The sequence below is a fragment of the Actinoplanes sp. NPDC051475 genome, from assembly GCF_040689425.1.
In the GTDB taxonomy this organism is placed as follows: Bacteria; Actinomycetota; Actinomycetes; order Mycobacteriales; family Micromonosporaceae; genus Actinoplanes.
In genome coordinates, this window is the sequence record NZ_JBFAZZ010000005.1 from 397185 (window position 1) to 452644 (window position 55460).

52 protein-coding genes and 2 tRNA genes (1 of these 54 only partly in view) are annotated in these 55460 nt (G+C 71.2%); 24 read left to right on the plus strand and 30 right to left on the minus strand.

Going from position 1 to position 55460, the window contains the following annotated elements; translation table 11 throughout:
- Positions 1-74: the end of an antitoxin gene (locus tag AB0368_RS13520; protein ID WP_366154126.1), read on the plus strand. It extends 106 nt beyond the left edge of the window; only the last 74 of its 180 coding nucleotides appear in the window; the start codon falls outside the window, past its left edge; it ends in the stop codon at positions 72-74.
- 21 nt (positions 75-95) lie between these two features.
- Here AB0368_RS13520 and AB0368_RS13525 read toward each other — a convergent pair whose 3' ends face one another.
- Positions 96-482 carry a hypothetical protein gene (locus tag AB0368_RS13525; RefSeq protein ID WP_366154127.1) on the minus strand — a complete coding sequence of 129 codons (387 nt, stop codon included), beginning with the start codon at positions 480-482 and terminating at the stop codon, positions 96-98.
- A 176-nt stretch (positions 483-658) separates the two neighbouring features.
- On the opposite strand from AB0368_RS13525, the gene AB0368_RS13530 reads away from it, so the two are divergent.
- On the plus strand, positions 659-1573 hold the full coding sequence (locus tag AB0368_RS13530) for an anti-sigma factor RsbA family regulatory protein (protein ID WP_366154128.1): 915 nt from the start codon (positions 659-661) through the stop codon (positions 1571-1573).
- On the opposite strand, the gene AB0368_RS13535 is transcribed toward AB0368_RS13530, so the two are convergent.
- Both AB0368_RS13535 and AB0368_RS13540 read right to left on the minus strand, forming a co-directional pair.
- A complete protein-coding gene (locus AB0368_RS13535; protein ID WP_366154129.1) occupies positions 1570-2817 on the minus strand; it encodes a DUF1501 domain-containing protein in 1248 nt (415 codons plus the stop codon). The genes AB0368_RS13530 and AB0368_RS13535 overlap by 4 nt on opposite strands.
- 5 nt (positions 2818-2822) lie before the next feature.
- Positions 2823-4268, minus strand: coding sequence for a DUF1800 domain-containing protein (locus tag AB0368_RS13540; protein WP_366154130.1), 1446 nt, complete (start codon positions 4266-4268; stop codon positions 2823-2825).
- Positions 4269-4351: 83 nt separating this feature from the next.
- Here AB0368_RS13540 and AB0368_RS13545 point away from each other — a divergent pair, with 83 nt between their 5' ends.
- Positions 4352-5203, plus strand: coding sequence for a fused MFS/spermidine synthase (locus AB0368_RS13545; protein WP_366154131.1), 852 nt, complete (start codon positions 4352-4354; stop codon positions 5201-5203).
- Between the two features lie 128 nt (positions 5204-5331).
- Complete coding sequence (locus tag AB0368_RS13550) at positions 5332-6474, plus strand: translation initiation factor 2 (protein ID WP_366154132.1); 1143 nt, start codon at positions 5332-5334, stop codon at positions 6472-6474.
- Positions 6475-6561: 87 nt separating this feature from the next.
- Here AB0368_RS13550 and AB0368_RS13555 read toward each other — a convergent pair whose 3' ends face one another.
- The gene (locus AB0368_RS13555) at positions 6562-7359 is read right to left on the minus strand and encodes a pentapeptide repeat-containing protein (RefSeq protein ID WP_366154133.1); all 798 of its coding nucleotides are present in this window, start codon (positions 7357-7359) and stop codon (positions 6562-6564) included.
- A gap of 199 nt (positions 7360-7558) precedes the next feature.
- Here AB0368_RS13555 and AB0368_RS13560 point away from each other — a divergent pair, with 199 nt between their 5' ends.
- The 4 genes from AB0368_RS13560 to AB0368_RS13575 all read left to right on the plus strand — a co-directional run bounded on the left by AB0368_RS13560 (position 7559) and on the right by AB0368_RS13575 (position 10987).
- Positions 7559-8629, plus strand: a complete 1071-nt coding sequence (locus AB0368_RS13560; protein ID WP_366154134.1) for a lamin tail domain-containing protein — start codon at positions 7559-7561, stop codon at positions 8627-8629.
- 78 nt (positions 8630-8707) lie between these two features.
- Positions 8708-9475: an enoyl-CoA hydratase gene (locus AB0368_RS13565; protein ID WP_366154135.1), complete on the plus strand. Its 768-nt coding sequence runs from the start codon at positions 8708-8710 to the stop codon at positions 9473-9475.
- 57 nt (positions 9476-9532) lie between these two features.
- Positions 9533-9606: transfer RNA gene (locus AB0368_RS13570), tRNA-Met, on the plus strand.
- A gap of 466 nt (positions 9607-10072) precedes the next feature.
- Complete coding sequence (locus AB0368_RS13575; protein WP_366154136.1) at positions 10073-10987, plus strand: NBR1-Ig-like domain-containing protein; 915 nt, start codon at positions 10073-10075, stop codon at positions 10985-10987.
- 144 nt (positions 10988-11131) lie between these two features.
- Here AB0368_RS13575 and AB0368_RS13580 read toward each other — a convergent pair whose 3' ends face one another.
- Together AB0368_RS13580 and AB0368_RS13585 are read right to left on the minus strand one after the other, a co-directional pair.
- Positions 11132-11599 carry a hypothetical protein gene (locus tag AB0368_RS13580; protein ID WP_366154137.1) on the minus strand — a complete coding sequence of 156 codons (468 nt, stop codon included), beginning with the start codon at positions 11597-11599 and terminating at the stop codon, positions 11132-11134.
- A gap of 132 nt (positions 11600-11731) precedes the next feature.
- Positions 11732-12115 (minus strand): helix-turn-helix transcriptional regulator, encoded by a 384-nt coding sequence (locus AB0368_RS13585; protein ID WP_366154138.1) that lies wholly within the window; start codon positions 12113-12115, stop codon positions 11732-11734.
- A 184-nt stretch (positions 12116-12299) separates the two neighbouring features.
- On the opposite strand from AB0368_RS13585, the gene AB0368_RS13590 reads away from it, so the two are divergent.
- The gene (locus tag AB0368_RS13590) at positions 12300-12671 is read left to right on the plus strand and encodes a hypothetical protein (RefSeq protein ID WP_366154139.1); all 372 of its coding nucleotides are present in this window, start codon (positions 12300-12302) and stop codon (positions 12669-12671) included.
- Positions 12672-12732: 61 nt separating this feature from the next.
- Here the strand turns inward: AB0368_RS13590 and AB0368_RS13595 are convergent, their stop codons facing one another.
- From AB0368_RS13595 to AB0368_RS13620, 6 genes are all read right to left on the minus strand, one after another.
- Positions 12733-12981: a hypothetical protein gene (locus AB0368_RS13595; protein WP_366154140.1), complete on the minus strand. Its 249-nt coding sequence runs from the start codon at positions 12979-12981 to the stop codon at positions 12733-12735.
- Between the two features lie 80 nt (positions 12982-13061).
- Entirely contained in the window at positions 13062-13979 is a 918-nt protein-coding gene (locus AB0368_RS13600) for a hypothetical protein (protein WP_366154141.1), read from the minus strand.
- Complete coding sequence (locus AB0368_RS13605; RefSeq protein ID WP_366154142.1) at positions 13951-14442, minus strand: sigma-70 family RNA polymerase sigma factor; 492 nt, start codon at positions 14440-14442, stop codon at positions 13951-13953. The genes AB0368_RS13600 and AB0368_RS13605 overlap by 29 nt, the downstream gene beginning before the upstream one ends.
- Before the next feature lie 190 nt (positions 14443-14632).
- Positions 14633-14706: transfer RNA gene (locus tag AB0368_RS13610), tRNA-Met, on the minus strand.
- 119 nt (positions 14707-14825) lie between these two features.
- The gene (locus tag AB0368_RS13615; protein WP_366154143.1) at positions 14826-17792 is read right to left on the minus strand and encodes a UPF0182 family protein; all 2967 of its coding nucleotides are present in this window, start codon (positions 17790-17792) and stop codon (positions 14826-14828) included.
- 108 nt (positions 17793-17900) lie between these two features.
- A complete protein-coding gene (locus AB0368_RS13620) occupies positions 17901-18929 on the minus strand; it encodes a PDZ domain-containing protein (RefSeq protein ID WP_366154144.1) in 1029 nt (342 codons plus the stop codon).
- A gap of 90 nt (positions 18930-19019) precedes the next feature.
- Here AB0368_RS13620 and AB0368_RS13625 point away from each other — a divergent pair, with 90 nt between their 5' ends.
- Positions 19020-20270 (plus strand): zinc-dependent metalloprotease, encoded by a 1251-nt coding sequence (locus AB0368_RS13625; RefSeq protein WP_366154145.1) that lies wholly within the window; start codon positions 19020-19022, stop codon positions 20268-20270.
- A 132-nt stretch (positions 20271-20402) separates the two neighbouring features.
- Here the strand turns inward: AB0368_RS13625 and AB0368_RS13630 are convergent, their stop codons facing one another.
- Both AB0368_RS13630 and AB0368_RS13635 read right to left on the minus strand, forming a co-directional pair.
- Positions 20403-20999 carry a hypothetical protein gene (locus AB0368_RS13630; RefSeq protein ID WP_366154146.1) on the minus strand — a complete coding sequence of 199 codons (597 nt, stop codon included), beginning with the start codon at positions 20997-20999 and terminating at the stop codon, positions 20403-20405.
- 119 nt (positions 21000-21118) lie between these two features.
- Positions 21119-21652 carry a M48 family metallopeptidase gene (locus AB0368_RS13635; RefSeq protein WP_366154147.1) on the minus strand — a complete coding sequence of 178 codons (534 nt, stop codon included), beginning with the start codon at positions 21650-21652 and terminating at the stop codon, positions 21119-21121.
- A gap of 793 nt (positions 21653-22445) precedes the next feature.
- Here AB0368_RS13635 and AB0368_RS13640 point away from each other — a divergent pair.
- The 3 genes from AB0368_RS13640 to AB0368_RS13650 all read left to right on the plus strand — a co-directional run bounded on the left by AB0368_RS13640 (position 22446) and on the right by AB0368_RS13650 (position 25576).
- Positions 22446-22607 carry a DUF5679 domain-containing protein gene (locus AB0368_RS13640; protein ID WP_015625326.1) on the plus strand — a complete coding sequence of 54 codons (162 nt, stop codon included), beginning with the start codon at positions 22446-22448 and terminating at the stop codon, positions 22605-22607.
- Between the two features lie 309 nt (positions 22608-22916).
- Positions 22917-24011, plus strand: a complete 1095-nt coding sequence (locus AB0368_RS13645) for a hypothetical protein (RefSeq protein WP_366154148.1) — start codon at positions 22917-22919, stop codon at positions 24009-24011.
- Between the two features lie 218 nt (positions 24012-24229).
- A complete protein-coding gene (locus AB0368_RS13650) occupies positions 24230-25576 on the plus strand; it encodes an AarF/ABC1/UbiB kinase family protein (protein ID WP_366154149.1) in 1347 nt (448 codons plus the stop codon).
- 178 nt (positions 25577-25754) lie between these two features.
- Here the strand turns inward: AB0368_RS13650 and AB0368_RS13655 are convergent, their stop codons facing one another.
- From AB0368_RS13655 to AB0368_RS13670, 4 genes are all read right to left on the minus strand, one after another.
- Positions 25755-25967 carry a hypothetical protein gene (locus tag AB0368_RS13655; RefSeq protein ID WP_366154150.1) on the minus strand — a complete coding sequence of 71 codons (213 nt, stop codon included), beginning with the start codon at positions 25965-25967 and terminating at the stop codon, positions 25755-25757.
- 1 nt (position 25968) lies between these two features.
- Positions 25969-26331 (minus strand): WhiB family transcriptional regulator, encoded by a 363-nt coding sequence (locus tag AB0368_RS13660; protein ID WP_366154151.1) that lies wholly within the window; start codon positions 26329-26331, stop codon positions 25969-25971.
- A 144-nt stretch (positions 26332-26475) separates the two neighbouring features.
- Positions 26476-26814, minus strand: a complete 339-nt coding sequence (locus AB0368_RS13665) for a hypothetical protein (protein ID WP_366154152.1) — start codon at positions 26812-26814, stop codon at positions 26476-26478.
- A gap of 99 nt (positions 26815-26913) precedes the next feature.
- Complete coding sequence (locus AB0368_RS13670; RefSeq protein WP_366154153.1) at positions 26914-29055, minus strand: ATP-dependent DNA helicase UvrD2; 2142 nt, start codon at positions 29053-29055, stop codon at positions 26914-26916.
- 80 nt (positions 29056-29135) lie between these two features.
- Here AB0368_RS13670 and AB0368_RS13675 point away from each other — a divergent pair, with 80 nt between their 5' ends.
- Entirely contained in the window at positions 29136-29378 is a 243-nt protein-coding gene (locus tag AB0368_RS13675; RefSeq protein ID WP_366154154.1) for a mycoredoxin, read from the plus strand.
- Between the two features lie 155 nt (positions 29379-29533).
- Here the strand turns inward: AB0368_RS13675 and AB0368_RS13680 are convergent, their stop codons facing one another.
- From AB0368_RS13680 to AB0368_RS13695, 4 genes are all read right to left on the minus strand, one after another.
- Positions 29534-30415 (minus strand): phytanoyl-CoA dioxygenase family protein, encoded by an 882-nt coding sequence (locus AB0368_RS13680; RefSeq protein WP_366154155.1) that lies wholly within the window; start codon positions 30413-30415, stop codon positions 29534-29536.
- Between the two features lie 104 nt (positions 30416-30519).
- On the minus strand, positions 30520-31494 hold the full coding sequence (gene nudC / locus AB0368_RS13685; RefSeq protein WP_366154194.1) for an NAD(+) diphosphatase: 975 nt from the start codon (positions 31492-31494) through the stop codon (positions 30520-30522).
- A gap of 5 nt (positions 31495-31499) precedes the next feature.
- Positions 31500-32819: a pitrilysin family protein gene (locus AB0368_RS13690; RefSeq protein WP_366154156.1), complete on the minus strand. Its 1320-nt coding sequence runs from the start codon at positions 32817-32819 to the stop codon at positions 31500-31502.
- Entirely contained in the window at positions 32816-34111 is a 1296-nt protein-coding gene (locus AB0368_RS13695; protein ID WP_366154195.1) for a pitrilysin family protein, read from the minus strand. The genes AB0368_RS13690 and AB0368_RS13695 overlap by 4 nt, the downstream gene beginning before the upstream one ends.
- Positions 34112-34253: 142 nt before the next feature.
- Here AB0368_RS13695 and AB0368_RS13700 point away from each other — a divergent pair, with 142 nt between their 5' ends.
- Genes AB0368_RS13700 through AB0368_RS13715 form a run of 4 tightly spaced genes read left to right on the plus strand, consistent with a single transcriptional unit; the run spans position 34254 to position 38397 of the window.
- Positions 34254-34607: a hypothetical protein gene (locus tag AB0368_RS13700; protein WP_366154157.1), complete on the plus strand. Its 354-nt coding sequence runs from the start codon at positions 34254-34256 to the stop codon at positions 34605-34607.
- Between the two features lie 3 nt (positions 34608-34610).
- A complete protein-coding gene (locus AB0368_RS13705) occupies positions 34611-35882 on the plus strand; it encodes a YqgE/AlgH family protein (RefSeq protein WP_366154158.1) in 1272 nt (423 codons plus the stop codon).
- Complete coding sequence (locus AB0368_RS13710) at positions 35879-37957, plus strand: SIR2 family protein (RefSeq protein ID WP_366154159.1); 2079 nt, start codon at positions 35879-35881, stop codon at positions 37955-37957. The genes AB0368_RS13705 and AB0368_RS13710 overlap by 4 nt, the downstream gene beginning before the upstream one ends.
- A 59-nt stretch (positions 37958-38016) precedes the next feature.
- The gene (locus AB0368_RS13715) at positions 38017-38397 is read left to right on the plus strand and encodes a hypothetical protein (RefSeq protein ID WP_366154160.1); all 381 of its coding nucleotides are present in this window, start codon (positions 38017-38019) and stop codon (positions 38395-38397) included.
- Here the strand turns inward: AB0368_RS13715 and AB0368_RS13720 are convergent.
- Together AB0368_RS13720 and AB0368_RS13725 are read right to left on the minus strand one after the other, a co-directional pair.
- Positions 38378-39574 (minus strand): radical SAM protein, encoded by a 1197-nt coding sequence (locus AB0368_RS13720; protein WP_366154161.1) that lies wholly within the window; start codon positions 39572-39574, stop codon positions 38378-38380. The genes AB0368_RS13715 and AB0368_RS13720 overlap by 20 nt on opposite strands.
- Positions 39575-39625: 51 nt before the next feature.
- Positions 39626-40684: a Midasin gene (locus AB0368_RS13725; RefSeq protein WP_366154162.1), complete on the minus strand. Its 1059-nt coding sequence runs from the start codon at positions 40682-40684 to the stop codon at positions 39626-39628.
- Between the two features lie 265 nt (positions 40685-40949).
- Between AB0368_RS13725 and AB0368_RS13730 the strand changes: the two genes are divergently transcribed.
- The 4 genes from AB0368_RS13730 (at position 40950) to AB0368_RS13745 (ending at position 44187) form a co-directional block, all read left to right on the plus strand.
- Positions 40950-41363: an Rrf2 family transcriptional regulator gene (locus AB0368_RS13730; protein ID WP_366154163.1), complete on the plus strand. Its 414-nt coding sequence runs from the start codon at positions 40950-40952 to the stop codon at positions 41361-41363.
- 8 nt (positions 41364-41371) lie between these two features.
- Positions 41372-42424: an ABC transporter substrate-binding protein gene (locus tag AB0368_RS13735; protein WP_366154164.1), complete on the plus strand. Its 1053-nt coding sequence runs from the start codon at positions 41372-41374 to the stop codon at positions 42422-42424.
- 61 nt (positions 42425-42485) lie between these two features.
- The gene (locus AB0368_RS13740) at positions 42486-43259 is read left to right on the plus strand and encodes an ABC transporter ATP-binding protein (RefSeq protein WP_366154165.1); all 774 of its coding nucleotides are present in this window, start codon (positions 42486-42488) and stop codon (positions 43257-43259) included.
- Positions 43249-44187: an ABC transporter permease gene (locus AB0368_RS13745; RefSeq protein ID WP_366154166.1), complete on the plus strand. Its 939-nt coding sequence runs from the start codon at positions 43249-43251 to the stop codon at positions 44185-44187. The genes AB0368_RS13740 and AB0368_RS13745 overlap by 11 nt, the downstream gene beginning before the upstream one ends.
- A 2-nt stretch (positions 44188-44189) precedes the next feature.
- Here AB0368_RS13745 and AB0368_RS13750 read toward each other — a convergent pair whose 3' ends face one another.
- Both AB0368_RS13750 and AB0368_RS13755 read right to left on the minus strand, forming a co-directional pair.
- A complete protein-coding gene (locus AB0368_RS13750) occupies positions 44190-45080 on the minus strand; it encodes a hypothetical protein (protein ID WP_366154167.1) in 891 nt (296 codons plus the stop codon).
- A gap of 65 nt (positions 45081-45145) precedes the next feature.
- Positions 45146-45331 carry a hypothetical protein gene (locus AB0368_RS13755; RefSeq protein ID WP_366154168.1) on the minus strand — a complete coding sequence of 62 codons (186 nt, stop codon included), beginning with the start codon at positions 45329-45331 and terminating at the stop codon, positions 45146-45148.
- A gap of 150 nt (positions 45332-45481) precedes the next feature.
- Here AB0368_RS13755 and AB0368_RS13760 point away from each other — a divergent pair, with 150 nt between their 5' ends.
- A complete protein-coding gene (locus tag AB0368_RS13760; protein WP_366154169.1) occupies positions 45482-46213 on the plus strand; it encodes a lysophospholipid acyltransferase family protein in 732 nt (243 codons plus the stop codon).
- 93 nt (positions 46214-46306) lie between these two features.
- On the opposite strand, the gene AB0368_RS13765 is transcribed toward AB0368_RS13760, so the two are convergent.
- Positions 46307-46510 (minus strand): cold-shock protein, encoded by a 204-nt coding sequence (locus AB0368_RS13765; RefSeq protein ID WP_015625344.1) that lies wholly within the window; start codon positions 46508-46510, stop codon positions 46307-46309.
- Positions 46511-46733: 223 nt separating this feature from the next.
- Between AB0368_RS13765 and AB0368_RS13770 the strand changes: the two genes are divergently transcribed.
- Positions 46734-47141, plus strand: a complete 408-nt coding sequence (locus AB0368_RS13770; protein WP_366154170.1) for a pilus assembly protein CpaE — start codon at positions 46734-46736, stop codon at positions 47139-47141.
- 47 nt (positions 47142-47188) lie between these two features.
- Here AB0368_RS13770 and AB0368_RS13775 read toward each other — a convergent pair whose 3' ends face one another.
- The 3 genes from AB0368_RS13775 to AB0368_RS13785 form a co-directional block, all read right to left on the minus strand.
- Positions 47189-50614 carry a UvrD-helicase domain-containing protein gene (locus AB0368_RS13775; protein WP_366154171.1) on the minus strand — a complete coding sequence of 1142 codons (3426 nt, stop codon included), beginning with the start codon at positions 50612-50614 and terminating at the stop codon, positions 47189-47191.
- Entirely contained in the window at positions 50611-54081 is a 3471-nt protein-coding gene (locus AB0368_RS13780) for an ATP-dependent DNA helicase (RefSeq protein ID WP_366154196.1), read from the minus strand. Before AB0368_RS13780 ends, AB0368_RS13775 begins: the two co-directional genes overlap by 4 nt.
- Positions 54082-54160: 79 nt before the next feature.
- The gene (locus AB0368_RS13785) at positions 54161-55174 is read right to left on the minus strand and encodes a LacI family DNA-binding transcriptional regulator (RefSeq protein ID WP_366154172.1); all 1014 of its coding nucleotides are present in this window, start codon (positions 55172-55174) and stop codon (positions 54161-54163) included.
- Positions 55175-55460: the final 286 nt, after the last annotated feature.

The window sequence follows — 55460 nt, forward strand, 5'->3', positions numbered from 1 at the left end:
AGTACTCGGACAAGATCGACCAGGGCGTCGACCAGGCCCAGGCCCGTACGGGCGAGGGCGACACCCAGCAGTGATCCGGCGCCCCGCCGCTTGCCCTAGACGGCGAGCGGCGGGGGCGGCGGATCGTCGTCGAGCGCGAACAGCATCGGGTGGACCGACAGCCGGTGGTCACGTTCCCGGCAGCGCGCCGGCGGCAGCAGCGACGAGCGGTGTTCCGGGTGTTCCGAGCAGTGCCGCATCGCCCGGCTGACCGCGTCCCAGTGGTGCCGGCCGCCGCCGTACTCGCCGCAGTTGGCGCAGTCCCAGCGCCAGTACGCCGGCCCCTCCTCGGACTCGTGCCGCCGGATCTTCAGCGGCGGCCCGGCGCGGTGCTGCGCGGCGGCGAGGATGGCGGTCATGTCCCCGGCCGGTGGCGGTCCGGACGGCTGTCTCGGCCCGTCGCCGATGATCTCGGCCAGCGCGCTGGTCCCCGTACCCGACACTCTTCACCCCCGCAATCGTTGAACGCGCCCAGTGTGGAACGGGCCGCGGCGAGTGCAGGGGGTTTTCATGTTTCCGGGCTCCGCTTTCACCCGCAGCGGTGCTCCGCGCCTGGTCGGCGGTTCCGTCGAGGACCGAATGTTACGGTGGTCGATCGGCGGTGCTCGGAGGTGGCGAGGTGGTGTTCACCCACTCGGCGTTCCTCTACGACGCCGATTCCGCGTACGCGACCACCCTCGGCGACTTCGTCCGGGACGGCCTGGAACGCGGTGAGGTGGTGGCGGTCGCCGCCGGCCCGCGCGGGATCGCCCTGCTGCGCGACGCCCTCGCCGACCATGCCGGCTCGGTGCGGTTCCTGCCGGCCGAGGAGTGGTACGTCCGTCCGGTGCGGACCATCGCCGGCTGGGCCCGGATCCTGCGCGCCGCGGCGGCCGGGGGCAGCCCGTTCGTGCGGCTCATCGGGCAGATCCCGTACGCCGGCCCGTACGACCCGTGGCTGCGCTTCGAGTCGGCGCTGAACCGGAGCCTGGCGGAGCTGAACGGGCATCTGCTGTGTCCGTACGATCGCCGGGTCCTGCCGACCGCCCTGGTCACCGCCGCGATCCGGACCCATCCGCGGGTGCACGACGGCGACTGGCACGACAGTGCGACGTACGAGTCGCCCGAGGTGTTCCTGGCCGGGCTGCCGGAGCCGTTCTGGCCCGTGGCCGGCGAGCCGGTCCTGGCGGCGCCGATCGACGACGCCGTGGCCGGGCTGCGGGCCCGGATCCGGGAGGCGGCCGCGGCCGGCGAATGGCTGCCGCCCGACCGGGTGCAGACGCTGGTGCTCGCGATCAGCGAGATAGCCACGAACGGCATCCGGCACGGCGGCAGCCACCGTGAGCTGCGCATCTGGGTGACCGCCGACGCCGTGGTGGGCGAGGTGAGCGACGATGGCACGCCGGGTCCGGGACCGCTGGCCGGATACCTGCCGCCCCGCCCGGGCGAGGTCGGCGGCATGGGCCTGTGGCTGGTCCAGCAGCTCTGCGACTCGCTGGCGATCCATCAGGGCGACGGCGTGACGAGGGCCCGCTTCGCCCTGCTCCGCGGCTAGTTGGCGCGCACCAGGCCGAGCGTGGACGGCTTCACACCAGGAAAGACGCGGGCGACGTCGGACACGCCGCAGCGGGCCCGGAGGATCTCCCCGATGACGGCCCGGTAGTCGGTGGTGACGGCCAGGTCGCCGGCGACGAGCCGGCTCGCCGACAGCCCCGGCCAGCGCCCGTACACCTTGCCGCCCTTGACTCCGCCGCCGAGCACGAACATGGCATTGCCGTAGCCGTGGTCCAGCCCGCCCGAGCCGTTCTGGGCAACGCGGCGGCCGAACTCGCTGACCGTGATCAGCGTGACCCGGCCCATGCCGGCCGGGCCCAGGTCGGTGGCGAACGCGGCGAGAGCGTGGGCGAGCTCCGCGAGGTGGTCGTACATCCGCTTGCCGGACGTCGCCGTGCCCAGGTTCTCGTGCATGTCCCACTCGCCGTAGTCGACGCAGGCGCTCATCAGTCCGACGTCCGACTTCACCAGGCGGGCCACGTCGCGCAGCGCCCTGCCGAGCTCTGTGTCCGGGTACGCGGCGCCGTTCGCCGGCGTGTACCCGGCGGCCTGCAACTGCCCGGCGGTCGCCAGCGCGGAGGTGGCCGTCGCCGCCGTACGGGCGAGAGCGTCCGGCGCGTCGGCATAGAGCGCCGCGATGGTCTGCGCCATCGGACGGTTCGTGGACTCCCCGGAGAGCACGAACTTGTCGACGGACTTGAGGTCGAGGTCCGGCGCGGGTCCGACGAGCACCCGGGCCGGCATCGCACTGCCGACCGAGACGGCGTCGAAGGCACCGCTCGCGCCGAGCCCGCCCACCATCCGGTCGAGCCAGCCGGTCCGCAGGGTGGTGCCCGGCGCGGCCCGCTCCAGCTCCTCCATCGCGGAGAAGTGCGACCGGTTCGGCGCCGGCTGGCCCACGGCCTGGACCGCCGCCAGCTTTCCGCTCTTCCAGAACGGCAGCAGCGGCGCAAGCGCGGGGTTCAGCCCGAAGGCCGCGTCACCGCCGATGAGCCGCGCCTTGGGCACGGCGATGCCGGGACGGGCCTTGTAGTACGCGGGGTCACCGTGCGGCACGACGGCGGAAAGCCCGTCGAAGCCGCCGCGCAGCGACAACAGCACGAACACGTCGCCCTGATAGCCCGGCGACGCGTAGGCGAGCTGGGTCGACAGCAGCTCGCCGGCGAGGCCCGCGAACACTCCCGCCGCGCCGGCCCCGAGCAGCGTGCGCCGGCTGATCGTGCAGCCGCAGTCCTGGTCAGCCATCACGGTCACCTCAGCGCGAAGTAGGGAGAGTCGAGCACCAACGCCACCAGGTACGGGAACAGCCATCCCGTCACGCCGTCGGTGGCCTTGAGCGGGCTGGCGGGGGTCTTGCCGTAGAACGCGGCGAGCGCGGCGGTGTGCTGGGGTGCGAGGGTGCGCCCGACCAGCCGGGTCGCCAGGGCGTCGATCAGGGCGCCGTACGTGGCCGGCAGGGTGCTGCCCACGAGCTCCTTCAGCAGCGACTCCGGCCGTTGCAGCGTGGTCGGCCACCACCCCCCGGTGATGTTCAGGTGGGCGTTCCACCGGGTCACCTGCGTCGACGGCGAGGCCCAGGCGGTCGCCACGTCCGGATAGCCGTTCGGTGGTCCCCAGGCCAACGGCGCGTTCCCGGCCGCGTCGATGGTCCAGTAGAGCGCCATGAGGCTCTTCGTCCCGGACGCCTCGGGCCCGTACCCGAGGGTGCGCACGGTGGCGACGACGTCCTCGTACGGTGTCCGCGTCTTGGCGCCGACCGAGGCGGCGAACTCGGCCGAGGTGAACAGCGCCCGCAGCACCGGCACGATGGCGCTCTTGTTGTCCAGGTAGACCTTCGTCAGCTTGGTGACCAGCGAGGCCGGCGGCACGTCGGCGACGAACCGTACGCACAGCTTGGTGGCGATCCGCTTCGCGGTGCGGGGATGCAGGGCCAGGTAGTCGAGCATGGCCAGGGCCGCCGCCTGGCCCCCGCTCGCGGTCTTGTTCGCATGCCGGAAGCCGAGCACCTTGACCGCGCCGGTGGCGTGGCGCCCGGCGTCGTAGACGTAGCGGCCGGTTTCCCAGCTGGCGGTGAGGCCGGTGAGCAGCCGGGCGGCGTTCTTCACGTCCGACTCCGTGTAGCCGAGCCCGACGGTGTGCAGTTCGAGCAGCTCACGGCCGTAGTTCTCGTTCGGCGCCTCGCGGGTGGAGAAGCGGTTGTCCAGGTACATGAGCATCGCGGGGTGGCGCGCACTGGCCTTGAGCAGGTCGGCGAAGCGGCCCAGCGCGTGCGCGCGGATGACCCTGCGGTCGTAGTCGGGGCGGTTGTCCCAGACCTCGCCGGCCGGGCAGGCGATGTGCAGGTGGTTGGACCAGAAGGCGACCATCATCTCGTACAGCTGGCGCTCGCTCCAGATCGCCCGCGAGAGGGTGGCGGCGGCCACCTCGAACATGGCCTCCCAGCCGTACATGGGCAAGGAGCCGGCGCGGGCCCGCGCGCGCACGCTGTCGATGGTCAGGCCGCTCAACGGAAGGCGGGCGACCATGCCGTCGGCGAGCTTGTCGCCGATCGCGACCGGCTTCAGCTGCCGCTCGAGCCACGCCTTCGCCCCGAGGCGGTGGATCTCGGCGGTCGAGGCCGGGGTCGGACCGTACGTGGCGCGGCGCAACAGGTGCAGCAACGGGTCGCCGGGCAGGAAGTCCGAGGGTGCCGTCACGTCATCGTCGTCGGCCGCCGGTCGGATCTTTATCGGGTTACCGGTCCCGTGCTCCCGAACCGCAACCGACGTACTGTGCAGCCGTGGCACAGCGCAGGCGAGGCGAGCGACGCGTCGAGACGGTCGGCTCCGGGGTCGCCGAGCTGGTGCCCGACCCCGACCGCCCGACCGGGTGGACCCTGCTGCTGGACGGCGCGCCGCAGTCGCACGTCGACCTGGGCGACCCGACGCACCTCGAGTTCGAGTACATCCGGCGGATGGCGGCGGCGATCGACTTGCTCGCGCCGCCGGGAGCGCCGCTGCGGGTCCTGCACCTGGGCGGCGGGGCGCTGACGCTGCCCCGCTACGTCGCGGCGACCCGGCCGGGATCGCCGCAGCGGGTGGTGGAGATCGACGGACCGCTGGTCGACCTGATCCGCACGGCACTCCCTTGGGACACCAAAGCAAAGCTCCGGGTACGGGTGGCAGACGCGCGCGAGGCCGTCACGGGCATGCGCGACGCCGGGTACGACCTGGTGATCGTCGACGTGTTCGCGGGCGCGCGCACGCCCGCACACCTGGCGTCGGTGGAGTTCATCCGCGAGGCGGCGCGGGTCCTGGCCCCCGGCGGGTGGCTCGTCGCCAACGTGGCGGACGGGCCGCCGCTGAACCACGCGCGTACCCAGGTCGCCACGATCCGCGAGGTGCTGCCGCAGGCCTGCCTCGTGGCGGACGCCGCCGTGCTCCGCGGCCGCCGCTTCGGCAACCTCGTCGTCGTCGCCGGGCGTACGCCGCTGCCGGTGGCGGAGCTGACCCGGCGGGCGGCCGGCGACTGGTTCCCGGGCCGCGTGGAGACGGATCTGGACCGCTTCACCGGCGGTCGCGCCGCCGTCACCGATGCGGACGCCGTCGCATCCCCGGCGCCGCCCGAGGGACTGTTCAGCACGAAGACCTAGACACGAGTACGGCTCGCGTGGACCGAAGGTTCAACCGATTCAGCACGCTCGTGCCGTCGTGTCGCCATGCGAAAATTTGACAGTGCAACGACTTGTCTCGGCATTCCGTATCCGGATCTAATCGAGGAATGCTGGACCAGCACCCGCAGCCGCTGCCCGATGCCTTCGGTCCGCTCCAGGGTGGGGAACGGGCCCTGTGGCGAGGCCGCTGCGCCGTCGCCGAGTACGCGTTCGACCGCGCCGCCTCCTTCCCCCGCTGGACGCTCCCCGAAGCCACCGAGGTGCTCGTCACGGACCGCCGCCTCGGGTACGCGTACACGTCCTCGGAATCCCCGGACGACCTGGAGATCACCTCGGGCGAGCTGCGCTGGCTGTATCCGCAGCACATCCGGGTGCAGCCGGGCACCCGTACGCCGGGCCGGGCCGCGTCCGCCACCCAGATCCAGCTGGTCTGCGGCGGCGCCGACGGATCGTTCCCGGCGCTCGTGCTCGCCGGCGGCGACCTGGCCGAGGTGGGCGACGCGGACCGGCTCGCGAACATCCTCCGCCACGCGATCGCCCGCTTCCGGGTGGACAACGCGGACAAGCTGGGCCTGGCGACGCCGCAGGCGCGGATGCTGTCCCGGCTGCTGATCGGGCCGGAGTTCAGCAACTACCAGGGCGGCGAGGGCCAGACGGTGTCGCTGCTGGGCGCCCTCCCGGTCCCCCGCCAGGCCCCCGCCGACCCCCTGCCCTCGTCCGCCGCCCCTCAGCCCTCGCCGGCCGGCCCCGAGCCCGCCGTTTCTCGGGCCGAACGCGCCGCCGAGCCTGCTGGGTGGCGTCCGGTGCAGCGTGCGGGCCACGCGGAGGTCGCCGCCTGGCGGTCGGATCTCGCCGCGCACGACACCCCCGTGGCGGGTCGTGCCACCCTTCCCGGACCCGAGCCGGCCAGCGGCGGGAGCGGGCGGCTGCCGGGCTACCGGCCGGGGATGGCCGCCGACGAGGCGCGGGCCCTTCAGGCCGCCGCGGCCGAGGAGGCCACCCAGCTCGCCGAGCCCGACCTGGCCTCCCGCGCCGCCGATCTCGCATCCCGGGTGGCGCACCTGGTCGCCGGGGAGCCGGAGTCCGCCGTGGACCGCTCCGACCAGCCGACGACGGACCTCACCGCCCGCGCCGAGCGGGTCCGGCGCGCCGCCGCCCGCTTCGCGGCCAACTCCGCCAAGGGCAAGAACGGGACGCGCCGCCCGGACCAGGAGATCGGCACCACCACCCGCGGCAACCGCCACCACTGAGCGCCGGCGGGCCGATCGGGGTCGGAACCATCCTCCTGCCGGCCGGCGGGCGTCGACACCGGACACGTCGCGGCCGGCGCTCGACGCTTACCGCCGGTCCCCCGCCTTCTCCGCGGGCAGGCGCGTGGCCCCGTCGGTCACCGCCGCCCGCACCTGGGACTCGGTCAGGAACAGCGCACCGCTGAGGTCCGCCCCCCGCAGATCCGTACCGCGCAGGTCGGCACCCGTGAAGTCGGCCGTCCGCAGATCGGCGTCCCGCAGGTCGGCGCCGATCAACACGGCGCCGCGCAGGCTGGCGCCGCGCAGGTTCGCGCCCCGCATCCGCCGCCCGATCAGGTTGGCTCCCCGATGGTCGGCGCGCCGCGGCCCGGCCCCGGCACGGGCCAGTTCGCTCGCCTTCTGCAGCAGCGGGTTCACCTTCCTCCGGTACGCGTCCAGGTCGAGCGCGAGCAGGTCGTCGGGCGTACCGGTGGTGAGCGCGATCGTCTCGTCCCGCGCCGCCCGCAGTCTCGGGTGCAGCCGGTGCGCCGCCGCCAGATCCAGCGCCTGAGTCACGTACCAGAGAAGTTCGTGGATCTGACGCATCACCGGGAGCACCGCGAACATCCGCCCGGCGATGCCGGGCGTGCTCCGCCAGTCGCGGCCGCCGAAGGTGACCTGGCTCACCTGTTGCCCGGCTCCGAAGCAGTCGAAGACGACGCAGCCCGGGAAGCCCTTCTCCGGCAGCCGCTCGTGGATGCCGCAGCGGAAGTCGTCGCGAAGGTTGGGGCAGGCCCGCCCGGCGGGCTTGTCGATGGCGAAGTCGGACGACTTGGCGAAGGCCGGCGCGACGCAGCAGAGCCCGGCGCACCGTGCGCAGTCGGCCCGCAGCACCAAATCGGTCATGCGCCTACCCTAGTGCCGCCCGATCCGCGGCTTTTTCCCGTTACGTGGCGTCACCGACCCTGATGACGAAGGTGACTCGACGTCGCCACCGCGCTCAGCCAACCGGCTGATAACCAGGACCGACAGGACGGGTGACTACGGATAGTCATGATCCCTAAGCTGCGATGACCGCCCTCGACGCTCAAGGAGACTCTCGCTGATGCGTGCACGCAAGACGGCCCTGTTCGCCGCCCTCGGCTGCGCCGCCGCCCTCGGCCTCGCCGCCCCGGCGGCCGCCGCCGACGCGCCCACCATCTCGGCGCCGGCGAGCCGCCAGGGATACGGACCCATCACCCTCACCGGGACCGCCCCCGCGGGCGCCACCGTCGCGCTCTACGAGTCGGCGTACGTCTGGAACGACTTCTACCCGTCGCCCGACTACGCGACCGGTGGCACCATCACGACCACCGCGAACAGCTCCGGCAATTGGTCGCTGAACCGGATCGTGGACTCCGGCTTCCTGTTCTACGTGACGGCCGGTGGCGCCGAGTCGAAGCACATCGCGGTCGCGATGGGCATCGTGCCGACGATGACGATGACCGCCAGCGACGGCACGGTCCACGTCAATGTCTCGGCCAACCCCACCCAGCCGGGCCTCCGCGTGCACATCCAGCGCGGCGCGAGCGGCGTGTGGAGCGACGTGGCCACCGGCAACACCGTCGGGGACGCCTCCATCTTCTCCACCACCCTGTCCGGCCAGGGCTCGGGCACGAAGTCCTACCGCGCGGTGATCGACGGCGACCCGGAGAACAACCTGCTCAAGGGCCAGACCGAGACCGTCGAGATCAACGTCGGCAGCGGCGCGGGCAGCGGCGGCGGCACGACCCCCACGCCGACCACCCCGTCGGTCGCGGCCGGTGACATCCAGTTCAGCAAGATCCAGTACAACTCCCCGGGTACGGACACCGGCAGCAACACCAGCCTCAACAACGAGTGGGTCCGCCTGACCAACAAGACGTCGCGGACGATCAACCTCAAGGGCTGGACCGTGCGTGACCTGGCCGGACACGTCTACACCTTCTCCAGCGACTACAAGCTGGGCGCAGCCAAGTACATGTACGTCCACACCGGCAAGGGCACCAACGGGCAGCCGGACTCGAAGCACCGCTACTGGAGCCGCACCAGCTACGTGTGGAACAACGGCGGCGACACCGCGTACCTGCGGACCAACACCGGCAAGTCGATCGACTCCTGCAAGTGGGGCAACGGCAGCGGCGTCACGTACTGCTGACCACCTTCCCACCGCTGCGGCCCCCGGCTCCCCCCGCCGGGGGCCGCAGTGTTTTCCGGGTGCGCGATCATGTTCTCCATGCCCTCTCTGCCGGTGACCAAGGTGCTTCGCGACCGTACTGAAGACGGCCGCTGGACGATCACGCTCAACGACCCGGACCGCCGCAACGCGATCGACCCGGAAGTCCGCGACGGCCTGATCGCGGCGATCACCGAGATCGCCGCCGACCGGGACGCCCGCACCCTGGTCATCGCCGGCGCCGGCCCGGCCTTCTGCGCGGGAGCGGACCTCCCGGCCATGTTCAACCGCACCGGCCGCTCGGTCGCCGACATCCGCGCGGACCTGCACGAGATCTACGACAGCTTCCTGCGCGTCCTCTCCCTGCCGATCCCGACCATCGCCGCGATCCAGGGCCCGGCGGTCGGCGCGGGCCTCAACCTGGCGATGGCCTGCGACACCCGCATCGTCGGCCCGCAGGCGCAACTCATCGCCTCGTTCACGAAGATCGGCCTGCACCCAGGCGGCGGCTGCACGTGGTTCCTCACCCGCACCCTCGGCCCGGAGCGGGCGATGCAACTCCTGCTCGACGGCGGCAGCGTGGACGGCCCGGAAGCGGTCCGCCTCGGCCTGGCCGGCACCCTGGCGGAAGACCCGCTGGCAGCGGCCCACGAACGAGCCGGACGCTGGGCGGCCCTGGACCCGACCCTGGCCCGCGACATCAAGACATCGGTACGCATGGCGACGACGTCCGACCTCGCCACGAGCGTCGAGTTCGAGTCGTGGGCCCAGGCCTCCTCGGCGACAGGCCCGGCGATCCAGGAGACGGTGGCCCGCTTCCGCCGGTGAGGAGAAACACTCCGCCCGACGGGGCTCGGGGCGACCGTGCTAACGTTGCCGAACCGACGCGGGGTGGAGCAGCTCGGTAGCTCGCTGGGCTCATAACCCAGAGGTCGCAGGTTCAAATCCTGTCCCCGCTACTAGGTCAGATCGGGGCCTCTCGAATATCGAGAGGCCCCGATTTGCGTCTCCGGTTCCGTGTGTGCGCTGGGCCGTAGGGCTCGTTCAGCCTGGCTGGGCGACCTCAGCGTCCCCGTGCGCGCTGAGGTCGCCCAGTCCAGAGGCGTACGGGGATCAGACGAGGTCGCTGAAGTTGTTCCAGCCGGTACCGATCTGACGCACGTCGCTGTACGGCCCTGGGGCCACGAAGATCGCTACTACGGCGGTCGTATCGGGCCGCGCCGGCCTTCCACGCAGGACGCCCGACTGCGGGGACACGAACGCCTGTGGCGGGCGAGTTGTCTCATGGTCGATCCCTTCGATCGCCGCGGGTGCCGTGACGATCGGCGGCGGTGTACCCACCACGCTGCTGCAGCTCAGCCCCCGTTCGGTAGCCTCTGACGCGTTCGAACAACACCTTCTGACGCCTCTGACATGGAGTTATGGATGGATCACGAGGTCGGAGCCGTCGACGGGTCGCGGTCTCGGACAGTCGCGCAACAGTTCGCCGAACAGCTGCGGGCGTTGCGCGATTCGGTGGGCGATCCGTCATTCCGTGCGATGGCGGCACGGTCGGGACGGATCTCGCACACGACGCTGTACGAGGCGGCGGCGGGCCTGCGCTTCCCGTCGTGGGAGACGACCCGCGAGTTCGTTCGCGCCTGCGACGGCGACGAGGCCGCATGGCGGATCAAGTGGAAAGACGCGCAACGCGGCGACACGCCCGCCCCCGAGACGCCGGACGTCACCGCGACGAGCGGCCCGACGGTGACCGTCGGTCGGTCACGGTCGACCGACACCGAGAGCGGGACAACGATCGTGGGCGGGGAACCGAGCCGGACCCGGCTTCGCGCGTTCGCCGGCGCGGCCGCGGTCGTGCTGCTCACCGCGGCCGCCATCCTGAGCGTCGGCGCGATCGTGCTGCACCGTCGCGGTCAGGCGGCGACGGCGTCTCCGGCCGTCTCGGCGTCCGCGCCGGCCACCGGCGCCGACCGGTCCGAGCCGCGGATCCCGGGTGACGCCAGCATGTTCGTGGCCGACGTGACCATCCCCGACGGCACCGTGGTCAAGACCGACTCAACCTTCGTCAAGGTGTGGGCGCTCGCCAACACCGGGTCGGTAGCTTGGCACGGCCGGTGGCTGGTGCCGGAGCACCCGTCCGGGCCGGACGACAGTTGCCAGGTACCCGAACGGGCAGCGATCGGCGACACGTTGCCCGGCGAGCAGGTAATGATCAGCGTCCGCGTCACGACGACAAATCGACCGGGTCAGTGCTGGGTCAGCTGGAAGATGGTCGACGAGCGCGGGCAGTTGTACTTCCCGAGCCACCGCCCGGTCGTCTTCCTCGTCAACGTGGCCTGAATCCCGGGCGGCAGGTCGACGGGTCGTCTACGAATCGATCACACCGCGGCGTGCTCCGCGGTCCGCGCCATTCACGAGGCCGCCTTTCGCCCTCGGCGAGGTTCTGCCGGACCGGAAGGGTAGAACTGTCGGTCATCCGACGGGTCAGCGCGGCGTCGGCGGGCGGCGCAGCGAGCGCACATTCTCCTCTGCCGATTGGCCACCCGCGCCCATCCGCATGCCGTTGAGATAACCGTCGGTTTCCCGCTGCTCGCCGTACTCGGCGAGGCGCTCGGCGATCATCTGCCACTCCCGCTCCCGATCGGTCGCCAGTTCGGCGCGTACCTCGGTGAGGAGCTCCCTCATCCTTTCGGGGTCTCCCCCTTCGCCGAGGCGCCGAAGGATCTGGTCACGGGCGAAGGCGACCAGAACGGCGAGCCAGGACAGTACGAAGACGCCGGTGACGAGCACAATCACCGCGACCGCCTGGACATTCGGAGGCGGCCCCGGAGGGATACCCGGGTTGCCCGGCGGCGGCCCGGGACGTTCCGGGAAGGCCACGATGGACGTGATGACCAATGCCCCCGTGGCGGCAATCGCGACGATGAGGCAGCAGACGAGCAGCCTGCTCATCTGGAGGTGTAGTCCGTTCACAGCTGGTACGCGTTCAACTCCGGCCCGCGCAGTCATGTGCCGAGATTACGGACATCCGGCCCGTGACGCGAATTACTGTCACGCGAGACGGCAGGGATCGGCGGCTTGCGGTCACGCGGAGCGGCGGCGGCGCAGCACCTTCCGGTATGGATCGATCATCCGGTCGAGCACCGTCTCGAGCGCCTCGCGGTCGGCCGCCGGGATCGGCGAGTCATCGGCGAGGATCCGTCCCAGCTCCTGCACCAACGGATGCGCCGCCGGCTCCGGCGCCTTTTCCGCTCCAAGCCGATCCGGGTACGCAGCCAGCACCAGCTCGTTGATGCTCCGGCCGAGCACGGGCGCGATCCGCTCGATGGACCGAATGGTGGGGCGCTGCTCACCGCTGAGCCACCGCAGCACAACGGACGGATCCGTGCCCACAGCCCGGGCGAAATGCGTCGGTGTCGGAAACCCCGCGGCGTGGATCGCCCCCCTGAGGTAGCCGCCGAAGTTCATCTTCAAAGCATAGGCGGGGGAACGGCACACCGGACGATTGGTTGAAGGGCCACCTACTGCTAGCGTCATTGGCTGGATAACCAATGGCTCGGGCCGCCACCCGCTGCCGCACGTTCTCGCCTTCGCAGGGTGCCTTCTGGACCGTGGCGCTCCGCGTGGGACAGCAGAGAAAGGTCGTGGCTCCATGGTGCTGACGATCGTGGCGGCCCTCCTGGTGGCAGCGGGCATAGTCCTGAGCCTCACCCTGCTCCGGCGCGGCCGGACGATGCCGCCCGCCCGGCCCGAGGGCCCGGAGGACGGCGTACCCGCGGTGCGGCCGGCACCCGACCCACACCTGCCGGTGGTGGCGGCCTCGGCAGGTGTGGGTCCGCAGCTTCCGCCAGTCGCTCGGCTCGCGCCGCCGGCCGAGGAGCCGGTCCCGGTTTCACCCTCACGGGTGACGCCTCCGGTCGCGCCGGCAACTCGTCGCGCCGTCAAGAACAGCGGCTCGTCCCGCTTCTCCGCCGGACGCCCCGCGACCGGCCGCACGCCATCCTGGGCCGCGCCGCGCGCCTAAGGCCGCGGCTCGTGCATTAGCCCGCGCCCGTGCACAGGAAACGCACGTCGGGCTCCGCGGATCACCGGTGCCGAATCCGGCGGTAGGTCTTCCACCCCGCCCCCGCGAAGCTCAGCACCGCGCCGCAGAGCAGCACGATGGCCAGCGCGGTGGGTCCCGCGTCGGTGTGACTGACCACCGACTGGTCGGCGGAGCTGACAGTTTCGTCCGAGGTCGGGATGACAAGGGTCAGGCTGAGAAAGATCAGTCCGGCGGCGGTCAGGAGCGCGATGGGGGCAGTGGACGGCCGGTGACGGGAAGCAGATTTCACGGGAACCCTTTCGAAATGCGGGCGGATTGACAGGGGCGGGCTAACGAAGCAAGGGCCGGGCTAGCCAGGCAAGGGGCAGGCTAGCGAGGCAATACGAGGTCAGCGTCGAAGCCGATGTCGGCGAGGGTGACGCTTCCTACGGTCGGGTTGGCCAGCCAACTACGCAGCTGCGCCGGCGTGGCCCGGTCCAGCACGACGGCGTGGACGCGAGGATCGCGAGCAAGGGCCTGCAAGGCGGCGGACCGAGGCAGGCCCAACGACGTCAACATCTCGTCGTCGTCGCCGTGCAGCCCGCGCGCCCAGGTCACGTAGCCGTCCAGGTCGCGGACCCCGTCCCAGGTCACCAACGGCTCCGTGGAATGCGGTGCCGTCAGGAACGCGGTGCTGAGGGGAGTCTCCGGCGGGTTGGCCGCCAGGAAGGCGCCGAACGCCGCCCGGTCCAACGGCGTGGTGAACTCGAGGATCGCGGACGCCGCGACACCGGGAGGCAGCCGGTCGAGAAATGCCGAGGTCTCCGCCTTACCGGCCGGGCTGCGATCCAGCGCCCTGCCGATGGGGGTGGTGGCCGCGTCGGGGAGCTGGAGATCCAGCGCGCCGGTCATGGACTTGCGCAGCGTGCCGGTGACGCTGCCCGAGCCGTCGACCTCTCCGCGTACGGTGCCCTCCACCGTGACCTCCATGTCGGTGAGCCCGCCGCAGCAGCTCATGCCATGGAACGCGTACTCGGGATGGGCTACCAGGATGGCCCGGTGACCGACCGCCGCGAGGTCCTTGACGCGTGCGTTGTTGACCACGGTGAGGGCGATGAGGGCCACCACCGCGACGAGCACGAGCCAGGAGGCGGCGGCGAAGCCGGCGCGCAGCACGCCGCGTCGTACGGCCCGATGCACGGCTGCCTCGTCGGCCCCGGTGAAGTCGGGCACCGTCAAGTCGATGTCCTCGATGTCGGCCGCTGCCGGGAGGCGGGGTTCATCGTCGCCGGGTGGTGTCGCGTTCATCGCGTTCCTCGCTGACCAGCAACGCCCGCAACGATTCCCGCGCCCGGTACACCGCGGTACGCACCGCAACCGGGCTGCGTCCGGTCATCGCCGCTACCTCGGCCTGGCTGAAGCCGTCCAGGTACACCAGTTCCAGCAGCCTGCGGCTGTTCGGCGGCAGCCGGGACAACAGATCGCGGACCTCGACCCCGGCATCCTGAAACTCCTCCGCCGGCAGCAGCGAGTCCTCGATCGGCACCAGCCGCCGCGTTTTGCGGTAGTGGTCCGTCAGCACGTTGCGGGCGATCGCCAGCAGCCAGCCGACCGGTGACCCGCCCTGCCAACCCAGAAACGCCGCCGTGGCGCGGGCGAAGGTCTCCTGTGCCAATTCCTCGGCGAGCGAGCGGTCGCCGGTGCGCCGGGTCAGATATCCCACCACCGTGGGCCAGTACGTGCGGAACAGCTGGGTCATGGTGCTGGCCACAGTCGGCTCCCTGGCGTACCGGTGTGTTCCTTGATCGCATGTAAAGCAGACGGATCACGGAGCAGAAGTGTCACTCATACTTTCGTACACGCCGGTATGTCCGAAAGTATGACCGACGCGGAGGGCGGAAAACCAAAAACGCGGCTCCCCTGAACTGGGGAACCGCGTTCTGATCATGCGATAAAGCTAGTAGCGGGGACAGGATTTGAACCTGCGACCTCTGGGTTATGAGCCCAGCGAGCTACCGAGCTGCTCCACCCCGCGTCGGTTTCTCAACTCTATCGCGGCGCCTCGTCGCCTGCAAAACGACCCCCCGTAACGTGCCCCACATGTGCCGGCGGCCCACCGGCAATCCGGTGGGCCGCTGGGCGCGGGGGAGGGCGTCAGCCCCCGCTCGGTGTCGGTGCCGGCCCGGATGCCGGTGGGGCCGAAGCCGGCGTCGACGGCGGTGCTGACGGCCCGGCTGACGGCCCGTTGGTGCCGGCCGCCGCCTTCTGCGCGTTCTGGAAGTTGTTCATCGCCGTGTCCAACGCCTGCAGCGCCTGCCCGTACCTGGCGAAGTCGCCCGACTGCTGAGCCGACTTCACATCGGCGATGGCCTTGTCCAACGCTGCGGCCGCCTGCGCGAGCTGCCCGGTCAGCACCGGCGTTCCACCCGATGGCGGTTCGTTGCCGGTGTTGCCCGGTGTGTTGTTGGTGGGCTGGTTCTTGCCCTGCGCCACGAGCGCCTTCAGGCCTTCGTCGAGGTTGTTGGCCAGCACCGCGTATCTGCCGCCGTCGCCGTACGACATCAGCACCTTCTGCAGCAGCGGTGCGGCGTTGGTCTGCTGGCCGCTCTTCACATACACGGGTTCGACGTAGAGCATGCCGTCGCCGACGGGCAGGGAGATCAGGTTGCCGAACAGGACCTGGGCCTGGTTGTTCGTCTGCAACAGGTTGAGCTCCGGGCGGACGGTGCCGTTGCTGGTCATCTGTTGATGGACCTGCGCGGGGCCCGGGATGGCGGTCTCGTCCGGCAGCTCGAGCGCCTCGAGGCGGGGTTTGCCGTCGACGTACGAGCCGGAGATGATCGCCGCCAGGTTCTCCCGCTTGCTGGGCGTCAGCGCGGAGGTCAGCTGGAACTGGGCTTTGTCCTGCCCGGGCAGCTGGACGTTCAGATAGAACGGCGGCTGCTTCCGCGGATCCGAGCCGTCCGGCGTGTTCGGCACCGCCCAGAAGTCGTTGCCGGTGAAGAAGTCGGCGGGGTCGGTGACGTGGAACCGGGTGAGCAGGTTGCGCTGCACCTTGAACAGGTCGGCCGGGTAGCGGAAGTGCGCCTCGAGTTCGGCGGGGATCTGCGACTTCGGCTTGATGAGGTGCCCGCCGAACGCCTGGTTCCACGCCTTGAGGACGGGATCCTTGTCGTCGAACTCGTAGAGGGTGACCGTGCCGTCGTACGCGTCGACGGTCGCCTTCACCGAGTTGCGCATGTAGTTCACGTTGTCCCGGGCGAGCGCGAACGTGCCCCGGTTGGTGAGCTCGTCCTGCGTCTCCTCCTGCAGGTTGATCCGCTGCGCGTACGGGTACGTCGCCGCGGTCGTGTACCCGTCCAGGATCCACTGGATGCGCCCGCCCACAACGGCCGGATACGGGTCACCGTCTATGGTCAGGAAGGGCGCCACCTTCTCCACTCGCGTGCGGGGATCCCGCACGTACATCACGCGCGAGTCGTCGTTGACCGCGTCGGAGAGCAGGAAGTTGCTCTCGGTGTTCTTGATCGCGAAGACCAGCCGCCGGAAGAACGAGTCGAGCGCGACGCCGCCCTTGCCTTCGTACGTGTAGCGCTGTTCGGCGTTGCTGTCCGTGGGCTGGGGACGGTCGAACTCGACGTTCTTGGCCTTGTCGGTCTGCCCGACGATCGCATAGGTGGTCCCCTGCTCGCCGTAGTAGATGCGCGGCTGGTCCACCTGGATCTGCTCGGTCGGCGACGAACAGTTGGCGGTCTGTGCCCCACCGCCGAGGAAGCCGGAGACGAAGTACGGCAGACCGCCGCAGGACTGGTTGGCTGGGGCCGCGACGAGGCCATAACCGTGGGTGTACACGGTGTGCTCGTTGAGCCAGTTCTGCTGCTGTTCGGTGAGCGCCTCGTTGTTGATCTCGCGAACGCCGACGACGTAGTCCTGGATCTTGTTGCCGACGGTGTAGCGGTCGACGTCGAGCTTCGGGCCGAAGTCGTAGAAGCCGCGGACCTGCTGCGACTGGGTGAACGCCTGGGACACCAGCTGGGGGTCGATGACGCGGACGTTGCGCGCGCTGGCGCTGTCGGTCAGCGTGGTCGGCGGCACGACGCTGTTCGCCAGGTACGGCGTCACCTGCGTATCCGTCAGCCCGAACGCGTCGCGGGTCGCCTCGATGGACCGCTTGATGTACGGCCCCTCCTTGTCCGCCAGGCTGGGCTGGACCTGGAAGTTCTGCACCGCGAGCGGGTAGATGCCGCCGATCGCCACAGCGGAGATGGCGAGCAGGGCCAGCGAGACGCCGGGCCAGACCAGGTTCCGCATCACCGCGTTGGAGAACACGATGATCGCGATGGCGACCACGATCGAGATGTACGCCAGTATCTCCTTGGCCGGCAGCAGCGCGTTGACGTCGGTGTAGCCGGCGCCGTAGAGGCCGGGCGAGACGTGCTGCTCGAGCAGCAGGGCCCGCCGGTCCAGCACGTACGCGACCGCTTTGAGCAGCACGAAGATGGCCACGAGGGTGGTCAGGTGAGCGCGGGCCGCCGAGGTCATCCGGTCGCCGACGCCCTGCAGCCGCACGCCGCCGAAGATGTAGTGCACAGCGAGCGCGCCGATGACCGACAGCACCACGGCGGTGAAGCCCACGCCGAGCAGGTAGCGCAGCAGCGGGTAGTCGAAGACGTAGAAGCCGACGTCCACGTTGAACTGGGGGTCCTTCACGCCGAACGGCTGGGCGTTCTGGAACAGCATCCAGTCCTTCCAGCGGCTCTGGGCGGAGAGGCCGGCGAAGAAGCCGATGACGATCGCGATCACGGCCACCCAGGTGCCGAGGCGTGGCTGGATCACCATGCGGTAGCGCTCGAGGGTGGCCTGCTCGGCGGAGTGCGGCCGCAGCAGCGGGCGCAGCCGGTAGGCGAGGTAGAGGTTGACCGCGATGATCAGCGCCATCGCGAGGCCGATCGCCAGGAAGAGCAGCAGGCGGGTCACCAGGACACCGGTGAAGACGCCCGTGAAGGACACCTCGTCGAACCACAGGTAGTCGGTGTAGGCGTCGATGCCCCAGCCCAGCAACGTGAATAGGAGGAAAACCCCCACGAGGACGCCGACGGTCACGCGACCGCGCCGGCTCATCCTCGGCAGAGGACTGTTACGCATGACCACCGTGAACCCCACAAATCTCAGGACCGGTTCTTCACTTTAGGGTGTTGCGTCGTTCCGCTGGCGTTGCCTGTGGACAAGTCATGAAGCCGTGCACGGCGCGGGCGTGCCGCCGCTGGTGAAGGTCTGCAGTGCGGTGAGCGCGTCGTCCACCGTGGCGACCTTCGCCATCGGCAGCCCCGGTACGGCGTTGCGCAGCGCCTCGGCGCAGTTGTCCGCGGGCACCAGGAAGATCTGCGCCCCCGCGTCCTTCGCGCCGACGAGCTTCTGCGGGATGCCGCCGATCGGCCCCACGTCGCCCTCGTCGTCGATCGTTCCCGTACCCGCGATGATCTTGCCGCCCGTGAGGTCCTCGGGCTTGATCTTGTCGATGATGCCGAGCGTGAACATCAGCCCGGCGCTGGGGCCGCCGATCTCGTCGAGGTCGATGGTCACGGTGAACGGGTGGGGCTGGCGCTGGTCGATCCCCACGCCGATCCGCGGTTTGTCGCTCTTCTCCAGGTTCTGCGAGACGACCTTGGCCGTCCCGGCCTTGCCGGCCCGGGTGTACCCGATGGTCAGCGACGTGCCGGCCGGCTTCGACTGGATGAGCTCGGTGAGCTTGGTGGGCCCGGTCACCGCCTCGCCGTCGACGGAGGTGATCACGTCGTCCTTCTGCAGCTGACCGTCCGACGGGCTCTTCGGTGTCACGGAGGTCACGAAGGTCTGCACCGGATAGCCGAGCTTGCGCAGCGCCACCGTCTCGGCGCTGGTCTGCGAGGTCTTGAACTCCTCGGCGTTCTGCTGCTCGACCTGCTGCTCACTCTGGTCCGGCGGATAGATCAGGTCGCGCGGGACCACCGCCTGCTCGTCGCTGAACCAGCCCCGGATCGCCCAGACCAGTTCGACGCTGGGCTGGACCCCTACGGTGGTCAGCCGGAGCTGACCCTTGCTCGTCGAGGTGTCGGCCTTCGTCACCTGGATGACCTCTTTGCCGTTGTCCGAACCGAGCGTGTTGACCGTCGGCCCGGGCTTGAGCACCACGTAAGGCAGGGGGATGGCCATGACTCCGACTGCCAGCAGTGCGGTGATCAGGGCGCCGAGGATGACCGTGACACCGCGACGTCTCATGCGCGTGACCGTACCAACCGACCCTGAGTTCTCTCTGAGCTGACACCACCATTGGTCACGAAGGCCTCCGACGCGCGTACCGTTGGGGTCGTGCCTGATATCCCGTTCGGCTTCAGCCTGCCGGGCGCCCAGCCGCCCGATCCCTCCGACCCGCAGCAGATGCAGCAGTTCATGAATCAGCTGCAGCAGATGTTCGCCGCGCCGGGAAGTGGCCCGGTCAACTGGGATCTGGCCCGCCAGGTGGCGGCCAGCCAGCTGAGCGCGACCGGCGACCCCGCGGTGAACATGTACGAGCACAACGCCGTCGCCGAGGCCCTGCGCCTCGCCGACCTGTGGCTCGACCCGGCGTCCGCGATGCCCTCGGGCATCCGCGACGCGACCGCCTGGAACAGGAACGAGTGGGTCTACAACACCCTCGACGTGTGGAAGAAGCTCTGCGACCCGATCGCGGGCCGCATGGTGGGCGCCATGGGCGACCTCGTCCCCGAAGAGGCCCGAGCCCAGCTCGGCCCGATGCAGTCGATGGTCGCGACCCTCGGCGGCGCCCTGTTCGGCGGCCAGCTCGGCCAGGCTCTGGGCCAGCTCGCCGCGGAGGTGCTGTCCGCGGGCGACATCGGCCTGCCCCTCGGCCCGGCGGGCACGGCTGCGCTCGTACCGGCCAACATCAAGGCCTACGGTGACGGCCTCGAGATCCCCGAGGACCAGGTCCGGCTGTACGTGGCCCTGCGCGAAGCAGCCCACCAGCGCCTGTTCCAGCACGTCCCGTGGCTGCGCGCGCACGTGCTCAACGCCGTCGAGACGTACGCGAACGGCATCACCGTCAACCGCGAGGCGATCGAGGAGGCGATGAGCCGCGTCGACCCGACCGACCCCGAGTCGATGCAGGCCATGGCACTCGAAGGCATCTTCACGCCGGAGGACACACCGCAGCAGAAGGCAAGTCTCGCCCGCCTGGAGACGGCCCTCGCCCTGGTCGAGGGCTGGGTCGGCCACGTCGTGGACAGCGCCGCGGGCGACCGCCTCCCGTCGGTGGCGGCCCTCGGCGAAGCTTTCCGCCGCCGCCGCGCGGCCGGCGGCCCGGCCGAACAGACCTTCGCGGCCCTCGTCGGCCTCGAACTCCGCCCCCGCCGGCTGCGCGAAGCGTGCGCCCTCTGGACCGCGGTCACCGACGTCCGCGGCGTCCAGGGCCGCGACGCCCTCTGGGACCACCCCGACCTGCTGCCGACCGACGAGGACTTCGCCGACCCGCAGAAGTTCGCCCGCAACGAGCTGGCCTGGGACATCTCCGAGCTCGACAACCTCGGTGGCGGCGGAGAAGAAGAACCAGGATCAAAGTCCTGATGTCGTAGCTCGGTGGGTGGTGCAGACCGCAACTCCCGTCGAGGCCGGGCGGGGGCCCAGCATTCGCCGGCCCTCGCCCTTCATTCTGAGTGAGTGGCTACCGGTCACCCGCCGCGGTGGTCCAGCCACGCCTCAGCCACCCAGCAGCGCTCTCGTGTTCTCCCAGCCCTCGAGGGCAGGATCCAGCGTCGCAAGGTCAGCGGGCCCCCGCAGACGCCGCCAGTCCGGCGTCGACTCCACCAGACTCGCCTGCGGAGCCGTACGCCGCAGCGTCATGGCAGTGGCCGTGTCGAGATCGGCATCGGCCAGCCACCCGGGCACCGGCAGATTCGCGGCCACCGCGAGGACCCCGCCTCCCGGCCCTGAGGGCGCCACGGCAACGGGCTTGCTGCTCAACGGCCGCAACAGCTTGCCCAGAATCATCCCGGGCACGTCCGCGGCATCCGCCGCCAGCACGGCCGCCTGGTCGAAGCCGTCCTGCTCGGCGGCGGCGAAGACGGGCACCAGCGTCGGCGTGGCAACCTCGTAGATCGGCATACCGGGCCAAGCGATCTCCCGGGCGAGCGGCACGTCGGCGGCGATGGCCGCGATGGCCGGCTCGGCCTGGGCCAGCCGGGCGAGAAGATCGACGACATCCTCGGCCAGCGCGGCGCGCCACGCGGACAGGTCGACGCCGGGAGGACTCCACGTCACAGGAGTCAGCAGCGCCACCACGACACGTCTGGTCACGCTCGGAAGATTAGCCGCCCGGCCTTCCCCAGCCGCCGCCGTCAGTCGTCGGCCTCGGTCGCTGCCGCCAGTCGTCCGCTTCAGTCGCCGCCGTCGGTCGTGGGCTGCGGTCGGCGGGTTCAGTCGTCGGCGAGGACGAGGCCGGTGGCGGCGGAGATGCCCTCCAGGTAGCCCCGGGCCCGTTCCGCCTTCGGGTAGCGGTTGACGAGGTCCCAGAAGGCGGCATTGTGACTCGGCACGACCAGGTGGGCGAGCTCGTGGAGCAGCACGTAGTCGATCACCCAGTCCGGCATCTCCTGGATGCGGTGGGAGATGCGGATGGTGCCGTCGTCGGGCGTGCAGGATCCCCAACGGCCGTTCTGATTGGTGACCCACCGCACGCTGGCCGGAACCACATCGCGGGCGCGGTCCGCCAGATAGCGAGCGATCAGCTTGTTGGCACGCCCGAACAACTCGTTGTCGGTGCGCCGGACCCGCTCCTCACGAGCGGCCAGCCGAGCGAGCATCCGCGCGACCCACTCGGTCTCCTCGGCACGCGAGAACCGATCGGGAATGAGGACGACAACCCGCTCGCCCTCGCGATACGCGGACACCGTGCGACGACGGCGCTGGCTGCGCCGCACTTCGACGACAGGCTTGCGCGTCCTGCCCATCACAGGCTCGCGCGGCCCACTCTAGGGTTCACATTGCGACGTTAATCCGTCAGGGCCAGGTCGCCGCAAGGGTACGGCAAACGACACGCACCCAATATGTGAGCTTTGGCCCAGAAAATCCGAAAATATTTTGCATGCCTACAGTGCGCGGGGCCGTCAGACGCCACGCTATACAACCCATGCATGACCCGGGAGCCCACCCTCAAACCTCCGAGCCCCAACCATTCCGACGTTCCTGACTCAATAGCCCGCCGCGCCTCTCTGCGCTCCCGACGTGCGCCCCTATGCCCCTCTGCGCCCCTGGGCCCGCCCGCTCCGCGCTCTCCGCCCACCCCTCTGCGCCTCTCCCCCTCTTCTCCCCTCGGCCTACGCCGCCTCCGGCGCCACGTCGTCGTGGGCGGTGACGGCCCTCGGCCTGCGCTCCTCGAGGCTCATGCCGCAGCCGTTCGTTCGGTCGGCGAACTGCGACGTTCAACCGGAGTTGTCACGTTTCGGCCGTTCTGAGGTAATTCGTCGGCGTGTCCGCCCGTATCTGCCCAAAAAGGGCCAAGCCGACCGGCACACTCACGACGTCGGCGACACCGTCGACGCTGCGCTGACATGGAAATGGCCGGACCTGGGTAGTGACCGCCCGGAACGGGTGGCCACATCCACGTGGTCGCGGAGCGGTCCAGCGCCGAACACAGATCGCGGCCTGTCGCCGCGAGCAGGGCCTCGGGGGTCCAGGTCACCGACCTGACCGCGTCCCGGGGCATCGGGCCGACCCGGGCCGACAACATGACGAGGAGGAACCGTGGCCGACAACACGTACAACGGATACTGCGTGAAGTGCAAGGAGAAGCGCGACTTCCAGGGCACCGTCGAGGTCTCGAAGACCGGCATGAACATGGCCAAGGGCAAGTGCCCGGTCTGCGGCACGACGGTCAACCGCATCCTGGGCAAGGCGAAGGCCTGACCGGAAGCACCGGAGGGCGGGGGCGGCCACACGGTCACCCCCGCCTCCCCGCATTTCGGTCGCCCGCATCTCGGATCTCGGCCCTCCCGGCACCTCGGCGACCACCATCCCGGCCTCGCAGCATCACGGCCGTAGCGGTTCACTCCATCGGGACGTAACTGTGGTCATCCCACAACGTTGAGTAGTTATCCACCATCGCCCTGGCCTGTGGATAACTCGCGATGCCCTGTGGATAAGCGAGGACGGGCGTCCCCCTCGCCTGTGGACAACGAACTCGCTCCGCGTGGGGAACGTGACAACCTGTCACCCATGACCTCCCCGCCCCTGCACCGCCCGACCCTCCTTCCGGGCCTGTTCCGCACCTGGCGAGGCGCCCGCACGCTGCAACTCGGCCTGCGCCCTGGCACCGCCGTACTCATCGACCTGCCACAACGCGCGACTGCCCGCCTCCTGGACCTGCTGGACGGTTCACGCTCGGAGCGTGACGTCCTCCGCCGGGCCGCGACCGCGGGGGTGCCTCCGTCGGACGCTCGCGCTCTCATCGATTCGCTCCACCACGCCGGCCTCGTCGTGCCCGCTCAGAGCCTCTACCCCTCACCGTCAGCCGCCGTGCATCTCTCCGGCGAAGCTCTGACGCTCGCCCTCGGCGCAGCTCCGGCAGCGGCGGCAGCGGCCCTTCGCAGGCGGGGTGGAGCGCGGATCACCGTCGCGGGCAGCGGCCGCCTCGCTGCGGGCATCGCGGTCGCGCTCGCCGAGTCGGGCGTCGGTCACGTTCATGCCGACCTGCCGGGTACGGTCACCCGTCAGGACCGGCTCGCCTCTCCCCTGCGCGACGCCGAGCTGGGCAGACCCCGGGCTCAGGCAGTCACCGAGGCCGTCCTGCGAGCTGTGCCGGGCACCGAGACCCGGTCGGTGCGGCGGGGCGGCGCCTCGCTGGTCGTCCAGCTCAGCCACGACCAGCCCGTCCCCTTGCTGGCAGCCGCGTACGCCCAGCGCCGCCAGCCTCACCTGATGGTGGCGATCCGCGAGGCGACCCCTGTCATCGGCCCGCTCGTCCCCGCAACCGGCGGTCCGTGCCTGCACTGCCTCGACCTGCACCGCCACGAGCGGGACCCGCACGCCGACCGCCCCCAGCCGCCACCGGGCGACGACGAGCCCTGCGCGGCCGCCACGGTTCTGGCAGCCACGGCGTACGCCGTCGCGGAAGTGCTCGCCTTCGTCGACGGCCGGACGCCGGAGACGCTGGGGGCCGAGGTCGAGCTCAGCGCCCCGGGGCGAGTACGCCGGCGCAGTTGGATGCCGCACCCGGACTGTTCCTGCATGCGGAGCTCCAGCCGGGTACGCAGCGGGCACCACATAAGCAGCCAGGCGGGACCGAATATGCAGGCAGGCGGGTCCGAATGAGGTGCGGACAACGCAGGCACTCGGACGATCTGCCGGGCTTGGACTACAGGCTGCGCTCATGTCATCTCAGGCCGCATTGGTGCCGTCGACGGTGGTCAACCGGTGCGCGGCGGCGGGGTGGTGCTCACGGCGTACCGGAAATGGGTGGGAGTGGTGTGCATCCACAGGCGGATTGGTGGAGGGCGGTCGAACGGCGTTCCAGCGGGCACAATGATCTGGTGACCGACATCCCGCGTCGTGCGGCGTCCCGGACCGCGAAGCTCGCCGCACTGCCTCTCGGCTTCGCCGGGCGGACCGTGCTCGGGCTCGGCAAGCGGGTCACCGGGATCGCTACCGACGTCATCTCCGCCGACATCCAACAGCGCACCGCGGAGCAGCTGTTCAGCGTGCTCGGGCAGCTCAAGGGCGGTGCGATGAAGTTCGGGCAGGCGCTGTCGGTGTTCGAGGCGGCGATGCCCGAGGAGATGGCCGGGCCGTATCGGCAGGCGTTGACGAAGCTGCAGGAGGCGGCGCCGCCGATGCCTGTTGCCAACGTGCACAAGGCGTTGGCCGAGCAGTTGGGCGCGGATTGGCGGGAGCGGTTCGCCGAGTTCGACGACAGTCCGGCCGCGGCGGCGAGCATCGGGCAGGTGCACCGGGCGCTGTGGAAGCTGCCTCCGAGCCGGAAGGGCGCCAAGCCGAAGACGCTGCCCGTGGCGGTCAAGGTGCAGTATCCGGGCGCCGGGGAGGCGTTGCTCGCGGACCTCAAGCAGCTGGGCCGGCTGGCCGGGATGTTCAAGATCATTCAGCCCGGCATGGACATGAAGCCGCTGCTCACGGAGTTGCGGGCGCGCATCACCGAGGAACTCGACTACGAGATGGAGGCCGAGACTCAGAAGGCCTTCGCCACGGCGTACGCGGGTGATCCGGAGATCTTCGTGCCTCGGGTGGTGGCCTCGGCGCCCCGGGTGCTGGTCACCGAGTGGGTCGAGGGGACGCCGCTGTCGAAGGTGATCAGCGACGGCACGGAGCCCGAGCGGGACGAGGCCGGCCGGCTGATGGCGACGCTGCACTTCTCCGCGCCGGCGCGGGCCGGGCTGCTGCACGCCGATCCGCACCCGGGCAACTTCCGGATCCTGCCCGACGGGCGCCTGGGCGTGATTGACTTCGGCGCGGTGGCGCGCCTGCCCGACGGACACCCGGAGCCGATCGGTCGGCTGGTCCGCCTCGCGCTGGACGGTGACGCCCGGGCCGTGGCCGACGGGCTGCGCGACGAGGGGTTCATCAAGCCGGACGACGAGCTGGACGCCCAGGCGGTTCTCGACTTCCTGCGGCCGATGATCGAGCCGGTGGCGGTGGACGAGTTCCGCTTCACCCGCAGCTGGATCCGCTCGGAGGCGACCCGGTTGTCGAGTCCCCGGTCGCCGGCCTTCCAGCTCAGCCGCAAGCTCAACCTGCCGCCTTCTTATCTGCTGATCCACCGGGTGACGCTCGGCTCGATCGGAGTGCTCTGCCAGCTCGAGGCGAAGGCGCCGTATCGAGCGATCCTCCAGAAATGGCTCCCGGGATTCGCCCCGGTTCCCTGAGCCAAGGCCAGCGAGAACCAAAGCCCGCGAGAAGCAAGGCCCGGAGCAAGCAAGGCCCAGACCAAAGCGAGGCCGGGAGTAGCACGGCCCGAGAACATAACGGGACGGGCAGGAAAGGCAAAGGGAAAGGCCCCGCCCGCAGCGAACTGCGGACGGGGCCGTGCGGTGAGTCGTTCGATCAGAGGCGTCCACCCAGTTCGCGGGCGGCCCGGTGCCGGGCCTCCATGGCGATCTGACGTGCGGGACGGTGCGCCTCAGGGTGGTGGTCGGCCTGAGGCCGACGCATTCGTGCTCGCGAGAGCGCCTCTTGGATGAGTTTCAGCTTCGGGGTTCCGTTCGAGGTCATGGCTACGTCTTCCGTCTTCCGGTAAGGGGTGGTGGTGATGGTCATGTCATGCGGCCAGTCGGACCGAGTTGCGGGTCTCGAGGCCGTTAGCCGCGAGCCGCTCCTCCACCTCGACCGCCAGCTCGGCGTCGCGGGCGACGTCGACCTTGCGGGGCCGGCCACGGGGCCGCTTGCGCGGAACCACGGCACCGCGCTCGAAGATCTCGCCGCCCCAGACGCCCCAGGGCTCGCTCCGGTCGACCGCGCCGGCGAGGCACTCGACGCGCAGCGGGCAGTCCCCGCAGAGCGACTTGGCCAGTTCCAGCTGGGCCGGGGAGTCCGAGAACCACAGGTCCGGGTCGAACTTCCGACAGGGCAGGTTTGCCTCGATCTCGACGCTCACGTCGAGGGGGGCCAGCGCCAGACTCATAAAGCCCGGTCACCTCTCTCTTTCTCTCGATCTTCTGGATCGTTGGTGCAGGTGGAGCACCGGCCGGTAAGCCGGCAAAAAAAGTAGGCCGCGGATCCCGGTTACGGGTTCCGCGGCCTCGAGGTGAGCCGGAGGTCTGGTTTCTCAGACCGGCCTTCCTCGAGGCGGGACACCGCTGGCACCATCCGTCAGTCGACGCTTCATGGCGATGCCGTTGCTGCCCACGAACCCAGTGGTCCCGTTGCTTCCATCGACGTCCACCAGAACCCGGACCAGCTCGGCCTGGATCTGGACCTGGTGCGCCTGCGAAGCCGGGGCCCGCTCGGCGGCCAAGATCGTCACGGAGGCGGATTCCACCTGAACGGTGGACTTCGCCACTGGGACGGTCGGGAGCCACGAAGCGGACGGAGCACAGGCGGAGGCGAGCAGCGTCGACGGTCGCTCAGTCATGTAGTAGATCTCCATCTCTGCCACCTCCTCCATCGCTTGCACTCGTCATGGAACCCCGTTGAGCATGCCGCTCTCCAAGGTGTGACCTGAGGCTATGCCGTCCCTGCAAGGCAGGGCAAACGAATTAACGGACTAGTTTTCAAAGTTTTCTGCGGCCACGTCCGCCGGGCTCGCGCCGCCCACCAGAGCGAAGACCGCGGCGCCGTACTGGGCGAGCTTGCGGGGGCCGATGCCGGCGATGGCCAGCAGTTCCGCCGGGGTGCTCGGGCGGCGCTCCGCGATGGCCACGATCGTGGCGTCAGTGAACACCACGTATGCAGGGACTTTCTGCTCCGCTGCGGCCTGCGCGCGCCAGGCCTGGAGGCGCTCGTGCAGCTCCTCGTCCAGGTCGGACGGACAGGTGGGGCAGCGGCCGAGTTTGCGGTCGGCGCCGGCCAGCAGGGTGGCGCCGCAGATCCGGCAGGAAATCAGCTGGGCACGCCGGTTGACGGGTTTCCGACTGGCCGTCCCGGCCTTCTCGAAGGTGCGGTGCTGGGTGTCGGTCAGCTGCGGCAGGAAGCGGCACGGGCGGCGGGTACGTCCGCCGGGCGAGCGGGCCTGCCCGTACGACAGCCAGAGCCATTGCCGGGCCCGGGTCACGCCGACGTAGAGCAGGCGGCGTTCCTCTTCCAGCTGCTCGGGCGTCTTCGCGTACGTGGTGGGCAGGGTCCCGTCGGCCAGCCCGACCAGGAAGACGGCGTCCCATTCGAGGCCCTTCGCGGCGTGCAGCGAGGCCAGCGTGACGCCCTCGACGGTCGGGGCGTGCTGGTGCTCGGCGCGCCGGGCCAGCTCGTCGTTGAAGGCGGACAGGGAGACGTCCCGCTGCACCGCCCCCGCCTGGCCGATGGGGAGCACCGCGGGGCTGCGTTCGTACTCCTCGGCGAGGGCGACTAGCGCTGCGAGCGCCTCCCATTGCTCACGTTGCGCCCCACCCTGCGGGGGCTGGTCGCGGGCCCAGCCGGTCGCCGCGAGGCCGTCCACGACGGCCTGGACCAGCGGGGTCTCCCCCGGCGTGGACCGCACGGCCGCGCGCAGCGCGATCATCGCCTGGCGCACCTCGGTGCGTTCGAAGAACCGCTCGGCGCCGCGGACGACGTAGGGCACCTCGGCCTCGGCGAGCGTCTTCTCGTAGGTCTCCGACTGCGCGTTGGTCCGGAACAGCACGGCGATCTCGCTGGCCGGGGTGCCGGCGGCGATCAGCTCGCGGCAGCGGCGGGCGACGGCGACCGCCTCGGCCGGCTCGTCCGGGAAGATCTTGAGGTCGGGCTCGGCGCCGGGCGCGCGCTGCCCCACCAGCTCGAGCCGCAGCTTGGCCTCCGTACCGCGGGCCTGCCTGATCACCGCGTTGGCCAGGCCGACCACCTGAGGGGTGGAGCGGTAGTCGCGGACCAGGCGTACGACGACGGCCTCGCGGCGCTGGCGGGGGAAATCGACGAGGTACGACGAAGTGGCGCCGGTGAACGAGTAGATGGTCTGGCTGGCGTCGCCGACCACGGTGAGGTCGTCGCGCCCGCCGAGCCAGGCGTCCAGGAGGCGCTGCTGGAGCGGGTTGACGTCCTGGTACTCGTCCACGACGAAGTGCCTGTACTGCGAGCGGACCTGCTCGGCGACGTCGCCGTGCTCCTCGATGCCCCAGACCGCGGCGCGCAGCATGTCCTCGAAGTCGATCACTCCCTGGCCGCGCTTGAGCGACTCGTACGCGGCGAAGATCTCGGCGACCTTCGCGGCCTCGTACGGCGGCTCGCGCAGCGCCTTGGTGGCCGCCACCACGTACTCGCCGGGCTCGACCAGCGACGACTTGGCCCATTCGATCTCGCCGGCCAGGTCGCGGGCGGCGGTGCGGTCCGCGCGCACGCCGGCGCGGTTGGCGGCCAGCACCACCAGCCTCGTCTTGCTCTCGACCAGCTCCGGCATCGCCCGCCCCTCGAGCAGCCGCGGCGCGAAGTAGCGGACCTGGCGCAGGGCCGCGGCGTGGAAGGTGCGGGCCTGGACCCGGCCGGCGCCCAGCTCGGTGAGGCGCGCCCGCATCTCGGCTGCCGCCCGGGCGGTGAACGTGACGGCGAGGACGTGCCGCGGACTGATCTCACCTGACAGTGTTCGATAGGCGATGCGGTGGGTAATCGCTCGAGTCTTACCCGTGCCGGCCCCGGCCAGGATGCAGACCGGTCCCGCGGGGGCGGTCACCGCCCTGCGCTGATCGGGGTCGAGCCCGGCGAGCACGCGTTCCGCTGTCACAACCGGGAATCATGGCACCCGGGTCCGACGTTTCAACGGACGGCGCACTGCCATGTGACCTCTGCGAAGGGACCAAACCGATGTTGACCATGTACTCGACGCCCTGGTGCGGCTACTGCCACCGGCTCAAGTCGCAGCTCGACCGGGAGGGCATCGGGTACGAAGTCGTCGACATCGAGCAGGACCCGAAGGCGGCCGACTTCGTGATGAGCGTCAACGGCGGCAACCAGACGGTGCCGACGATGCGCTTCGACGACGGCACGACGATGACCAACCCGTCGATCGTCCAGGTCAAGCAGCACCTCGCAGCACTTTCCGCTTGACCACAGAAGCCGGGCCGCCCCAAGGGACGGCCCGGCTTCCTCGTATCCACACACCGCCCCGTGGCGGCGGGCGCGGTGCGGGAGCAGGGCAGCGAGCCGGGCGGGGAGAGCCGACGCCGGCCCGCTGCTGGTCGAGAAGAAGACCCTGAACAAGATCAGGGGATGAGGGCGGGGATGCTCGAGTCGAGCAGCGCCTGGCGCTTCAGCTCCACGTAGAGCGGCGTGCTCTCCGGGTAGTGGCCCCAGGCGTGGTCGCCGCTGCCGTCGCCGGCCCCGCCGAGCAGCTGCTGCTGCACCGGGGTGAAGGTCTCCCACCCGGGCGTGCCGGGCAGGTGGGCGACCTCGTCGCGGCCGGCCACCCAGCGGTACGTGTAGCCGAAGAAGGCACCCACGCGGGTGATCGGCGAGTAGTTGTCCGAGCGCGCGTGCCACAGGCGCCGGTCGAAGACGACGAGGTCACCGGGGTTGGCGGTGATCTGCAGCGCGCCCTCGGGCGGCGGCCACGGCACGCCGCGCGACGGCGGGCCCGGCAGCCAGTTGGTCAGGTGGCTGCCCGGCAGGACGGTGAAGTTGCCCCGGCCGGTCTCGGAGACGTCGGAGAGCCAGTACGCCAACTTCACCGACATCATCGGCCGCGGGTCGGTCTCCAGCTCGCGGTTCTGCCGGCCGCCGTCCTGGTGCCAGTGCCACCAGTCCTTCTGCTTCTCGTGGATCTGCGGGTGCACGTCCACGTGCGAGTGGTAGACGTGCACGTTCCAGCCGAGCATCGACCAGATGTATTTGAAGGCCTTCGGGTGGTCGAGCAGGAAGGCCAGCTCGGGATTGTTGGTCACCGCGGAGAGCTGGTGCAGCGCACCGGTCGGCCCGAGGGCGCCCTCGCGCGCGGCTTTCTCCTTGGACCTCAGAATCGCGGTGCGCGCCACCGCGACCTCGTCCTCGGTCAGCACCGCAGGAATCACCAGGAAGCCGTCACGCTGGAACTGCGCACGCTCCTCGGCGGTCATGGGCGTCCACGTCTGCTCGGCAACCAGGCTCATGAAAGGGAACCACCTCTCCGTGTCTTCTCTTCAGACGCTGGAGCCTGCTCCCACAGTTGCAAAGTTTGTGTGAAGAACTCTCTGATTAGAGAAACGTGAAGCCCTTATCGGTAGGAATCCCCCAACCACAGCTCAATAAGATAAAAAGCGATGGAGGCACGCATAGGCAGATTCATGGGTACGCCGGAAGCAGCGTCGGCGTAATTCCCGGCGATCATCCGCGCGATGTCCCCGCGGGTGAACCACCGGGCCTCGTCGATCTCCTCGGGGTCCACGATGATCGCCTGGTCCCGGTCCGCCTCGGCGGTGTACCCGAGCATCAGCGAGCCCGGGAACGGCCACGACTGGCTGCTCTCGTACCGAAGGGACCGGAGCCGGAGCCCGACCTCCTCGCGGACCTCGCGAACGACGGCGGCCTCGGCCGACTCGCCGGGCTCGACGTATCCGGCGAGGCAGGAGAAGCGCCGCACCCCGTCGACGGCGGGCCACGCGGCGTTGTGGCCGAGCAGGCAGCGCCCGTCCGGGCCGGGGACACCGTCGTGGACGAGCACGATCATCGCCGGGTCGGTCCGCGGCCACATCTGCCGGCCGTCCGGGTCGACGCGCGACCATCCCGCCTCCACGACCGTGGTCGGCTGTCCCGACCGCGGCGTGTACCGGTGGGTGGCGTGCCAGTTGCCCAGCGCCGCGGCGGTGGTGAAGATCCCGGCGTCGCGCGGGTTCAGCCGGTCGCCGATGTCCCGCAGCGTGCGTGGCTCCGCACCGGGCGCCTCCGGCAGCGGCGCGTCGACCGCGAAGATCGGCACGCCGTCGGGGTCGACGCCCAGGAAGAGCCGCTCGCCGTCCGGGGCCGCGTCCCCGCCGACGAGCATCAGCGCCGGGCTGTCCGTCGAGGCCCCGGACACCAGCGCGCGGCCGCCCTTGGCGATGTCGACGACCACGACCAGGCCGGTCTTCCACGCCTCGGCCAGCCACGCCTCGTCCTGGCGGCGGTGCGCGGCCCGGTCCAGGCTGGTGCGGGCCAGCGGTGGCCCGTCCGTACCGGGCTGCTCCCCGACGTCCGGCTGCTCGTCCGCCAGATCGTTCACGCGGCGCCGCGCTCGACAGCGGTCAGGGCGGCGAGCTGGCCCTCGACCTTCTCGGCGTCGCCGAGCACGACCGACACCGCGCGCGACGGCGCGAGGTAGCGTGCGGCCACCTCGGCCACCTGCTCGCGAGTCGCCGACGACAGCGCCGCCGAGTGTTCGGTCAGGTAGTCCAGCCGCAGGCCGAAGCTCGCGTAGATGCTCGCCAGCCCGGCCAGCCCGGCCTGTGTGGACATTCCGAGACGCAGGGTGCCCAGCGCGTACCGGCGGGCCTGTTCCAGCTCCTCCTCGCCGGGCGGAAGGCTGGCGATCTTGCCGAGCTCGTACAGGGTCTCGAGCATGGCGGGGCCGGTCACCCCGGTGGCCACCTCGGCCGCGACGACCAGCGCGGAGCCGGCGAGGAAGTGCTCGATCGCCGTGTGCGGGCCGTACGTGTAGCCCTTGTCCTCGCGGATGTTCTCGACCCACCGCGAGGAGAAGTAGCCGCCGAACACCATGTTGGCCAGTTGCAGCGCGGCGTAGTCCGGGTCCGTACGCGACACGGCCGGCAGCGCCATCCGCAGCGAGGACTGGACCCCCCCCGGCCGGTCGACCAGCAGCAGCGGGCCGGGCTCGAGCGCGGGCGTGGACGGCACGTTGCCGTCGCGGCCCGCGCCGATCCAGCCGCCGAGCGCCTTCTCCGCCGTGTCGATCGCCTTCTCGACGTTGATGTCGCCGACCAGCACCAGCACCGAGCCGTCGGGGCGGACCCGGTCGGCGTGCAGGGCCCGCAGCTGGCCCGGGCGTACACCCCTGACCTGCTCCGGCTCCGGGGTCTGGACCGCGTACGGGTGCCGCCCGTACATCCGCTTGAGCAGTGCGGTACGGGCCAGGTGCGCCGGCTGGCTCTGGGCGACCTGGATGTGGTCGACGAGCCGGTCCCGCTCGGTGGCGACCTCGTCGGCCGGGTACGCCGGGTCGGTCAGCACGCCGGCGAGGATCTCCAGCATCCGGTCGAGGCCGGCGGCCAGCGAGTTACCGGTGACGAGCAGCCGGTCGGGGTCGAGCCCGCCCGAGAGCCCGCCACCGACGGCCTGCAGCTCGGCGGCGATGTCGATGCTGGACATGGTGGCCGTGCCGGTGAACAGCGCCTGCGACAGCAGCGTGGCCCGGGCCAGCGGCGCACGCCCGAACGGCACCCGCAGCCGCAGCTCGACCAGCGGCACGGCGGGCCGCCGGATGGCGATCACGGTCAGGCCGCTGCTCAGCGTGCGCTCGGCCTGCTTGGGCAGCTTGATCTTCGAGTCCGGAACGAGGTCCGGCAGGGTCCTGTTGCTCACTGGTTCACTCCGGGAACGACCTCGACGGTGGCGCGGTGCTCGGGCCGCAGGGTGGCGGCGGCCGCGACGATCTGCGCCTCGGTGACCTCGCCGACCAGCTTCGGCAGCTCGTTGAGCAGCTCCGGCCGGCCGCGCTGCAGCTCGAGCACCGCCATGGGCAGCGCGCGGCCGAGCACCGCGTCGGTGTCGCGGAGCAGGTGGGTGGCCATGCGGGCCTGGGTGCGGGCCAGCTCGCCGGGGGCGAGCCCGCCGGTGGCGAGCCGGTCGAGCTCCTCGTCGACGACCCGCAGCACCTTGCCCCCGTCACCGCCCGGCGGCATGTGGGCCTGCAGCAGCAGCGCGGTCGGGTTGCGCACCTGGTATTCGTCGCCCATGAAGCCGATGTAGCCGCCGATGCTGGTGACGAGCCGGTCGCGCTGCACGAGCCGTTCGACCAGCCGGGAGGCGTCGCCGTCGGTGAGCACCTCGGCCAGCACCACGTACGGGAGATAGTCGGCGAAGTCCCCGATCGGGTCCGGGACCCGCCAGCCCGCCGCGACCGCCGGCAGCGGCGCGAGCCGGTCGACGTAGCTCTCCCGGCGCTCGGCGCTCAGCCCCGGCTCCGCGAAGTCCGGCAGCTCCGGTCTCGGCCGGGCCGGCACGTCGCCGAAGTGGTGCTCGATGAGCTTGGTGGTGGTGGCCACGTCGAAGTCCCCGGCGACCGCGAGCGTCGCGTTGCCGCAGGCGTAGTACTTGCGGAAGAACTCGGCGGCGTCGTCGACCGTCGCGCTCTCCAGGTCGTCGAACGAGCCGTAGCCGTCGTGGGCGTTGGGGAACGTCTCGAACATCACCGGCGGCAGCTTCAGCCACGGGAAGCCGCCGTACGGCCGGTTGAGGACGTTGACGCGGATCTCCTCCTTGACCACGTCGACCTGGTTGCGCAGGTTCTCCTCGGTCAGCCGGGGCCCGCGCATCCGGTCGGCCTCGAGGAAGAGTGCGCGTTCGAGGGCGCCGGCCGGCAGCACTTCGAAGTAGTCGGTGTAGTCCAGATGGGTGGAACCGTTGAAGCTGCCGCCGGCGCCCTGCACGTGCCGGAAGTGGGCGAGCTTCTCGAGGTTCTCCGAGCCCTGGAACATGAGGTGCTCGAAGAGGTGCGCGAAACCGGTCCGGCCCTCCGGTTCGGAGCGGATGCCGACGTCGTAGACCACGGCCACGCCGACGACGGGTGCGCTGCGGTCGGGCGTGAGGACCACCCGCAATCCGTTGTCGAGGGTGAACCGTTCGACCGGGTACTTCGTCGCGGGAATCTTCATCTTTCGGGCCACCCCAAGAATCTATCCCCCCGGCCATGGCGTCCGACCGGTGCGCCCGGTCACCGTATGGAGGCGCAGTGCTAGTTTCGCGTAACGGCGTCCACGACGTCAGCAAATGCATCGATATCTGCGGGGGAATTCCATGCCGGTTGAGCTGCGACTGCAATGCACCTCGAGCGAGGACGCCGAGTCGCTGCACCGATGGCTGCGCGAGGAGCAGACGGTACGCGTCGACGGGCGCCTCGCGCGCGCCGAGAGCACGGACCCGGAGAGGATGGGCGCGCTCCTCGGCGTGCTGTCCCTGATCATCGGCAGTGGGCTCTCCGCAGGTCAGCTGGCGCTGGCGATCGCCTCCTGGCGCGACTCCCGCAAGCCATCCCCCCGGGTGATGATCCTGCACACCGCGGCGGACGGGTCGACCACGGTGATCGAGGCCGAGGACCCCGGCACCCTGACCGCCGCCCTCCAGCAGCTCGAAGACCGCGAGCAGCAGTGACCCATGAGTGACGTGGCGGAGCCGGCGGGCTCCCAGGTCGTGCTCATCGGCGTGGCGGCGTACCGGAGGCTCGCGGAGCTGCCCGCCGCCCGGCGCAACGTGATCGACCTGCGCGACCTGCTGAGCAGCGAGGATCTGTGGGGTGTGCCGGCGGAGAACTGTCACGTGCTGGTCGATCCCGAGGACCCCGCCGAGGTCAGCCGCGCGATCCGCAGGGCGGCCGCCGCGACCGAGCGCGACGGGATCCTGCTGGTGTACTTCGCCGGGCACGGGCTCGTCGACGCGGACGACGACAACCTGATCCTCGGCCTGCCCGGTTGTGACCCGGAGGTGCCCTACGAGCGCGGGGTCCCGTACGAGTGGATCCGCCGCGCGGTCGCGGACACCCGGGCGCGGCGCCGGGTGGTGATCCTGGACTGCTGCTACTCCGGGCGTGCCGGCGCCGAGATGGGCGGCGACAGCACGGGTACGGACGCCGTCGCCGACAAAGCCGAGGCGGAGGGCACCTGCCTGCTCGTGTCCGCGCCGGCCAACCGTCCCGCCATGGCGCCGCAGGGCGAGACGCACACCGCGTTCACCGGTGAGCTGATCCGTCTGCTCCGCGACGGGCTGCGGCCGCCACCGCCCGAGGCGACGCCGCCGGCGCTGTCCGTCCACACCATCTGGCGGACGGTACGCCGGGCGATGCTGCGCCGCGGATTCGAGCGGCCCGAGATGCGCGCCCGCGACGCCGGAGCGGAGATCTGCCTGGTGCACAACGCGGCTGCGCCCCGGCGCAACCTGGCCGGCAGCGTGCTCTACGCGGCGCCCTGGTTCGTCGACGAGGACCTGGGCCAGCGGGCCGTCCTGGTGCTGCGGCACAACCAGACCGGCGCGCTGGGCGTGTGCATCACGCAGCCGGCCGGCGAGCTGCCCGGCGACTTCCCCGCGGCGTGGCGCCCGCTGCTGCGCAACCCGGTGATCCTGTTCCACGGCGGACCCGTCGCCCAGGACGGCTACATCGTGGTCACTCTGCTGCGCGCGGGCGCCGCGAAGCCGCTGCGGTTCACCTCGGTACGCGACCGCCTCGGCACCATGCACCTCTCCGGCAATCCCGAGGACGTCGCGGACAGCGTCGACGAGATGCGGGTCTTCGTCGGCTACCTCGGGTGGCGGGCCGGCGAGCTCGAGGAGTACCTCGACCGGGGCGCGCTGATCGCCAGCCGGCACTCCTCGCGGCAGGTGTTCACCGAGCGTCCGGGCGAGCTCTGGCAGTCCCTGCAGGCGGGCCGGTGACGCCGGTGGAGCCGGATCCGGCGGGCGAGGGTCTGAGCCCGGGAGAGCAGCTGCTGCTCGACCGGTTGATGACGGCGCTGCACGACGCCGACCAGATCACGCTGCTGCTCGGCTCGGGCGTGACGGTCGCGGCCGTCCCGCGCGTGCAGGGCGTGCTGGAGATCGCCGACAGCTACGCCGCTGGGCGCAACGACGACGGTGCGCTGGAGCGGGCGCTCGCCCAGGCGCGGTCCGAGCTGGTCGGCGCGCGGCCGATCGACGTCTACCGCGCGTACCGGCGGGTGTTCACCGACTGGGTGTCCGGCGGGGCGTTCGACGTCATCGCGCAGCAGGCGGTGCTCAAGGCGTACGCGGCCCCGGACCCGATGGAGTCGCCGCTGGCCACGCACGGGCTGGGACAGCGCCTGGAACGCGGGGTCGGCGAGGGGGTGGAGAACGACCGCTTCTCGTGGTCGCTGCCGCGCGGCGTCCAGGCCCTCGGGCACCTGCTCGCCCGCATCCCCGAGGCGTTCGACCACCGGCTCCTCACCACGAACTTCGACCCGCTGCTGGAGATCGCGATCCGCGACGCCGGTGGCCGGGCCGTCAGCCTGCCGCTGGACATCCGCGGCAACCTCGGCCACACCGGCAGCTCCGACGGCGCCGTACGCGTCTTCCACCTGCACGGCTTCTGGCGTCCCACCCTGCACGTCCGCGGCCCGCAGCTGCTGCACGACCCGGCGCTGCTCGCGGACAACGCGCGCCTGGTCGCGGCGACCGCCGACCTGATACGCGGCGACACGGTGTGCGTGATCGGCAGCAGCGACTGGGCCGGGACGATCACCGCGGCGCTGGCCCGGACCCGGCCGATGCGGGTGCTGTGGGCCCTCAACGACGCCGACGCGGCGACCGCGCTGAGCACGGCCGAGCGGCTGCGCGAGCGGACCGGCGTCGCCGTCGAGTGCTTCCCCGGCGTCGACTCCGACCGGCTGCTCCCGGCGCTGGCCGAACGCGCCCAGGTGCCCGTGCCCCCGCGCGCCACCGGCCTCAAGAACCGGGTCCGGCACCACAGCTGGGAGCGGCAGCTCGTCTCCCAGCCGGGCACCCTGCCGCCGCGCGACGTGCCGGGCCTGCTGCTCCAGCTGGAACGCCGGTTCGGCTGGGTGACCCAGATGGGCGGCACGGTCCAGCCGATCCGGCTGCTGTGGCCGGTACGCCTGCGCCCCCGCGCCTCGGTGATCCACATGGTGCAGGCGTTCGTGGCCGGCGCCCTGGCCCGCCTCGGGGTGGAGGTCCGGGTCTGCATCGACGACGTGGGCACCCGCGACCACGAGGCGCAGACGGAGTTCCGCGCCGACCTCGACCGATGGATCGACCACACCGGCCACGGCGCAGTACGCGACTTCGTCAGCCTCGCGGACTTCCTCGACCAGGGCGCCCGGCATCCGGCGGCGGGCACGCCCGAGGAGCTGCTGCGGCCGACGGACCCCTGGTCGGTGGCGCGCACCTTCTACGGCGAGCACAACCCGTCGCTCTACAGCCTGCTCGCCGCGGTGAAGGCCGTGCCCAACCTGACGTCGTGGGACGAGCTCGAGAAGAACGCGTGGCCGATCGTGCAGGCGGTGCTGCGCACGGATGCCCGGAACCTGTTGACGCCGCTCACGCTCTGGCCGTACCTGAACAGCATGCTCTTGGAGAGCGCCACCAACGACGTCATGACGCTCGGCGGGCGCGACGAGGCGATCCTGTGGGCCCAGTGGCGGCAGACGTTCGGGGTCGGGCCGGGGCACCTCTACAACCCGTACATCAAGAATCTCCAGCACGACGCGCACATGCTGCGCTGGTCGTCGCAGGACGAGCTGAGCCGGCATCTGCACCGGACCCGGGAGCTGCCGGGCTGGGACGTGGAGGGCAGCTACATCCCCTGGCTGTTCCAGAACGCGCTGCTGCTGCCCGGCTACCTCAACCAGGAGCCGGTCCCGGAGACCGAGGACTTCCCGCTGGACTCGTGGGCCGCGTTCGTCGCGGCGATCGAGGACGGCAAGCCGGTCCTCGACGACCTCGCCGCCCGGGTGACGGGTCTTTTTCTTCAATGACACGCTTTGGAGCCGTTCGGCGGTCGCGGTCTTGGCGGTACGGAGCTAGCGTCGTAGTCATGACTGCCACCGTGCTGGAGCGGGTCGGACACCACACCACGACCGTCGACGACCACGCGGAGCTGTGCATCACCGCACTCGGAAGTGAGCTGACCGCGTACCTTGCCGGGGCCGCGACCGTCGCCGAGTTCACGTCCTGGTTCGCGGCGCCGACCCGGCCGGGCTATCTGGTACGCCGGAGGCTGGCCGCCGCCGCCGAGATCATCAGCGTCTTCGAGACCGCCAACCGGACCGGCCTCGCCGCCGCCTGGCTGCGCGAGGTGGACGCCGAGGGCTACGTGCCGGCCCGCGTCCTGCGCCTGTCGGAGGGTGACGAGACCAGCGTGAAGGCCCTGCTCGAGACCGCCGCGGCCTGGTCGCTCAGCCCCGCGGCAGCGTAGCGCCCGTCGTCTCGTCGAAGACCTCCAGGGAGCCGTTGAGGTAGCGGCTTGCGTGACCCGCCAGGTCCACATGGGCCCGGAAGTGCTTCAGCACGGCGCCGCGGACCCCGATCCGTGGCAGGGTGAACGTCTTCTTGCCGCCCACGGCCACGTCCTCGATCGCCAGCTCCCCCTTGGCGCTGATCAGCAGCGTCGAGTTCGGCGACCGGTGAGTGCTGGTCACCCGGATGTCGATCGCGATCCCCTCGGCGGCCGTCCGCCGGACCAGGTCGTCGAGCAGGTCGTGCACGTTCGCCGGCGCGAGCAGGTCGGCCCGGCGTGGGTCGGCAGCCTTGCCCACGGGGACCACGACGTGCAGCACCCAGGTGGTCACGCCGAGTCCCACCAGGAGATCACGCAGCGCGATCAGCCCGTCGGTCGCCAGGTTGCGCGCCGTGATCACCGTCTGGACGCTGCAGGGGATGCCGGCCCGTACCGCTCGTTTGATCGCATCCTGCGCGTAGACCGAGGAGCTCGTCCCTGGAGGCACGAACCGCCGGTTGCCCGGGCGGAGCGCGTCGTTGACCGCCGGGTCGGCGCTGTCCAGCGACACGCGTACGTGCACCCGATGGCGCTGGAGCAGCGGCACGATCCGGCTGAAGTCGCCGACGCCGGAGGTGTCGAGCACGATCGCCTTACCGGTCGCGGCCAGCCGCTCGACCAGCCGCTCGGTGCGCTCGATCCGGGCCAGCGGCTCGCCGCCGGTGACCACGCCGACCATTGCCGGGGTGGCGCCGGCGACCCGCAGCACCCGGTCGAGCCACCGGGCGTCCTCGTGGTCCCGGTAGCCGGCCATCAGGTCGTCGGCGTGGCAGTAACCGCAGCGCAGCGGGCAGAACGCGGTGGCGAAGCAGTTGACCACCAGCGGCGCGTCGACCAGCGGCAACGCGTCGAGCCGCCCGACCACGGAGCGCCCGAAGAAGGCGCGGCGCGGGGTGGCCGGCTCGGTGTCACAGATGCCGAGCTCGGCCAGCGTACGGATCTCGTCCGCCCCGCCCTCGACCCGGCCGTACCCGTCCCCGACCCGGCGCAGGACGGCCTGATGCGCCGGATCGAGGGCGAAGAAGTGGTCCCGGGCCGGTACGTAGGCGATCGGCCCGCGGACCCGCACCCCGGGCGCCAGGCGGACGGCTAGCACCGGGAAATGGTGACACAGTCCGTAGTCATTCCCGGTTACGCACGCGCCGTTTCACTCGCAGACGAGTTCGACCTTCTCGGCCACCGGGATCTGGTCGAGGTCCTCCGCGCCCGAGACGCTCACCTCGCCCAGCACCTGGCCGGGGTTCAGGTTCTCGATGCTCGCCGCGTCGCCGCAGCCGCTGCTGGCCCACTCGAACTCGGTGCCGTCGGTGACGGTCACGACGACGGTGAAGCCGTTGGTCGCGGTGTAGATGAGCAGGCCGCTCTCGGCGTCGAAGGCCTCGACGGTGCCGCCGTCCGCGCCGTCCGCGCCGTCCTCGATGTCGTCGCCGTCCTCGATGTCGTCGCCGTCCTCGATGTCGTCGCCGTCGTCGCCGTCCTCGTCCTCGCTGTCGTCGTGCCGCGGGTCCGAGCCGCGCTCGCACTCCTCCGCGTCGGTGTACCCGTCGTCGTCGCTGTCCTCCTCGCCGTCGAGGACGCCGTCGTCGTCGCTGTCCGCCTCCTCGGGGTCGGTCTCGAGGTCGAACTCGTCGCGGTTGCTGAGGCCGTCGTCGTCCAGGTCCTCCGCGCCGTCGAGAACGCCGTCGTCGTCGCTGTCGGCCTCCAGCGGGTCCTGGTCGATCAGGAACTCCTCGACGTTGTCCAGTTCGTCCTCGTCCGGGTCCTCGGCGCCGTCGGAGGTGCCGTCGCGGTCGGTGTCGGCCACCTTGGGGCGGGCGCCGACCTCGTACTCCTGCTCGTTGGTGAGCTCGTCCCGGTCGGGGTCGGCGTCGGCGTCGTCGCGGGTCGGGCGCAGCCTGTTGATGACTTCCCAGCCGTCGGGCATGCCGTCGCGGTCGGTGTCCGCCTTGCGGGGGCGCGTACCGGCCTGGTACTCGGCCAGGTTGCGCAGCTTGTCGCGGTCGGCGTCGCCCCGGGCGTCGTTGCGGCGCGGGTTCAGCCCGTTCGCCTTCTCCCACTTGTCCGGCATGCCGTCGTGGTCGCTGTCCCGTGCGGCGCGGGCCCGATCCGGTACGTCCTTGCCGCCGGCCACGGCGGGCGACGCCATCGGCAGGGCGCCCAGCGCGGCAGCGGTCACGGCAAGGGCGAGCTTCAACGGACGCTTCACGGGAGTCCTTCCGGCAGGTGACGGGGGCGACTGACCGTACGGCTGGGAGCGACCGCCGCAGAAGGTTCCGGACGCCACTGCCACCGTCCTGCTACCGAGTCGCTCCCGTGTCGCTTTCCTGCCCATTAGGGCTACCCGTCGCGGGTGACTCCCTTCCCAGCATCCGGTTCGGGGTTGACGCAGTAATCCGATCTGATCCAGTATTCCCATCCATCAGGTAGAGAAACCCGAGTTTGCGCTCCGCCGGACCGAGAGGACATCCCCCATGTACGTCTCGGCACGCACCGACTACGCCGTCCGGGCCATGCTCGCGATCGCCGCCGACCATCCGCACCTGGTCAAGGCGGCCGGCCTGGCCGCGGCCCAGGACATCCCGCTCAGCTTCCTGCAGGGCATCCTGCTCGACCTGCGCCGCAACGGGCTGCTGCACAGCCACCGCGGCGTCGACGGCGGGTACGCCCTGGCCCGGCCGGCCGAGGACATCACCGTCGGCGACGTGGTCCGGGCCGTCGGCGGAGCGCTGACCACCATTCGTGGCCTGCCCACCACGACCACGACGTACCACGGGGTCGCGATCGGCCTCAGGGACGTCTGGCTCGCGGTGGAGGAGGCCATCGAGGGAGTCGTGAACCACCGCACCCTCGCCCAACTCACCGTTTCCGCGACTTCCACACATTAGGAGTGAGCATGAGCTCCCGCACTCTTCGTGCGCTTGCCCTCGCTGCCGCCGCCCTTCTGTCCGCCACCGCCCTCACCGCGTGTGGCGACGACTCCTCGGCGGCCGGCGGGAAGGTCACCGCCCTCCGCCTGGGCTACTTCCCGAACATCACCCATGCGCCCGCCCTGGTCGGTGTCAAGAACGGCCTGTTCCAGCAGGCGCTGGGCGACACCAAGCTGGAGGCGAAGACCTTCAACGCCGGCCCGGCCGCGATCGAGGCGCTGTTCTCCGGTGCCATTGATGCCACGTACATCGGCCCCAACCCGGCCATCAACGGATGGGCGACCTCCAAGGGCACCGCGCTGAAGATCATCGCGGGCAGCACCTCGGGCGGCGCCGGCCTGGTCGTCAGGGAGGGCATCAACACCCCCGCCGACCTCAAGGGCAAGAAGATCGCCACGCCGCAGCTGGGCAACACCCAGGACGTGGCGCTGCGCGCCTGGCTGAAGCAGAACGGCCTCAACGCCGACCAGCAGGGCGGCGGCGACGTCTCCGTGCTGCCGCAGGACAACGCGACCGCCGTTCAGGCCTTCGCCCAGGGCGCCATCGACGGCGCCTGGGTGCCCGAGCCGAACCTGAGCAAGATGGTGCTCGAGTCCAAGGGCAAGATCCTCGTCGACGAGAAGACCCTCTGGCCCGGCGGCCAGTTCGTGACCACGCACCTGATCGTCAAGCAGCAGTTCCTGAAGGACCACCCGGACATCGTCAAGAAGCTGCTGCAGGGCCACATCGCCGCGGAGAAGTACATCGCGACCGACAGCGCCGGGGCGAAGAAGGCCGCCAACGAGCAGATCGCCGCCCTGTCCGGCAAGCCGCTCAAGGACGAGATCCTCGCCACCGCGTTCAAGAACCTGACCTTCACCAACGACCCGATCGCCTCGTCGCTGTACACGAGCGCCAAGCACGCCGAGGACGTCGGCCTGCTCAAGCCCGTCGACCTCAAGGGCATCTACGACCTCGGCCCGCTCAACGAGCTGCTCAAGGCCGACGGTCAGCCCGGGGTCACCGACGCCGCCTCCTGATCGCCCGCCGGCCGGGCCCGCACGCGCGGGCCCGGCCGGCACTCACCTGCGGAGAACCATCATGAGCATCGCGGAAGCCACCGATCTCAGAACCGAGGTCGTACGCCTCGACAACGTCTCCAAGCAGTACGGCTCCGGCGGCAACGCCCTCCTCGCCCTCGACAGGGTCTCGCTGACCGTGCGCAAGGGCGAGTTCGTGTGTCTGCTCGGCGCCTCCGGCTGCGGCAAGAGCACACTGCTCTCGCTGGTGGCCGGCCTCGACCGGATCAACGGCGGCGCCCTCGACATCGGCGGCCGGCACGTGTCCCTCATGTTCCAGGAGGCGGCGCTCTTCCCGTGGCTGTCGGTGTCCGGCAACGTCGAGTTGCCGATGCGGCTGCGCGGCATCGGCAAGAGCGAGCGCCGGCAGCGCGCCGAGGAGCTGCTGGAGGTCGTACGCCTCAAGGGCTTCGGCCACAAACGCCCGCACGAGCTCTCCGGCGGCATGCGCCAGCGTGTCGCCCTGGCCCGCTCCCTCGCCCAGGACGCCGACATCCTCCTCATGGACGAGCCGTTCGGCGCCCTCGACGCGATGACCCGCGACATCCTCCACGACGAGCTGGAGCGGATCTGGCGCGAGCAGGAGCTGACGGTCCTGTTCGTCACCCACAACGTGCGCGAGGCGGTCCGCCTCGGCGACCGGGTGATCCTGCTGAGCAGCCGCCCCGGCCGGGTCATCGAGGACTTCCCGGTGCACCACGACCGGCCCCGCCGCATCGACTCCCCCGAGGTGGCCGGCCAGGCCGCCGAGATCACCGACCGGCTCCGCGCGGAGGTCGCCCGCCATGCCAATTAAGTTCCCGTCGGCCCGCGCCGGCCTAGAAGGCGTCACCCAGGACTTCCCGCCGCCGCCGGAGAAGCCCAAGGATCCCGATCTGGCCGCGGCCGACCGGGTCACCGGCCTCGACGCGCTCGAGCTGGGCGGCAAGAGCGACCGGGAATCGCTGGGCAAGCGCATCTGGCAGAGCGCCTGGCCCAAGCTGCTCGCCGTCGCGATCGTGCTCTTCGCCTGGCAGCTCGTCGTCTGGGCCGAGTGGAAGCCGGTCTACGTGCTGCCCGGCCCGCTCGCGGTCTTCCAGGACCTCGGCGACGTGGTCACCACACTGGACTTCTGGGACGGCGTACGCCTGACCATGGTCCGCGCGCTGACCGGCTTCGCTCTGGCGGTCGCGATCGGCACGGTCGTCGGCGCGGCGGTCTCCCGCTTCGCCCCGCTGCGCGCCGCGATCGGCTCGCTCATCACCGGCCTGCAGACCATGCCGTCGATCATGTGGTTCCCGCTCGCCATCCTGCTCTTCCAGATCAGCGAGAGCGCGATCATGTTCGTGGTCGTCATCGGCGCGACGCCCTCGGTCGCCAACGGCCTGATCAGCGGCATCGACTACGTACCCCGCACCTGGCTGCGGGTCGGGCAGGTACTCGGCATGACGGGCTTCGCCAAGTACCGCCACTTGATCCTGCCGGCCTCACTGCCGTCGTTCATCTCGGGCCTCAAGCAGGGCTGGGCCTTCTCCTGGCGCAGCCTGATGGCCGGCGAGCTCCTGGTCATCGTCCCGGGGGCGCTGTCGATCGGCGTACGGATGCAGCAGGCCCGGGATCTCAACGAGTCGAGCCTGGTCATCTGCTTCATCATCGTGGTGCTGGTGATCGGCATCCTGATCGACGTCCTGTTCAACGCCGCGGACAACGCCCTGCGCAAGCGCTGGGGCCTGACCGGCTCCTGAGCTCAGAGTGGTCGTACCGATTTCAGGACGTCCTCGACCACGTAGTCGAACTGCTTGTGAGTGCCGGGGATCGACACGTAGAGCACCGCAGCCGTCGGCTTGCCGACATCGATGATCGCCACCGCCGAGAGCTCGTCGGTGGCGGTCAGCCCCGGCGCCCGGAAGTGCAGCCGGAACTCGCTGAGCCAGGCGGGCCGCCCGCCCAACATGGTCATCTCGTCACGCAGCGGCTCCAGCTGGTTGGGCTGCGGGTAGTACTCGGCACGGACGTCGGCGGCCACCCGCCGCCCGACACACTCCAGATTGAGCGTCACGGCGTCGTTGTCCGCCGCCGGCACCGCAGCCGACAGGATCGAAGCATGGTACGAGCCGCCGCTGTACTCCTCGGTGACGAAGTGCTGGCCGACCTTGTAGGGCACCTCGAGCGTGCCCGCCCGCCAAACGGTGTTCCACGGGACCCAGGGAGCGCCGTACCTCTTGTAGGAGATGCCGGCCTCGGTGTCGGTGGTCCGCTCGCCGGTGACGGGCGGCAGCGCTCCGGGCTTGCCGGTCGGCCCCGCGCTGGGCGGCACGGTCGGCGCCGGACACATCTGGGCCAACGGCGGACGGACCTCCCTGGGCGGGGACGCCTTGCTCCCGAACGGGTCACCGTCCGAGGAGAGAGCCACGATCAGAATGATCGTCAGACCGATCGCCAGAATCGCCCCGGCAACCCCACCGAACATCACCATCTGCCGCCGGCGCCGTCGTGGTCCATCATCACCGGGCGGCTCCGGCGGGGACTTGGGCGGCGGCAGAAGCGGGGGTACGCCCGGAGCGGTGACCGTCCCGGAGGCCCACGGACCACCCGGCCGCGACCAGGCGGCGGTGGGAGTCTGCGTGCCCTCGGACATCACCCCAGTGAACACCACCCTGGCGTGTCATGGGTGACCGCCCGCGTGTGGACCGGCTCCCCGGGTCAGCGGGCCAGCGCGGCGCCCGCCTCGGCCGCCGGCGGGATCGTCGCGACGACCGACGGAGCGGCGTCGCCGTAGTGCACCACGCCGTACCAGGGTGTGAACGCAACGACGAGGACCAGGGCGAGGCCGAACACTGCCACAGCGAACACGATCGCAAGCTCGCGACGTCCGGACACGGTGCTCATAGAAGGCCTCCCAGGCAGTGCCGTCCCCTCGGCCCCCTCAGGGTGAACCAGGGCGCGGCTCGGCGCAGTCACCCTTAAGACGCAGCGGAACCCTGATGGGTTGCAAATTCCACCCAGGAAGATTTCATCAACCGCCGGTACCGTAATCGAATGGAAATCGTGTATCCCCCGGTCATCGCTGTCGCCAAGACGATGTTCCGGGTCCTGGATCTGAGGATCCAGGTCGACGGCGCGCACCACATCCCGGCGACCGGCGGGGCGGTGCTGGCAAGCAACCACGTCAGCTATCTCGATTTCATCTTCTGCGGCCTCGGCGCCCAGCCCGCGAAGCGCCTGGTCCGCTTCATGGCGAAGAAATCGGTCTTCGACCACAAAGTGAGCGGCCCGCTGATGCGCGGCATGCGGCACATCCCGGTGGACCGCAAGGCCGGCACGGCGGCGTTCCACGAGGCCGAGAAGGCGCTCAAGAACGGCGAGGTGGTGGGCGTCTTCCCCGAAGCCACGATCAGCGAGTCGTTCACGGTGAAGGGCCTGAAGTCGGGCGCGGCGCGGCTGGCGCAGGCTGCGGCCGTACCGTTGATCCCGATGGCGGTCTGGGGGCCGCACCGGCTCTGGACCAAGGGCCGCAAGAAAGATCTGACCAAGCGGCACGTCCCGGTGCTGATCAAGATCGGCGAGCCGCTGCCGGCCAGTGCGGACGAGACGACGGAGAGCATTACGGCGGTCCTGCACCAGCGGCTCGCCAAGCTCCTGGACGAGGCGCAGGCGGCCTACCCGGAACAGCCGTCGGGGCCCGAGGACCGCTGGTGGCTGCCCGCACACCTGGGCGGGACGGCACCCCGGCCCGAGGACGTCGGCGACCCGGCCCGCCTGGAGCCGTAACGCCCCTGTCCCGCCGCGGCGAGGTCACCGGAAATGCATTCCGGCGCCGGCCCCTGATGGGACCGGCGCCGGAACGTCAGCGCGAAGCTGTGATCAGAGCGGGCGGATGTTGGCCGCCTGCGGGCCCTTCTGGCCCTGGGTGACCTCGAACTCCACGCGCTGGTTCTCGTCCAGGCTGCGGTAGCCGGAGGTCTGGATCGCGGAGAAGTGGGCGAAGACGTCGGCGCCGCCGTCGTCCGGGGTGATGAACCCGAAGCCCTTGTCCGCGTTGAACCACTTCACAACGCCGGTAACCATGATCGTCTCCTCGACGGTCGATCGCTCCCGACCATTATGGACGGGAGCGAGGTGGTAAGGCCCGTTTTTCCGGGACTCGTGTCGCCGTACTGATCGCCCGTACCGGAGAAACCCGGGTTACGACAAAGAGCGCCTGGGGCAGACTTCCCCACAGGCGCTCCTAAGTACTTGGGAACCAAACTGACAACGCTTCGGAGCCTAGCACGGAGGGGGAGGGCCGGCGGTGATCGGCGTACAACTCGCACGGCAGCTCAGCGACGCCGGTTTGACCTGGAAACCGGCGCCCGGGGACCGCTTCGCCATCCCCGACCGGGACCTGGACGAGGACGTCTTCGTGCTGAGCAACATGACGATCGAGGTGTACCCGGTGCCGGAGGGGCAGGTGATCGGCTTCAACGGCACCACAGAGTGGGCGCTCGACGACGTCGAGTTCGGGGAGGCGTTGTGGCTGCCGCGCGAGGACCAGCTGCGGGAGCTGCTCGGGGGGACGTTCCGGGCGTTGCGCAGGAGCGAGAGCGGCTACGACGTGGACATCACCCTCCTGGGTGAGGACCGTACGTTCACTGCGGCCTCGCCTGAGGAGGGGTACGCGGCGGCCCTCCTGCACCTGCTCGCCGCCGCCGGCCTGTGAGAGCCGCTGCGCTGTGAGAGCCGCGGGGCTGTGCGACACGCCAAAGGTCAGGCGGATTCCGGGACGTCGGTGATGAGGGCGGCCAGACCTTCCGCGTCCAACAGGTCGGCCGGGCGCACGGTCACGCCGTCGCGGACGTAGTGGAATCCGGCCCGGACCCGCGCCACCGGCACCCCGGCCAGCGTCGCCCACGCCAGGCGGTACGCGGCGAGCTGCACCGTCGCCGCGGCCGCGTCGGCGGAGGCGGGGCGCCGGCCGGTCTTCCAGTCGATCACGTCGTAGCGGCCGCCGGGCTCGGCGAAGACCGCGTCCATCCGGCCTCTGATCATCACGCCCGCCAGGGTGGTGGCGAACGGGACCTCGACCTCTGTCGGCGTACGGTCGGCCCACTCGCCGGCCAGGAACGCCTCCTGCAGCGCGGCCAGCTCCTCGTCGGCCGCCGCGTCGTCGTCCGCCGCCCCGGGCAGCTCGTCGAGGTCGAGCAGACGTACGGAGCCGAAGCGCTGCTCCAGCCAGGCATGGAACGCAGTGCCGCGGCGGGCGTAGGGGGTCGGACGGTGCGGCAGCGGGCGCCGCAGCGAGCGGGCCAGCAGTTGCGGGTCCCGGCGCAGGACGACGAGCTGGGACACCGACAGGTGCGGGGGCAGGGCCACCTCGAGCGGTCCGTCGCGCCGGGCTCGTTCCTCACGCTCCGCCAGCAGCAGCGTCGCCTCCCGCCGCCAGCGCGAAATCTCCGGATCGGCCGCCCCGGGCGAACCAGCGGGCCTGTCGCCCGCAGTCCCGGCCGGCCCGCCCGCAACCCCGGTCAGGTCGGCCGCCAGCCCCGCACGGGCGCCGACCTCCTCGTCGCCCTCCGCGAGCTCGGCGAAGGCCAGCGCATCCTCCGGCGTCGGCGCCGCGATCATGCGCCGGATCAGGTCCGCCGCGGCCGCCATGGCCGGCCGGCGACCGCCCAGCGGGTCCGACGGCCACTCCGCCGACGCCACGAGCTCCGTGGCCGGGTTGGCCGCGTCGCCCGGAGGTTCCGGGGTCCAGTGCTCGACGACGCCCGCACCCTCCTCGCACGAGGCCCGGATCTCCTCCAGGAACACCGACGGGCCGCGGGGACGCTTGACCCCGTCGCCCCACCAGTACCCCGACGCCAGCAGCAGCCGGCGGGGCCGGGTCACCGCGACGTACGCCAGCCGGCGCTCCTCCCGCTCGTCGTGCTCACGCCAGGCCCGGCTGAACGCCCCGAGGGCGGCGGCTGCGTCCTTCTGGTCCACCGCCTCGGAGAGGTCCAGCTCCGGGAGGCCCGCGAAGTCCCCGCGGAGGGGGAAAGGCAGGACGCCGATGCCGCCCACGTAGTTGTCCGAGCCGCGGGTGATGCCGGGCCAGACGTTCTTGGTGAGGCCCGCCGCCGAGACCACGTCCCATTCCAGGCCCTTGGCGGCGTGGGCGGTCAGGATCTGGACCGCGCCCTCGACCACGTCGACCTGGCCGGGCGCGAGACCTCGTTCTTCTTCCTCGGCCGCGGCCAGGAACGCGAGGAAGCCGGCGATGGTGCCGCCGTCGGTGTCGCTCGCGTACCGGGCTGCGACGTCGCCGAGCGCGTCCAGGTGGCCGCGGGCCAGGCCCGCGTCGCCCGCGCCCCAGCCGCGGACGGCCACCTCCACGTCCAGGCCGATGGTGCGCTCGATGTCGGCGACCAGATCGGGCAGTGGTTGGTCCAGGCGGTGCCTCAGCTCGGCCAGTTCCCTGCTGTACGCCCGCAGCCGAGCAAACCCCTCCTGCGAATACTGCTGGGGCGCCCCGAGGTCGGCCATGGCCTCGACGAGCGTGGCGTCGTCCAGCCGGTCCCCGACGATCTGCTGGGCCTCGTCGTCACCGGTGGTGCCGGCGACACGGGCGGCGGCGATGGCGCGGGCGCGGCGGTGCAGTGCGACGAGGTCGCGCGGTCCGATACGCCAGCGGGCGCCGGTGAGCAGCCGCAGCAGCGCCGCGCCGTCGGTCGGGTCGGCCAGCACCCGCAGCGTGCAGACGACGTCGCGTACCTCCGGGGTGTCGAGCAGGCCGCCCAGGCCGACCACCTCGACGGGCAGGCCGCGGGCGCGCAGCGCCTCCTCGATCGCCGGGATCTGGCTGCGGACGCGTACCAGCACCGCGCTGGTCGGGCGCTTCTCCACCGGTATGTCGCCCGGCAGCGCGTCCGGCAGCCGGGCCACCGACCGCCACGCCGCCAGCATCGAGTCGGCGATCCAGTCCGCTTCTTCCGCGTACGTGTTCAGCAGAGCGCAGGCGACCGTGCGCCCGCCGACCCGATCAGCCACCCGCTGAGCCGGAATGAGCTCGGCGACGCGGGCGCCGGCGGCGCGCAGCGGCCGCGACAGGGCGTTGGCGACCTGGAGGATCTCCGGGCGGTTGCGCCAGCTCCGGGTCAGGTTGAGCACCCACGCCTCGCGCCCGCCCGGCCCGGTGAACTCGGCCGGGAACCGGTCGAGCGTGCCCGCGGAGGCGCCCCGCCAGCCGTAGATCGACTGGCACGGGTCGCCGACCGCGGTGACCGGGTGGCCGCCGCCGAAGAGCGCATTGAGCAGCACGACCTGCGCGTGGCTGGTGTCCTGGTACTCGTCCAGAAGCACGATCTTGTAGCGCCCGCGCTCGATCTCGCCGACCTCCGGATGGTCCCGGGCGACCAGCGCGGCGCGGGCCAGCTGGTCGCCGAAGTCCATCGCCTCCAGGTCGAGTTTGCGCTGGTCGTAGAGGCGAACCAGGGGCAGCAGAGTGAGCCGCTGCTGCTGCCGCTGCAGCATGTCGGTCACGTCCTTGTAGACCCGGCCCGGCAGCGACTGCACCTCGGCGAAGAAGCGGCCGGTCCAGGCCGCCAGCTCGTCCGGCGCGACGAGATGCTCGGCCAGCTCGGCGGAGAGCGCCAGCACGTCGTCGGTCACCGTGCCGGGCGCGCGGTTCAGGCCGGTCATCTCCCCCGTGTACGAGCGCACGAGCGAATCCACGACCTGCCACCGGGCGGCCTCGGTGAGCAACCGCGCGGACGGTTCGTACCCGGCGCGCAGCCCGTGCTCGGTGACGATGCGGGCGGCGAACGAGTGGTACGTGGCGACCGTGGGCTCCCCGGCCAGAGCCTCCTGCTGCCCGAGGCGCCGGATCAACTGCCCGAGCCGGGTACGGACACGGTGGGCCAGCTCGCCGGCGGCCTTGCGGGTGAACGTGAGCCCGAGGATCTCGTCCGGGTGGGCGTACCCGTTGGCGACCAGCCAGACCACCCGCGAGGCCATCGTCTCTGTCTTGCCGGAGCCTGCGCCCGCGACCACCAGGACCGGCTCGACCGGCGCCGCGATGATCGCGGCCTGCTCCGGGGTCGGCGCGTGCAGCCGGAGCAGCTTCGCCAGCTCGACCGGCGTATAGCGAGGCCCGGAGTCGGCCCGCCGGCGCGGCCGGGGCGCCGCGTCCGCGAAAAGGCTGGGCTGGGTCATCGCCCGTCCGCCGGCGGGCCGGGCTCGACGACCTGGCGGCCGTGGCCGCTGATCGGGCAGCTGGTCCGGACGGGACAGACGCGGCACTTCGCGTTGGCGACCGCGGAGAAGGTGGCGGCGGCCATGGTGTCGGCGGTGCGGCGGACCATCGCGTACGCCCAGTTGGGGTCCTCGGCCTCGGCGAGCGGAAGCTGCATCTGCTCGCGCGCCTCCTTGCTGGGACCGAGCTGCACGAGGGCCGCGCCGCCGCTCTCCGTGCCCTCACCGAGCCCGTCGAAGGCACCCGCGTCGACGGCGGCCTGGTAGCCGGCGAGTTGGGCGTGCTCCTCCACCTCGCCGGCCGTGACCGCGGTGGTCTTGCCGGTCTTGAGGTCGATCACTACGAGCCTGCCCTGCTCATCGACCTCGAGGCGGTCCACGCGGCCGGTCAGCTGGATCGGCCGGGACGGGTCGTCGAGGCGGACGGTGAACTCGTGCTCGATGGCCAGCAGCCGGCGGGGGTTGCGGGCCAGCCACCGCAGCAGCTTGTCGACCATGCCCTGGGCCCTGTCCTGCTCCGGCCCGGCCAGCCAGCGCGCGGCCAGCTCGATGGCGTCGAAGCGCGCGGACACGTACTCGACCAGCCGTTCCCGATCGGCATTCGCGTCCTCGGCGAGCATGGCGGCGGCGTGCACGAGGTTGCCGACGCCCTGGGCGGGTCCCGCCGGGGCCGCCCCTCCGTGCCGTTCTAGCAGCCAGCGCAGGCTGCACCGCAGGGCGCTCTCCATCGCCGACGGGGTGACCTTGACGGGCTCGCCCTCGTCGACCAGCGGGCGGTCGTCGGACAGCGGCCGCAGCCCCCACCATTCGTCGGGGTGGGCGCCCGGAACACCGGCCCGGGCCAGGCCGGCCAGTTCGGCCGCGGCGGCATGGCGCCGGGCGGGCGTCGTATTCGGCGCGATGACAACGGTACGCAGCTCGGCAACGAGCGCGGCCAGCGTGAGAGCGCGCGGCGGACGCCCCACCTCGACCTCGACCTCGACATCGGCCGGTGGGAAGGCAGGATCCGGATCGCCGGCGTTCGAAGACCCGTGGTCGGCGGGACCGGGATCATGAGGATCGGGATCGTCGAGGCCGGAGCCGGAGTCGGTAGGGCCGGGACCAGCCGGGCCGGGGTCAGAAGGACCGGGGTCAGAAGGACCGGGGTCGGTGGGGCCGGGGTCGTCCGGGTCCGGGGCCGGCGGGGGTGGTGGGTCGCGACGGTCGGGCAGGGCGAGCTCGGCCAGGAAGCGGCTCGGCTGCTCCTCGCCGTCCGAGCCACCCACGCTCGCCGACGCGACCGCGGTCACGATCAGTCGCTGCCGGGCCCGGGTCGTTGCCACGTAGAACAGCCGGCGTTCCTCATCAAGCAGCGCCGAGGTCTGCCCCACGACCGCGGCCGCGCCGGCGGCGGCGCGGCCGGCCAGGAAGTCGACCAGCCGTTCCGAGCCGAGCAGGCTGCCGCGCAGGCGCAAGTCGGGCCAGATGCCCTCCTGGACGCCGGCCAGCACGACGACGTCCCACTCCAGGCCCTTGGCGGCGTGCGCGGTGAGCAGGCGTACGGCCTCGCCCCGGTCGGCCGACGGCGCTATGGAGTCGGCGGGCAGGTCCTGGCCCAGCACGTGGTCGAGGAACACCTCGGTCCGTGCTCCGGGCAGCCGGTCCACGAAACGGGCCGCGGCGTCGAAGAGCACCACCATGGCGTCCAGGTCACGGTCGGCGGCCTCGGCACGCCACTGGCGCGCCCGGCCGCCCTCGCCGCCGGGTTCTAGGGGGGCGCCGCGGGTGCTGAGGGCGTACCAGCGTTCGGCGAGTCCGCTGGCGTGCCAGGCGGACCACAGGACCTGTTCCGCGGTCGCGCCCGGCGCGGCCGCGGTCTCGCGGGCCACGGCGATGAGGCGGGCGATGTTCTGTGCCGGCTGGGCCCAGCGCCGCTCCACCATGTCCAGCCCGGTCGGGTCGCGGATCGCGTCGACCAGCAGTTCGCCGGAGGGGCGCCGGTCGCCGGCCGCCAGCGCGAGGGCGCGCAGCCCTTGTCGCAGGCGCCGCTCGGCCAGGGGGTCGGCCCCGCCCAGCGGCGAGTGCAGCAACGCGACCGCGGACTCCTCGTCGAGCGCTGCCGGTTCCAGAGCGCACCGCAGGAGCAGCAGGAACGGTGCTACGGCGGGTTGCAGGTGCAGCGGAAGATCCTCCGCATGGGTGACGGTCGGCACGCCCGCTGCGGAGAGCCCGCGCTGCAGGGAGGGCAGTTGGAGGCTGGTCGAGCGCAGCACCACGGCCATTCGGGACCACGGCACCCCGTGCAGTAGGTGTGCCTCGCGCAGTGCGTGGGCGACGAACGCGGTCTCGCTGGTCGCCGACCGGAAGGTACGCACGATCGCGCCCGCCGGCACCGACGCAGCGGCAGCACCCGGAGCATGCAGCGCGCGGTGCCCGGCGCGGCCGCGCATGCGGCGGGCGACGCGGCCCGTCGAGGCCAGCACCGCCGGCTGCGCGCGATAGCTGGTGTGCAGCGTGACCGTCTCGGCGAGCGCACCCGAGGCGGTGCGGAACCGGGTCGGGAAGGCGCTGACCGCCTCGGGGTCCGCGCCGCGGAAGCCGTAGATCGAGGAGTCCGGGTCTCCGAACGCCACCAGCGGTTTGCCGCCCCCCGCGATCAGGGCCAGGAGGTCGATCTGCGCCGGGTCGGTGTCCGCCAGCTCGTCGACGTACACGAATTCCACCCGGCGCCGCTCGGCCTCCAGCAGCGCGGGATCGTCGTGGAGCAGGCCGGACGCCGCCCGGACCAGCTCGGCCGGGTCGTACGCGGTCGAGCCGCGGGTGGTCACGTCGCGCAGGGCGAGGACCGCCACGTATTCGCGGAGGAAGCGGGCCGCGGCGGGCCAGTCGTCGCGACCCAGCCGCTCGCCCAGCCGGGCCAGCTCGACCGGGCCGACGCCGCGCTCGGCGGCGCGCTGCATGAGGTCGCGCAGCTGCTGCGCGAAGGCACGGGTGGGCAGCGCCGGGCGCAGCGCCTCCGGCCAGCGCACCGTGTCGGGCGCTTCCTCGTCGCCGACGACCGCGAGCAGCTCGCGGATGATGAGGTCCTGCTCCGGGCCGGTCAGCAGCCGGGGGGACGGTTCGCCACGTTCGGCGGCGGCCCGGCGGAGCAGGCCGAACGCGTACGCGTGGAAGGTCCGCACCAGCGGCTCGTGGAACGTCGGGCCGGAGGTCCGCGCCTCGATGCGGTCCCGCAGCGCGGAGGCGCCCCGGCGGCCGAAGGTGAGCACGAGGATCTTCTCGGGGTCCACTCCGGAGGCGATCCGGGCGGCGACCGCCTCGACCAGGACCGTGGTCTTTCCCGTGCCGGGACCGCCGACCACCAGCAGGGGTCCGCCGGTGTGCTGCACCACGTGCTGCTGCAGGGCGTCCTCGTGGAGCGCGGCCGCGGCGGGTGCGGGGCGGCGCACCAGCCGGTAGGCGGGCCGGCGCACCGCGGGAGTCGAGGTCACGGCACCAATAAACCACGCACCTGTGACACGAATGCGGTCAGGGCTTTGCCACGGAGGCACGCAGGCGCACCGGCATCGGTACGCGGTGCACGGCCGGGTCCTGCGGCGAGCCCAGCAGCAGTTCCACCGCCTTCCAGCCGAGCTGGTAGTGCGGCAGGGAGATGCTCGTGAGCTGGGGCCGGAGCCAGGCGGCGAGGTCGGAGTCGTCGAACGAGAGCACCGCCACGTCACGGGGGATGTCCCTGCCGGCCTCGCGCAACGCCTGGTACGCCCCCAGCGCCACCCGGTCGTTGAAGCAGATCAGTGCCTTCGGGGTGAGTCCGCCGGCCAGTGCCTGCCGGACCGCCTCGTACGCGGGTTCGGGCCACCAGTCGCAGTCGATCGTGCCGGCGAGCTTGATGCCGGCGGAGCCGAAGCCCTCGCGGATGCCGGCGAGGCGCTCGCGGCCGGCGAAGACGTGGTGGGCCGGGCTGCCGACCAGGTGGATGCCGTCGCGGTGGCCGGCGTCGGCCAGGGTCTTGGCGGCGCTCCATCCGGCCGCGAGTTCGTCGGGGATGACCGACTGGTACGCCGGCCGGGCCGCCCGGGTGAGGCAGTTGAGCAGGACGACCGGGCGTCCCTTGAGCAGTTTGGGCACCCGGACGTAGCGGGTGAACATGCTCGCGTACACGAAGGCGTCCACCTGCCGGTCGAGGAAGTCCGAGATGAGCTTCTCCTCGACCACCGCGTCGCCCTCGGTCTCGCCGATGAAGAGCAGGTGGCCGTGCGCGACCGCCGCGGCGAGGCTGCCGTGGATCGCGCGGCCGGCGTACGGGTCGGACGCGAGCGTGTCGGAGACCAGCGCGATGGTCTTGGTGACCTTCGTCCGCAGGCTCCGGGCCATGAGGTTGGGCCGGTAGTCCAGCTCCTGGGCCGCCCGGAGGACTCGTTGCCGGGCGTCCTCCGAGATCCGCATGTCCAGGTGGCGTCCGGCGAGGACGAACGACGCCGTACTGCGGGACACGCCGGCCCGCTGTGCGACCTGTAGCAGGGTCGCCCGTTGCGGGGGCATGAGCAGAGTCTTCCACGCTGTGTCGAGCGGCCCGACGGCGATCCGCGCCTTTCGCGAAACGTGACAGTGCCGTGACGCATCGATGGCTCTTGACGTCCGGCCGCGTCCGGAGCAGGGTCATGCTAAACCCATCTAGCTTCACCCCCGGACCCCCTGCCGGGCCGGCAGCCACCACTCGCACCGGTCCGGCAGGGCGGGACTGCGTCGCGTCACTGAAGGAGATGTCCTGGCACCGCAAGGACATCTACGCCACGGTGGCCGCCTGGGCCCGCGCGGTGGACGACGC

Coding starts and splice junctions, on each gene's coding strand:
- AB0368_RS13535 (WP_366154129.1), bottom strand. CDS start 2,817: ATGGCTGACCAGGACTGCGGCTGCACGATCAGCCGGCGCACGCTGCTC.
- AB0368_RS13590 (WP_366154139.1), top strand. CDS start 12,300: ATGGTGCTGACGATCGTGGCGGCCCTCCTGGTGGCAGCGGGCATAGTC.
- AB0368_RS13715 (WP_366154160.1), top strand. CDS start 38,017: ATGACTGCCACCGTGCTGGAGCGGGTCGGACACCACACCACGACCGTC.
- AB0368_RS13550 (WP_366154132.1), top strand. CDS start 5,332: ATGCTGGACCAGCACCCGCAGCCGCTGCCCGATGCCTTCGGTCCGCTC.
- AB0368_RS13585 (WP_366154138.1), bottom strand. CDS start 12,115: ATGAACTTCGGCGGCTACCTCAGGGGGGCGATCCACGCCGCGGGGTTT.
- AB0368_RS13675 (WP_366154154.1), top strand. CDS start 29,136: ATGTTGACCATGTACTCGACGCCCTGGTGCGGCTACTGCCACCGGCTC.
- AB0368_RS13745 (WP_366154166.1), top strand. CDS start 43,249: ATGCCAATTAAGTTCCCGTCGGCCCGCGCCGGCCTAGAAGGCGTCACC.
- AB0368_RS13655 (WP_366154150.1), bottom strand. CDS start 25,967: ATGACCATCACCACCACCCCTTACCGGAAGACGGAAGACGTAGCCATG.
- AB0368_RS13615 (WP_366154143.1), bottom strand. CDS start 17,792: ATGAGCCGGCGCGGTCGCGTGACCGTCGGCGTCCTCGTGGGGGTTTTC.
- AB0368_RS13575 (WP_366154136.1), top strand. CDS start 10,073: ATGGATCACGAGGTCGGAGCCGTCGACGGGTCGCGGTCTCGGACAGTC.
- AB0368_RS13555 (WP_366154133.1), bottom strand. CDS start 7,359: ATGACCGATTTGGTGCTGCGGGCCGACTGCGCACGGTGCGCCGGGCTC.
- AB0368_RS13730 (WP_366154163.1), top strand. CDS start 40,950: ATGTACGTCTCGGCACGCACCGACTACGCCGTCCGGGCCATGCTCGCG.
- AB0368_RS13765 (WP_015625344.1), bottom strand. CDS start 46,510: ATGGTTACCGGCGTTGTGAAGTGGTTCAACGCGGACAAGGGCTTCGGG.
- AB0368_RS13695 (WP_366154195.1), bottom strand. CDS start 34,111: ATGAAGATTCCCGCGACGAAGTACCCGGTCGAACGGTTCACCCTCGAC.
- AB0368_RS13775 (WP_366154171.1), bottom strand. CDS start 50,614: ATGACCCAGCCCAGCCTTTTCGCGGACGCGGCGCCCCGGCCGCGCCGG.
- AB0368_RS13620 (WP_366154144.1), bottom strand. CDS start 18,929: ATGAGACGTCGCGGTGTCACGGTCATCCTCGGCGCCCTGATCACCGCA.
- AB0368_RS13645 (WP_366154148.1), top strand. CDS start 22,917: ATGACCTCCCCGCCCCTGCACCGCCCGACCCTCCTTCCGGGCCTGTTC.
- AB0368_RS13635 (WP_366154147.1), bottom strand. CDS start 21,652: ATGGGCAGGACGCGCAAGCCTGTCGTCGAAGTGCGGCGCAGCCAGCGC.
- AB0368_RS13705 (WP_366154158.1), top strand. CDS start 34,611: ATGAGTGACGTGGCGGAGCCGGCGGGCTCCCAGGTCGTGCTCATCGGC.
- AB0368_RS13740 (WP_366154165.1), top strand. CDS start 42,486: ATGAGCATCGCGGAAGCCACCGATCTCAGAACCGAGGTCGTACGCCTC.
- AB0368_RS13680 (WP_366154155.1), bottom strand. CDS start 30,415: ATGAGCCTGGTTGCCGAGCAGACGTGGACGCCCATGACCGCCGAGGAG.
- AB0368_RS13665 (WP_366154152.1), bottom strand. CDS start 26,814: ATGGAGGAGGTGGCAGAGATGGAGATCTACTACATGACTGAGCGACCG.
- AB0368_RS13565 (WP_366154135.1), top strand. CDS start 8,708: ATGCCCTCTCTGCCGGTGACCAAGGTGCTTCGCGACCGTACTGAAGAC.
- AB0368_RS13660 (WP_366154151.1), bottom strand. CDS start 26,331: ATGAGTCTGGCGCTGGCCCCCCTCGACGTGAGCGTCGAGATCGAGGCA.
- AB0368_RS13580 (WP_366154137.1), bottom strand. CDS start 11,599: ATGAGCAGGCTGCTCGTCTGCTGCCTCATCGTCGCGATTGCCGCCACG.
- AB0368_RS13755 (WP_366154168.1), bottom strand. CDS start 45,331: ATGAGCACCGTGTCCGGACGTCGCGAGCTTGCGATCGTGTTCGCTGTG.
- AB0368_RS13785 (WP_366154172.1), bottom strand. CDS start 55,174: ATGCCCCCGCAACGGGCGACCCTGCTACAGGTCGCACAGCGGGCCGGC.
- AB0368_RS13735 (WP_366154164.1), top strand. CDS start 41,372: ATGAGCTCCCGCACTCTTCGTGCGCTTGCCCTCGCTGCCGCCGCCCTT.
- AB0368_RS13560 (WP_366154134.1), top strand. CDS start 7,559: ATGCGTGCACGCAAGACGGCCCTGTTCGCCGCCCTCGGCTGCGCCGCC.
- AB0368_RS13750 (WP_366154167.1), bottom strand. CDS start 45,080: ATGTCCGAGGGCACGCAGACTCCCACCGCCGCCTGGTCGCGGCCGGGT.
- AB0368_RS13700 (WP_366154157.1), top strand. CDS start 34,254: ATGCCGGTTGAGCTGCGACTGCAATGCACCTCGAGCGAGGACGCCGAG.
- AB0368_RS13760 (WP_366154169.1), top strand. CDS start 45,482: ATGGAAATCGTGTATCCCCCGGTCATCGCTGTCGCCAAGACGATGTTC.
- AB0368_RS13600 (WP_366154141.1), bottom strand. CDS start 13,979: ATGAACGCGACACCACCCGGCGACGATGAACCCCGCCTCCCGGCAGCG.